The organism is Erysipelatoclostridium sp. MSK.23.31 (assembly GCF_019125875.1).
Classification (GTDB): Bacteria; Bacillota_I; Bacilli_A; order Erysipelotrichales; family Coprobacillaceae; genus Thomasclavelia; species Thomasclavelia ramosa.
This window is the reverse complement of record NZ_JAHOCB010000030.1, coordinates 1-47,493: the sequence shown is the minus strand read 5'-3', so window position 1 is coordinate 47,493 and position 47,493 is coordinate 1. Positions and strand designations below refer to the sequence as shown.

General features: G+C 31.1%; 51 protein-coding genes and 1 other annotated feature. Of the genes, 36 read left to right on the top strand and 15 right to left on the bottom strand.

What is annotated here, in order from left to right; genetic code table 11:
• Positions 1 to 244 precede the first annotated feature (244 nt).
• The 17 genes from KSU54_RS13000 to KSU54_RS19175 all read left to right on the top strand — a co-directional run bounded on the left by KSU54_RS13000 (position 245) and on the right by KSU54_RS19175 (position 14,998).
• Entirely contained in the window at positions 245 to 1,006 is a 762-nt protein-coding gene (locus KSU54_RS13000; protein ID WP_003539299.1) for a MurR/RpiR family transcriptional regulator, read from the top strand.
• Complete coding sequence (locus KSU54_RS12995) at positions 993 to 1,682, top strand: hypothetical protein (protein ID WP_008792618.1); 690 nt, start codon at positions 993 to 995, stop codon at positions 1,680 to 1,682. Before KSU54_RS13000 ends, KSU54_RS12995 begins: the two co-directional genes overlap by 14 nt.
• A gap of 199 nt (positions 1,683 to 1,881) precedes the next feature.
• On the top strand, positions 1,882 to 2,709 hold the full coding sequence (locus KSU54_RS12990; RefSeq protein WP_226814503.1) for an alpha/beta hydrolase: 828 nt from the start codon (positions 1,882 to 1,884) through the stop codon (positions 2,707 to 2,709).
• 458 nt (positions 2,710 to 3,167) lie between these two features.
• A complete protein-coding gene (locus KSU54_RS12985) occupies positions 3,168 to 4,451 on the top strand; it encodes an O-acetylhomoserine aminocarboxypropyltransferase/cysteine synthase family protein (protein ID WP_003539302.1) in 1,284 nt (427 codons plus the stop codon).
• 126 nt (positions 4,452 to 4,577) lie between these two features.
• Positions 4,578 to 4,823, top strand: a complete 246-nt coding sequence (locus tag KSU54_RS12980) for a helix-hairpin-helix domain-containing protein (RefSeq protein WP_008792621.1) — start codon at positions 4,578 to 4,580, stop codon at positions 4,821 to 4,823.
• Between the two features lie 42 nt (positions 4,824 to 4,865).
• Positions 4,866 to 5,101 (top strand) — a binding site (T-box leader).
• 35 nt (positions 5,102 to 5,136) lie between these two features.
• Positions 5,137 to 6,621 carry a lysine--tRNA ligase gene (gene lysS, locus KSU54_RS12975; protein ID WP_003539309.1) on the top strand — a complete coding sequence of 495 codons (1,485 nt, stop codon included), beginning with the start codon at positions 5,137 to 5,139 and terminating at the stop codon, positions 6,619 to 6,621.
• A 197-nt stretch (positions 6,622 to 6,818) separates the two neighbouring features.
• The gene (locus tag KSU54_RS12970) at positions 6,819 to 7,094 is read left to right on the top strand and encodes an ArsR/SmtB family transcription factor (protein WP_117792630.1); all 276 of its coding nucleotides are present in this window, start codon (positions 6,819 to 6,821) and stop codon (positions 7,092 to 7,094) included.
• 100 nt (positions 7,095 to 7,194) lie between these two features.
• Positions 7,195 to 8,199, top strand: coding sequence for a permease (locus KSU54_RS12965; protein ID WP_217746654.1), 1,005 nt, complete (start codon positions 7,195 to 7,197; stop codon positions 8,197 to 8,199).
• Positions 8,200 to 8,480: 281 nt separating this feature from the next.
• Positions 8,481 to 8,816: a thioredoxin family protein gene (locus KSU54_RS12960; RefSeq protein WP_003539315.1), complete on the top strand. Its 336-nt coding sequence runs from the start codon at positions 8,481 to 8,483 to the stop codon at positions 8,814 to 8,816.
• Positions 8,817 to 8,922: 106 nt separating this feature from the next.
• Positions 8,923 to 9,333 carry an arsenate reductase/protein-tyrosine-phosphatase family protein gene (locus tag KSU54_RS12955; protein ID WP_117792628.1) on the top strand — a complete coding sequence of 137 codons (411 nt, stop codon included), beginning with the start codon at positions 8,923 to 8,925 and terminating at the stop codon, positions 9,331 to 9,333.
• 601 nt (positions 9,334 to 9,934) lie between these two features.
• Positions 9,935 to 11,113 carry a S8 family peptidase gene (locus KSU54_RS12950; protein ID WP_009008873.1) on the top strand — a complete coding sequence of 393 codons (1,179 nt, stop codon included), beginning with the start codon at positions 9,935 to 9,937 and terminating at the stop codon, positions 11,111 to 11,113.
• Between the two features lie 102 nt (positions 11,114 to 11,215).
• Positions 11,216 to 11,623, top strand: coding sequence for a LysR family transcriptional regulator (locus KSU54_RS18955; RefSeq protein ID WP_226814501.1), 408 nt, complete (start codon positions 11,216 to 11,218; stop codon positions 11,621 to 11,623).
• 30 nt (positions 11,624 to 11,653) lie between these two features.
• Positions 11,654 to 12,109 (top strand): hypothetical protein, encoded by a 456-nt coding sequence (locus tag KSU54_RS18950; protein ID WP_226814500.1) that lies wholly within the window; start codon positions 11,654 to 11,656, stop codon positions 12,107 to 12,109.
• A gap of 112 nt (positions 12,110 to 12,221) precedes the next feature.
• Positions 12,222 to 13,190: an aldo/keto reductase gene (locus KSU54_RS12940; RefSeq protein ID WP_008792627.1), complete on the top strand. Its 969-nt coding sequence runs from the start codon at positions 12,222 to 12,224 to the stop codon at positions 13,188 to 13,190.
• Between the two features lie 166 nt (positions 13,191 to 13,356).
• Entirely contained in the window at positions 13,357 to 14,412 is a 1,056-nt protein-coding gene (locus tag KSU54_RS12935) for a YdcF family protein (protein ID WP_003539326.1), read from the top strand.
• Between the two features lie 24 nt (positions 14,413 to 14,436).
• Positions 14,437 to 14,799 (top strand): MmcQ/YjbR family DNA-binding protein, encoded by a 363-nt coding sequence (locus KSU54_RS12930; RefSeq protein ID WP_003539327.1) that lies wholly within the window; start codon positions 14,437 to 14,439, stop codon positions 14,797 to 14,799.
• Between the two features lie 73 nt (positions 14,800 to 14,872).
• Positions 14,873 to 14,998 (top strand): hypothetical protein, encoded by a 126-nt coding sequence (locus tag KSU54_RS19175; RefSeq protein ID WP_003539328.1) that lies wholly within the window; start codon positions 14,873 to 14,875, stop codon positions 14,996 to 14,998.
• On the opposite strand, the gene KSU54_RS12925 is transcribed toward KSU54_RS19175, so the two are convergent.
• Positions 14,980 to 15,642 (bottom strand): Crp/Fnr family transcriptional regulator, encoded by a 663-nt coding sequence (locus KSU54_RS12925; protein WP_008792629.1) that lies wholly within the window; start codon positions 15,640 to 15,642, stop codon positions 14,980 to 14,982. The genes KSU54_RS19175 and KSU54_RS12925 overlap by 19 nt on opposite strands.
• A gap of 130 nt (positions 15,643 to 15,772) precedes the next feature.
• Here KSU54_RS12925 and hcp point away from each other — a divergent pair, with 130 nt between their 5' ends.
• The 4 genes from hcp (at position 15,773) to KSU54_RS12905 (ending at position 20,125) form a co-directional block, all read left to right on the top strand.
• Positions 15,773 to 17,611 (top strand): hydroxylamine reductase, encoded by a 1,839-nt coding sequence (hcp, locus tag KSU54_RS12920; protein ID WP_022007465.1) that lies wholly within the window; start codon positions 15,773 to 15,775, stop codon positions 17,609 to 17,611.
• 10 nt (positions 17,612 to 17,621) lie between these two features.
• Entirely contained in the window at positions 17,622 to 18,194 is a 573-nt protein-coding gene (locus tag KSU54_RS12915) for a hypothetical protein (protein ID WP_003539334.1), read from the top strand.
• A 1-nt stretch (position 18,195) separates the two neighbouring features.
• Positions 18,196 to 18,684, top strand: coding sequence for a hemerythrin domain-containing protein (locus KSU54_RS12910; protein WP_003539336.1), 489 nt, complete (start codon positions 18,196 to 18,198; stop codon positions 18,682 to 18,684).
• Between the two features lie 124 nt (positions 18,685 to 18,808).
• On the top strand, positions 18,809 to 20,125 hold the full coding sequence (locus KSU54_RS12905) for a sensor domain-containing diguanylate cyclase (protein ID WP_009300381.1): 1,317 nt from the start codon (positions 18,809 to 18,811) through the stop codon (positions 20,123 to 20,125).
• Positions 20,126 to 20,235: 110 nt separating this feature from the next.
• Here the strand turns inward: KSU54_RS12905 and KSU54_RS12900 are convergent, their stop codons facing one another.
• A complete protein-coding gene (locus tag KSU54_RS12900) occupies positions 20,236 to 20,955 on the bottom strand; it encodes a glucosamine-6-phosphate deaminase (protein ID WP_008792632.1) in 720 nt (239 codons plus the stop codon).
• A gap of 882 nt (positions 20,956 to 21,837) precedes the next feature.
• Here KSU54_RS12900 and KSU54_RS12895 point away from each other — a divergent pair.
• Positions 21,838 to 22,413 (top strand): histidine phosphatase family protein, encoded by a 576-nt coding sequence (locus KSU54_RS12895; RefSeq protein ID WP_003539341.1) that lies wholly within the window; start codon positions 21,838 to 21,840, stop codon positions 22,411 to 22,413.
• 39 nt (positions 22,414 to 22,452) lie between these two features.
• Here KSU54_RS12895 and KSU54_RS12890 read toward each other — a convergent pair whose 3' ends face one another.
• From KSU54_RS12890 to KSU54_RS12875, 4 genes are all read right to left on the bottom strand, one after another.
• Positions 22,453 to 23,520, bottom strand: a complete 1,068-nt coding sequence (locus tag KSU54_RS12890) for a 6-phosphofructokinase (protein WP_003539342.1) — start codon at positions 23,518 to 23,520, stop codon at positions 22,453 to 22,455.
• 34 nt (positions 23,521 to 23,554) lie between these two features.
• Positions 23,555 to 25,585, bottom strand: coding sequence for a polyphosphate kinase 1 (gene ppk1, locus KSU54_RS12885; protein ID WP_008792634.1), 2,031 nt, complete (start codon positions 25,583 to 25,585; stop codon positions 23,555 to 23,557).
• A 225-nt stretch (positions 25,586 to 25,810) separates the two neighbouring features.
• Complete coding sequence (locus KSU54_RS12880) at positions 25,811 to 26,578, bottom strand: protein-ADP-ribose hydrolase (RefSeq protein ID WP_008792635.1); 768 nt, start codon at positions 26,576 to 26,578, stop codon at positions 25,811 to 25,813.
• Entirely contained in the window at positions 26,575 to 27,426 is an 852-nt protein-coding gene (locus tag KSU54_RS12875; RefSeq protein WP_003539353.1) for an SIR2 family NAD-dependent protein deacylase, read from the bottom strand. The genes KSU54_RS12880 and KSU54_RS12875 overlap by 4 nt, the downstream gene beginning before the upstream one ends.
• Before the next feature lie 161 nt (positions 27,427 to 27,587).
• On the opposite strand from KSU54_RS12875, the gene KSU54_RS12870 reads away from it, so the two are divergent.
• From KSU54_RS12870 to KSU54_RS12855, 4 genes are all read left to right on the top strand, one after another.
• Entirely contained in the window at positions 27,588 to 27,911 is a 324-nt protein-coding gene (locus KSU54_RS12870) for a winged helix-turn-helix transcriptional regulator (protein WP_003539364.1), read from the top strand.
• A gap of 185 nt (positions 27,912 to 28,096) precedes the next feature.
• Complete coding sequence (locus KSU54_RS12865) at positions 28,097 to 29,164, top strand: GTP pyrophosphokinase (protein WP_008792637.1); 1,068 nt, start codon at positions 28,097 to 28,099, stop codon at positions 29,162 to 29,164.
• 277 nt (positions 29,165 to 29,441) lie between these two features.
• Positions 29,442 to 31,094, top strand: coding sequence for a glycoside hydrolase family 13 protein (locus KSU54_RS12860; RefSeq protein ID WP_117792626.1), 1,653 nt, complete (start codon positions 29,442 to 29,444; stop codon positions 31,092 to 31,094).
• Positions 31,095 to 31,137: 43 nt separating this feature from the next.
• Entirely contained in the window at positions 31,138 to 32,277 is a 1,140-nt protein-coding gene (locus KSU54_RS12855; RefSeq protein WP_008792639.1) for a hypothetical protein, read from the top strand.
• Positions 32,278 to 32,417: 140 nt separating this feature from the next.
• On the opposite strand, the gene KSU54_RS12850 is transcribed toward KSU54_RS12855, so the two are convergent.
• The 3 genes from KSU54_RS12850 to KSU54_RS12840 are packed head-to-tail and all read right to left on the bottom strand — an operon-like array spanning position 32,418 to position 34,623.
• Positions 32,418 to 33,014 (bottom strand): sugar O-acetyltransferase, encoded by a 597-nt coding sequence (locus KSU54_RS12850; protein WP_003539380.1) that lies wholly within the window; start codon positions 33,012 to 33,014, stop codon positions 32,418 to 32,420.
• On the bottom strand, positions 33,015 to 33,641 hold the full coding sequence (locus KSU54_RS12845; protein ID WP_008792640.1) for an HAD family hydrolase: 627 nt from the start codon (positions 33,639 to 33,641) through the stop codon (positions 33,015 to 33,017).
• Positions 33,628 to 34,623, bottom strand: a complete 996-nt coding sequence (locus tag KSU54_RS12840) for an ROK family protein (protein WP_008792641.1) — start codon at positions 34,621 to 34,623, stop codon at positions 33,628 to 33,630. Before KSU54_RS12840 ends, KSU54_RS12845 begins: the two co-directional genes overlap by 14 nt.
• A 172-nt stretch (positions 34,624 to 34,795) precedes the next feature.
• Between KSU54_RS12840 and KSU54_RS12835 the strand changes: the two genes are divergently transcribed.
• Positions 34,796 to 35,350, top strand: coding sequence for a DUF3795 domain-containing protein (locus KSU54_RS12835; protein WP_003539387.1), 555 nt, complete (start codon positions 34,796 to 34,798; stop codon positions 35,348 to 35,350).
• 43 nt (positions 35,351 to 35,393) lie between these two features.
• Here KSU54_RS12835 and KSU54_RS12830 read toward each other — a convergent pair whose 3' ends face one another.
• From KSU54_RS12830 to KSU54_RS19505, 4 genes are all read right to left on the bottom strand, one after another.
• The gene (locus tag KSU54_RS12830) at positions 35,394 to 35,786 is read right to left on the bottom strand and encodes a GntR family transcriptional regulator (RefSeq protein WP_003539388.1); all 393 of its coding nucleotides are present in this window, start codon (positions 35,784 to 35,786) and stop codon (positions 35,394 to 35,396) included.
• Positions 35,783 to 37,156, bottom strand: coding sequence for a PH domain-containing protein (locus tag KSU54_RS12825; protein WP_003539389.1), 1,374 nt, complete (start codon positions 37,154 to 37,156; stop codon positions 35,783 to 35,785). The genes KSU54_RS12830 and KSU54_RS12825 overlap by 4 nt, the downstream gene beginning before the upstream one ends.
• Positions 37,157 to 37,293: 137 nt before the next feature.
• Complete coding sequence (locus KSU54_RS18945; protein WP_369931538.1) at positions 37,294 to 37,512, bottom strand: PTS sugar transporter subunit IIC; 219 nt, start codon at positions 37,510 to 37,512, stop codon at positions 37,294 to 37,296.
• Positions 37,412 to 37,642, bottom strand: a complete 231-nt coding sequence (locus tag KSU54_RS19505; protein ID WP_224209039.1) for a hypothetical protein — start codon at positions 37,640 to 37,642, stop codon at positions 37,412 to 37,414. Before KSU54_RS19505 ends, KSU54_RS18945 begins: the two co-directional genes overlap by 101 nt.
• Between KSU54_RS19505 and KSU54_RS12815 the strand changes: the two genes are divergently transcribed.
• From KSU54_RS12815 to KSU54_RS12780, 8 genes are all read left to right on the top strand, one after another.
• Positions 37,615 to 38,016: a hypothetical protein gene (locus KSU54_RS12815; protein WP_003539391.1), complete on the top strand. Its 402-nt coding sequence runs from the start codon at positions 37,615 to 37,617 to the stop codon at positions 38,014 to 38,016. The genes KSU54_RS19505 and KSU54_RS12815 overlap by 28 nt on opposite strands.
• A 265-nt stretch (positions 38,017 to 38,281) precedes the next feature.
• Positions 38,282 to 38,743: a helix-turn-helix transcriptional regulator gene (locus KSU54_RS12810; protein WP_003539392.1), complete on the top strand. Its 462-nt coding sequence runs from the start codon at positions 38,282 to 38,284 to the stop codon at positions 38,741 to 38,743.
• Positions 38,743 to 39,072 (top strand): hypothetical protein, encoded by a 330-nt coding sequence (locus tag KSU54_RS12805; protein WP_003539393.1) that lies wholly within the window; start codon positions 38,743 to 38,745, stop codon positions 39,070 to 39,072. Before KSU54_RS12810 ends, KSU54_RS12805 begins: the two co-directional genes overlap by 1 nt.
• A 94-nt stretch (positions 39,073 to 39,166) precedes the next feature.
• Positions 39,167 to 40,129: a biotin--[acetyl-CoA-carboxylase] ligase gene (locus KSU54_RS12800; RefSeq protein WP_003539394.1), complete on the top strand. Its 963-nt coding sequence runs from the start codon at positions 39,167 to 39,169 to the stop codon at positions 40,127 to 40,129.
• A complete protein-coding gene (locus tag KSU54_RS12795) occupies positions 40,116 to 40,688 on the top strand; it encodes a biotin transporter BioY (RefSeq protein WP_003539395.1) in 573 nt (190 codons plus the stop codon). The genes KSU54_RS12800 and KSU54_RS12795 overlap by 14 nt, the downstream gene beginning before the upstream one ends.
• A complete protein-coding gene (gene bioB, locus KSU54_RS12790) occupies positions 40,682 to 41,641 on the top strand; it encodes a biotin synthase BioB (protein WP_003539396.1) in 960 nt (319 codons plus the stop codon). The genes KSU54_RS12795 and bioB overlap by 7 nt, the downstream gene beginning before the upstream one ends.
• Positions 41,638 to 42,300: a dethiobiotin synthase gene (gene bioD, locus KSU54_RS12785; protein WP_003539397.1), complete on the top strand. Its 663-nt coding sequence runs from the start codon at positions 41,638 to 41,640 to the stop codon at positions 42,298 to 42,300. Before bioB ends, bioD begins: the two co-directional genes overlap by 4 nt.
• A 228-nt stretch (positions 42,301 to 42,528) precedes the next feature.
• A complete protein-coding gene (locus KSU54_RS12780) occupies positions 42,529 to 43,632 on the top strand; it encodes a helix-turn-helix domain-containing protein (RefSeq protein WP_117792624.1) in 1,104 nt (367 codons plus the stop codon).
• 25 nt (positions 43,633 to 43,657) lie between these two features.
• Here KSU54_RS12780 and KSU54_RS12775 read toward each other — a convergent pair whose 3' ends face one another.
• Both KSU54_RS12775 and uraA read right to left on the bottom strand, forming a co-directional pair.
• A complete protein-coding gene (locus KSU54_RS12775; protein WP_009008884.1) occupies positions 43,658 to 44,761 on the bottom strand; it encodes a DUF362 domain-containing protein in 1,104 nt (367 codons plus the stop codon).
• 183 nt (positions 44,762 to 44,944) lie between these two features.
• Positions 44,945 to 46,213, bottom strand: coding sequence for a uracil permease (gene uraA / locus KSU54_RS12770; RefSeq protein WP_003539400.1), 1,269 nt, complete (start codon positions 46,211 to 46,213; stop codon positions 44,945 to 44,947).
• Between the two features lie 165 nt (positions 46,214 to 46,378).
• Here uraA and KSU54_RS12765 point away from each other — a divergent pair, with 165 nt between their 5' ends.
• Positions 46,379 to 47,137 (top strand): MurR/RpiR family transcriptional regulator, encoded by a 759-nt coding sequence (locus tag KSU54_RS12765; protein ID WP_003539401.1) that lies wholly within the window; start codon positions 46,379 to 46,381, stop codon positions 47,135 to 47,137.
• Positions 47,138 to 47,493 lie beyond the last annotated feature (356 nt).

Genomic DNA, 47,493 nt, shown 5'->3' with positions numbered 1-47,493 from the left:
GGCCAAAGGTAAGAGAAGGGTTTGAATGTGAAATAGATGATCTGTATGTAGCAGGGGATGGAGCCGGATTAACAAGAGGGCTGGCTCAGGCAGGAGCAAATGGAATCATCGTAGCACGTCATATTATTGAACATCTTAAATAGTAAGGTAAAAATCCTGTTTTAGACAGGATTTTTCTATTTTGACAGGTGTAGTATCATGGTGGTAAACTTAATAATAAGACCATAGGGAAGGAGAAACTTAAATGAATGTTTTTGTTACTTCATTATTAAAAATAATTAATAATCCGGATATTCAAGATACTAATTATAATATTGCTTATTATTTATTACTGCACTATTATGATGTTTTTGAAATGACACTTCAGGAAATTGCAGATGCATGTTATGTTTCTGTTTCTACTCTCAATCGCTTTTTTAGAATATTTGGATTTAAAAAATTTTCAATTATTAAAGATTTAATGCAAGTCCATGCGGCGGCACGAATAAGTCAGTTGGAGGAACGTTCGATTCGCAAAAATAATCAACAAGTTAATCAGCTTTTAAAACCGCTATTAGATAACGATGATTATTGGACAGTATCAGATCAAGGATTAATAAATCAGTGCTGTGAGATGATTAAAAAATGTAGCCGTGTTATTTTAATCGGTTCGAATGAGATGATGGATTCATTATTGCGTTTTCAAGGTGATATGGTGATGATGCAAAAACTTGTGATTCAAAATACTATTTATAATAATAATTATATCGAACCTCAAGCGGATGATTTAATTATTTTGCTTTCAATGACAGGAAGAATTGCGGAGTTAAAACCAACTTTGATTGAACATTTATTAGTGGGGAAAAACAATCTTATTTGTGTTGGCTATAAAAATTTTCTTTGTGAAAAAGCCCTATTTTTAAAAATTCCTAGTTACCTAGATGAGACGCTAGAAAATATGATTTTAGATAACTATTTTCAAAATATAGCTTATTGTTATTATGGTGGTTATTATGATAATAGGTAAACTAAACTTAATTTTGTGTACTTCTTCATATAATAGTAATGATTATCTTTTAGCAGCGTATCTGATCAAAAAAAGTAATCAGATTGAATCAATCAAGATGGTTGATATTTTAAAAGATACAAAAGTATCAAAATCAACTTTATTACGTTTTTTAAAAAAATTAGGCTATAAAAACTACACTGACGTTCAATACTTGATTACTAAAGAGAAAAAACATCAAGAAATATTTAAAGAGAGAATTATTGAGAAAAATTTAAGAGATAAGTTAGCAAAAAAACAAAGACTTATAGTAATTGGTGATAGTTACTCAGTTAGCTCACTAATTGTATATAAACAAAAGTTTTATGAAATTGGGATAGATTTAGATATTCAATTATCATTAAAGTCATATGGACAGATGGTAGTTGAAAAAAAGTTTACTGGGAGTGACTTAATAATAGTCGTATCTCTATATAAAAGTGATTTGGATTTAATGGCAGAATTTTTTAGTGGCTATCTTGAATTGAAACATTTTATTAAAGAACAAAAGATTGATCATTTATATGTAGGAAAGATTGCGACGGGGAATCGTAATCTTGATGAGTGCTATAGAATTGATGATAACATTAATTTTAGTGAAGCAATTTATCAGCTTTGTAGTTTGTTTGAGAAAATTTATAATTTTTATGCTTTGTAAGGTTCAAAATATGCCCCTTTTTATTATTTATCAATGATTTTCTTTATTATAGAAACCACGCCAAATAAAAGCAATTTCAAAATGAGGCTGTGATAAAATATTAATAGAAAAGAGAAAAGGAGGCTAGATTTATGAGAAGATTAAAATTAGGAATAATCAGCTTATTATGTTTATCATTTATAGAGGCTAATATAACAACATTGATGGCAGTAGCCAGCCGTTAGGTATATATTTACCGCATGACTATGATACAAATAAAACTTATAAGACAATTTATCTTGCACATGGTGGTGGGGGAAATGATGTTGAGTGGATGAATATCGCTTCAGCAAATAATATTATGGATAATCTAATTGCTGATGGTGAAGTGGCTGACGCAATTGTGGTTACTAAGGATAATACATATTTTAACTTTGAAAAGGGTGATAGCCTAAAAAATCTTACAGAATGCATTATGCTTTACATTGAAAAGAATTATAGTGTTTCAGCAAATCCCCAAGATAAAGTACTAGCTGGTCTGTCTAGTGGAGCTACAGTTACAGTTCAAGCAATGTTCTATAGTAATGAAACATTTGGCTATTATGGTGTATTTTCACCGAGTCGTACATTAGATTTTGTCGAAGAAACATTAACACTGGAAATGGTTGCAGCGTTTCCCAAAGTATCACAATACTATGTGAGTGTAGGAATTTTTGATACTTTTGTTAGGCGGAATGTCAATGTTCAAATTAATGAAGAATTGATAAAAGCCGGAGCTAATGTAGTTTTTGAATGGAAAAATGGAGCTCATGACTGGGGTGTATGGCGTAGTCAGTTCAGTGAATTTGTAAAAGATTATTTGTGGGATCGTGAAACAGTAGTTTCAACTCCATCTAATCCTGATGCCGATGTTGCTCCCCAATCAAATTCAACAGCTGCTGTAAAAACTAGCGATAGTGTCGATATGACAGGATTGTTGATCATAAGCGGTTTATCATTATTAGGAATTTCAATACAATACTATTATAGACATCGTAAAACACATTAATAAAAACTTTTAAATAATTAGATATAATCTCGCCAAAGTAGATAGATGTGATAATATAATCTTACCAAGACTATAGAAGTGAGATTTTTATTATGGAAAAAATTGAAAGGTATAGCAATATATTTTTTAAGTTTTAGAAAGAACAAAATTAAAGAAAGGGAATCATTAATAATATAAGACTATTGCTACCCCATAAAATGCTAGTTTATATCTAGTAAGTTAATTATTTTTGACCGTTTGACAATAGATACATATAAATTTATAACATGACTTTTTATTTCCCTATTGACAGGTAGGAAATAGTTTAGTATACTCTATTCATACTATAATAGTAGGATAAGGGGAAGAAAAATGAATTTTGAACTACTACAACAGCTCAGAAATAATTTTCGGAATGGACGAATGTATTGTTTTTTATAAATCATAGATAACAAACATTAAGGAAAGAGGAAAATAAAATGAGTAAAGACAATTTAAGATTTGAAACTAAACAGTTACATGTAGGACAAGAAATAACTGATCCTACCGGAGCAAGAGCAGTGCCTATTTACCAGACAGCAGCTTATGTATTTGATAATTGTGATCATGCGGCAGCACGTTTTGGATTAAGTGATGCTGGTAATATTTATGGACGCTTAACTAATCCAACTGAAGATGTTTTTGAACAAAGAATGGCAGCTTTAGAAGGTGGGGTAGCAGCATTAGCAGTAGCTTCAGGAGCGGCTGCAGTGACTTATGCGATTGAAAGTATTACACGAAGTGGTGATCATATTGTGGCAGCTAAACAAATTTATGGGGGGACATATAATTTATTAGCTCACACATTGACAAATTATGGTGTTAATACAACATTTGTTGATAGTGATGATCCCGAGAATTTTAAATTAGCGTTACAAGAAAATACCAAAGCGATTTTTATAGAGTCATTAGGAAATCCTAATTCAAGTTTAGTTGATGTTGAGGCAGTTAGTAAAATTGCTCATGAGCATGGTATTCCATTAATTATTGATAATACATTTGGAACACCATATTTATTTAGGCCAATTGAACATGGAGCAGATATTGTTGTGCATTCAGCAACTAAGTTTATTGGCGGGCATGGAACTACTTTAGGTGGTGTAATTGTCGATTCTGGAAAGTTTGATTGGCAGGCTTCAGGGAAGTTCCCACAATTAAGTAAACCTGATCCAAGTTATCACGGTGTTATTTTTACTGAAGCTGCTGGAGCTGCCGCCTTTGTAACTAGAATTAGAGCAGTAGTATTACGTGATAAGGGAGCGACTATTTCTCCGTTCAATGCTTTTCTTTTATTACAAGGATTGGAGACATTATCACTACGAGTAGAGCGTCATGTAGAAAATGCTTTAAAAGTGGTTGATTATTTAAGTAAACATCCTAAAGTTGCAAAAGTTAATCATCCATCACTAAATAATAGTCCTTATCATGAATTATATCAACGATATTTCTCACATGGAGCTGGATCAATTTTTACTTTTGAAATTGCTGGTGACGAAAATGATGCTAAGAAATTTATAGATAATTTAGAAATTTTTTCTTTATTAGCAAATGTAGCTGATGCGAAATCATTAGTAATTCATCCTGCTTCAACAACGCATTCACAAATGAATGAAGCTGAATTAGCAGCATCTGGAATTAAAGCTAACACTATTAGATTGTCAATTGGTTTAGAGCATATAGATGATTTGTTAGAAGATATCGAAAATGCATTTGACCATGTATAAAAAATAAAAATACGTCAATAATATAACTAGAAATTGTTGTTGCTTAAAATTTCTATTGACCAAAAGCTATCCCAGAGGATAGCTTTTAAGTTATTAGTGGCTTATAATGTAATTGAGGTGATCATTATGAGTGAGTTAACTAAAATACCTTATGTTGGTAAAGCAACTGCTGCATCATTGAATTTAATTGGTTATGAAACGATAGCTTCTTTAAAAGGCGCTGACCCAGAAGAAATGTATCAAAAAGAATGTGATGTTAGAGGACAAATGGTAGATCGCTGCCAACTTTATATGTACCGTATGGCAGTATATTATGCAAGTAGTAAAAATCCAGATCCCAAAAAGTTAAAATGGTGGATTTGGAAAGATTGATATTGACAATAATTGGAAGATAAGTTAAGATTACAAAGATGAATAAAGGCGATGAATAGAGGAGTAATTGTATTTTATGTGTTTAAGAGAGTCTCGGCTGGTGGAATGGGATAACACAGGATATAATGAAAAAAGACTAGGAGCTGTATCTAGGATATTAAGGTTGATTAGATAACGTGAGCCACGTTACAGGCAAAACTATTATTTGATAGTTGTTGAGGTTAATAAGGTGACTTATTAACGAATTAGGGTGGTACCACGATACTCTCGTCCCTTTAGCGGATGAGAGTTTTTTATATTTTAGGAGGAAAAAATGGAAGAAAGAAAGTTTAGCGAACAAGAGTTAGTTCGCCGTGAAAAATTACAAGAGCTAGTAGATAAGGGAATTGATCCTTTTGGACAACGGTTTGATGTTACTGCATATTCAAAAGAAATTAAGGAAACTTACGGTGATAAGACGCATGAAGAATTAGAAGAAATGGCTGTTGAGGTTAAAGTCGCTGGAAGAATTATGACAAAGCGTCGCAAAGGGAAAGTGTGCTTCATGCATATTCAAGATCGAGATGGTCAAATCCAGTTATATGTACGTAAGGATGCAGTCGGTGAAGATGTTTATGAAATTATCAAAAAAGGTGATATTGGAGATATCGTTGGTGTAAAAGGAACCGTATTTATGACAAATACAGGGGAATGTTCTATTAAGGTTGAAGAGTATACTCATTTAACTAAGGCTTTACGTCCTTTACCAGAAAAATATCATGGATTAAGTGATGTTGAAGAACGTTATAGAAGAAGATATGTTGATTTAATCATGAATGAAGAAGCTCGTAAAATTGCTTTTGCAAGACCAAAAATAATCCGTTCTATTCAACATTATCTAGATAATCAAGGCTATGTTGAGGTAGAAACACCTGTATTAAATCCAATTTTAGGTGGTGCCAGTGCGAGACCTTTTGTTACTCATCATAATGCTTTGGATATGAATTTTTATTTACGTATTGCAACTGAATTAGGATTAAAGAGATTAATTGTTGGTGGTATGGATGCGGTTTATGAAATTGGACGTTTATTCAGAAATGAAGGAATGGATAGAACACATAATCCTGAATTTACAACAATTGAAGTTTATAAAGCCTTTAGTGACCTTGAAGGGATGATGGATTTAACTGAAGGAATTATTTCAAATGCAGCTAATGAAGTTTGTGGTACATATGAGTTAGAATATAAGGGAAATAAGATTTCTTTAGCACCAGGATTTAAACGTATTTCAATGACAGATGCAATTAAAGAAAAAACAGGAATTGATTTTGCTGATCAATTAAGCTTTGATGATGCTAAGAAATTAGCAGAAGAGCATCATATTGAGGTAGAACCTCATTTTGGCTATGGTCATATTATCAATGAATTCTTTGAAAAATATGTTGAAGAAACAATTATTGAACCGACATTTGTCTATGGTCATCCAATTGAGATTTCACCACTGGCAAAGAAGAATTTAGATGATCCACGTTTTACACAACGTTTTGAATTATTTATCTGTGGTAATGAATATGCTAATGCATTTACTGAATTAAATGATCCAATTGATCAGTATGAAAGATTTGCTAATCAGTTAAAAGAAAAAGAATTAGGTAATGATGAAGCTAATGAAATGGATTTAGATTATGTAGAAGCATTGGAATATGGATTACCACCAACAGGTGGAATGGGTATGGGAATTGATAGACTTGTTATGTTATTAACTGGACAAGAATCAATCCGTGAGGTAATTTTATTCCCTCATATGAAGAATAAGTAAAGTCATGTATTTTCTTGTGAGAATTTCGTGAGAATGAAGCAGATTTCTTAAATGATATCTGCTTTTTATATGCATGAATCTAAGAATAATATCATTTCTTTCAAGCACTATAATTACGATATATTTTACAAATATATTGACGAATATCGATATGTATGTTAATATCACATCGAAGAAGATAGATATGAGGTGGTTTGATGGAAAAACAGTTTAATCAAGATGCTAATGTTTTTAAAGCATTCTGCGATCCTAATCGTTTAAGAATATTAGATATTTTGAAATCCGGTGAACATTGCGCATGTAAATTGTTAGATATATTAGATGTTAGCCAATCTACGTTATCGCACCATATGAAACTGTTAACTGACGCTAAAATTGTAAATGTTAGAAAAGATGGGAAATGGTCTCATTATTCTTTATCTAAAGATGGTATACAGTTTGCAATAGAATATTTACAACAGCTCAAAGTATGAAATATGTAAATAGGTTAACTGTTGTATAAATTACCACCACTAAATAGGTGGAAATTTATTTGTTTTATACATCGAAATATATCGATATAAGGAGGGCGCTATGAGTCAAATTTTGCTGTTTTTTCAAGACCAGATTCTTGGGATGCGATGGTTAAATGAATTGATTGGATCAATATTAACTAGCATTGGATTAAATATAGATGAAAAAATAGGTGGGATGTTGCATTTTTTTATTTATGATAGTATTAAGATATTTATATTATTATCGGTATTGATTTATATTATTTCATATATTCAAAGTTATTTTCCACCAGAAAAAACAAAAAAGATATTAGGAAGATTTTATGGTATTTGGGCAAATATATTAGGAGCTTTACTTGGAACAGTTACACCGTTTTGTAGTTGTTCATCGATTCCTATCTTCATGGGATTTACAAGTGCAGGCTTACCCTTAGGCGTAACATTCTCGTTTCTGATTTCTTCACCTATGGTTGATCTAGGAGCGCTGATATTATTAATGAGCATATTCGGATGGAAAGTGGCGGTGTTATATGTTATAGCTGGTTTGATTATATCTGTTGTTGGGGGAAGGTTGATAGAAAAACTTGGTATGGATGACCAAGTGGCTGATTTTATTAAACAGACAGATAATGTAGATGTTGGTTTTGTGAGCTTAACAGTCAAAGATAGACGAAACTTTGCAAAAGAACAAGTCATAGAAACAGTTAAGAAAGTATCAATATATATATTTGTAGGTGTTGCTATTGGATCAGTCATTCATAATGTAATACACGAACATTGGATACAGTCTATACTAGGTGATCATAATTTTTATTCTGTTCCACTTGCAACAGTAGTTGGTGTACCTATGTATGCTGATATATTTGGAACAATTCCTGTAGCAGAAAGTCTATTGTTAAAGGGGGCAGGGCTTGGAACTGTTTTATCATTTATGATGGCTGTTACAACATTATCTTTACCATCAATGATTATGCTATCAAAGGCAGTGAAGAGAAAACTTATGATTGTATTTGTGGCAATAGTAACAGTAGGTATTATATCTGTAGGTTTTATGTTTAATATATTTTCATTTCTATTAATGTAGAAGATATGTTTAATATGAGAAATGTTGTACATTTTAATATAACGATGGAGATTAATTAAATGTTAAAAAGTGGTTTTAACTATTCAATTCACTCAGTTGGTGGATGTACATGTTTGGGGTTATAATTAAGGTAGGACGGGAAAGAAGATTTTGTTAAAGAAATTATTTTAGTTATAAATCAATATCTAGATGATAAATGGATGATGGCAGTTCCTAGATAAGAAAATCCATTATTAGATGTTGTCTCAAAATTTAATTATGAATAAAAGGAGAAATAAGTGATGAAATTATTTAAGAAAAAAGAGAAAAATTGTTGTAATGTTCAATGTGGTGATGGGAGTATGAAGAGAGGATTGGAAAAGAAAGATAAGGGTTCAAGAATTAAAGTCTTAGGTTCTGGCTGTGCTAAATGTGCAACTTTAGAGAAAAATGTTAAAGAAGCCTTGGATGAATTAGGACAGGAAATGAGTATAGAACATATCACAGATTTTACAGAAATAGCAAGCTATGGGATTATGTCTACACCTGCGCTTGTAATTGATGAGAAAGTAGTATCTTTTGGAAAGGTTTTAACGATAGAAGAAGTTAAGAATATCATATTAACAATAGATGGATGAATCATTGAAACAAGGTGTTTTTTGTGAAGGGGATTTAAGCGAGATGAAATTGCTTATTATTGTTTTTATTTAATATTAAACAATTTGAAAGGATAATTTGAAAGAAATGAATAATATGCCAAGAGTCGCATTTATATGTGTTCATAATTCTTGTAGAAGCCAGATTGCAGAGGCAATAGCAAAATTGTTTGCTTCTGATGTATTTGAAAGCTATTCAGCAGGAACAAAAGTAAAACCGCAAATAAATCAGGATGCTGTTAGGATAATGAAAAAACGATATGATATGGATATGGAAAAAACACAACACCCTAAGTTACTAGTCGATATTCCAGAAGTAGATATTGTTATAACTATGGGATGTAATGTTAATTGTCCATTTCTTCCTTGCAGATACAAGGAAGATTGGAATTTGGATGATCCAACAGGTAAGAGTGATGAAGAATTTGGTAGAGTGATAGATAATATATTTGCAAATATTAATGAATTATCTACAAGAATATCCAAAATGAATATCTAAGGCAAATAAAATTTATAGGATAGGGAGTAATTCTATTCTTGTTGAGAATAATTATTATATATTTCAACTGACACACTTTCCATCTAATCTTTATACGCCCATAAATAAAAGTCATAGATTTTCCGTAAAAATAGAAATAAATAATCTTCAAAAATATATTAAACATAATAAAAATATGATTAAATCAGTACTTTTTGATTTTATAAAAGATGTACTATTACGTTACACATGAAGAAAAAATAGATAAACAATCAGGCAAGATGTAATAAGGATATTGTTTTATTTAGTACACAAGTTCTCAATATTAAAAAAGGTAAGTTGAATTGAAATTTATTTTTTTTAGTACGTATAATTAGTTGAAAAAATTAACGACAGGAGAAAATATATGAAATTATAAAAAATATAAAGATAATTTGATTAAGTTTTGGATTGACACTTTCACATGTTAAGAGTCAATTTTTTAATTACCATAGTTTAGCAAACAAAATTCACTTTATTCCTGCTATACAGTTTTATTTTCAACAAAGCGCTGCAATAAATATAGTAATGAATTGGAAATAGTATCATAAAATATAAAGTATATAGGTAAGGAGGAAGTAAAATGAATAATAATTATGAGCTTGGAAAAGTAATTGTAGCATTAAATATAAATATTACTTCTAAAGATGTACTAGACTATTATATTGATCTTGTTTTAGATGGGATTGATTATGAAAAAGCAGAAATCATCTTCCATTCAAAGAATACTGAAAGTCTAAATGAGGGAACTAATATAGTTCTTATTTATTTAAAAGATAAAAATCCTCATGCAGTTACTAATGCAGTTGCAAAATTATCATCAAGTCCATATATTGTTTATGCAGAACCGGATTATATTGAAGAAATGCATATTATCTCAAATGATCCTTTATACAATCAGCTTTGGGGAATTCAAAAAATCAATGCACCGCTTGCATGGGATTATACAACTGGTGATAGTAGTATCAGTGTTGGAGTGATTGATACAGGAATAGATCAAAATCATCCGGACATAAGAGAAAATATGTGGACTACGTGGAATGGAAGATTAATTTATGGCTGGAACTTTGCAGATAATAGTAGTGATTCAATGGATCTAGATGGTCATGGTAGTCATGTTGCAGGGACGATTGGTGCAGTTGGAAATAATCGTATTGGTATTACTGGAGTATGCTGGCAAGTAAGAGTAGCAGCTTTAAAATTTGGTCTTGATGTTGCTTCGGCAATTGCGGCAATAGATTTTGCAAATTATTATAAGATTTCTATTTTAAATGCCAGTTGGGGTGGACGAGCTTATTCACAAGCTTTAAAAGATGCCATTGATCAGTATGATGGCTTATTTGTTGCTTCGGCTGGAAATGATGGAACTAACAATGATGTTGATCCAATGTATCCAGCATCATATGATTGTAAAAATATTATTTCTGTAGCAGCGGTCGATCCCTATGATACTTTAGCCCGTTTTTCAAATTATGGTCTTAAAACTGTTGATATAGCAGCCCCTGGAACAAACATTCTAAGTCTTGACCTTGCTGGTGAGTATAGCCCCTTGAATGGAACTTCAATGGCAGCCCCACATGTAGCAGGAGCAGCAGCGTTATTAAAATCAAGTATGCCGAATATCTCAACAATAACTTTAAAAAGAATTATTTTATCAAGTGCGATGGAAAACCCAGAACTTAAGGGAAAGATATTAACGGGAGGAATATTAGATATGGAAACAATGTTTAAACTAGCTAACTGCTGGCATGGACGAGAATAACAATATATATCTAATAAAAATGTGATGAATAAGAAAAATAGGTTATAAAAACATTTTAACTATTCTTTAAATAATTTAAAATAGAATAAAGGAAGTGAGAATATGTATAACCCTCAATTAGAAACATTTATAAAGGTTGTTGATCGCGGTAGTTTCTCTAAAGCTGCTGAGGACTTATTTATTAGTCCTAGTGCTGTAATTAAACAGATAAATATTCTAGAGACAAATTTGGGTTTAAAACTTCTAAAAAGAACTCATCAAGGGGTATCTTTGACACCAGCAGGAGCATCTTTATACAGGGATGCCAAATATTTAATTAAATATGCAAAGGATTCAATTGTACGAGCACACAAGGCGATGGAAAAAGAAGAAATGGTAATAAGAATTGGAACATCAAATACAACACCAAGTCAATTTCTTATCGATTTATGGCCGCGGATTCATGAATTATGTCCTAATTTAAGAATTCAACTAATTCCATTTGAAAATACTCCGGAAAATGCTCGATAAATACTAGCTAATTTAGGCGATAATATTGATTTGGTTGCTGGTGTATTTGAAAAGGATAATTTCAAACAGCGGGGCTGTGATTCTCTAGAAATAAAAAAAGAATCAATTTGTTTTGCTTTATCTATTTATGATGAATTAAGTAACAAAGATAAGTTGTCTTTGCAAGATATTCATGGACGTGAATTAATGCTGATTAAAAGAGGCTGGAATAAATATGTTGATGAAATGCGTGATGATTTAATTAAAAATGATCCTACTATTATAATCAAAGAGTTTGAGTTTTTTGATATCTCTGTTTTTAATGAATGCGAAAATAATAAAAGTTTGCTTATGAGTGTCAAGAGCTGGAAAAATATTCATCCTTTAATTAAAACTATTCCAGTTGAATGGGATTATTATATGCCTTATGGTTTATTGTTTTCATTAGAGCCTTCACGGCAAGTTATTGAGTTTGTTAATGCAGTAAAAAGAGTTTTAGATATATAGTATCGATATAACCCTAAGGTTATATCGATACTACTTATTGAGACTTCTATGTTTATAAATAATTATATATTATAAAGATGCAAAAGAAATATAAATATAGGAGAAGATAAAAATGAGAAAAACGAGAATATTAGGTCAAGGATTAGAAGTATCTGCTATTGGGCTTGGATGTATGGGAATGGATCATGCTTATGGGGCTCCTGCTGATCGTGAAGAGATGATTAAATTAATTAGACATGCGGTTACTTTAGGATGCAATTTTTTTGATACAGCTGTTGTATATGGTGAAGCAAATGAAGTTTTATTAGGTAAAGCATTGGAGATTTTCCCTCGAGATGAAGTAATTATTGCTACAAAATTTGGTATTTATGGACAAGAAATCGTTGATGGTAAACCACAAAATATTTTAAATAGTAAGCCGGATTCGATTAGAGAACAATTAGAGGGATCGTTAAAACGACTAGGCGTTGATTATATTGATCTATATTATCAACATCGAGTTGATCCTGAAGTAGAACCAGAAATAGTGGCTAGCGTGATGAAAGAGTTAATAGCTAAAGGAAAAATAAAACATTGGGGTTTATCAAATGCACCATTAGATTATTTAAAAAGAGCACATGCGGTATGTCCAGTAACTTGTATTGAAAATCAGTATTCAATGGTCTTTAGACAGCCTGAAAAGGAAGTGTTTAAAGTTTGTGAGGAGTTAAATGTAGGATTTGTTGCTTATTCTCCACTAGGAAACGGATTTTTATCAGGTAAATATACGCCAGCAACAAAGTATGCTGAAGGTGATTTTAGAAATAATATGGGACGTTTTAATCCTGAAGTAATGAAACGTAATCAGGCCTTATTAGATTTAGTGCAAGAAATTGCTGAACGTAAAAATGCTACTAGCGCACAAATTGTTCTAGCTTGGGAGATTAATCAAAAAGATTGGATTGTTCCTATTCCAGGAACAACCAAAATACATCGTTTGGAAGAAAATTTAGGAGCAATGGAAGTTGAGTTGACTGAACAGGAGATGGCGGCTATTAATCAAGCATTAGACAATCTTGATATTGATGAAACACATTTTTAAGCAGAGAAAAGTACAAAGGAATTTGTACTTTTTAGTGTTATACGTTTAATCCTGAATAATGAATAATATAGAAACTATCACGGTGTATTTAGTTTTGAAAAAGTGTATTATTTGGTATATCGGCGTTATTAGTCTATAATAGAGTTGAAAGAAAGCCGGTGGTAAAATGATGCCCTATATATTGATCTTGGTTATTCTAACACTTTTATGGTTAGGCGCATTTTGGAGGATAAAAAGAAAGCAAAATATAAACTTACTAGCTGGCTTTTTATTTTTCATGTTTTTAAGTACCTTTGCTAGTTTTTTAGTAATGTTAGGAATTAATTATTCAAATAGATTAGTATATTTATTAGTTGGTGTAATTTTTTTATTTGCCTTGTTTGTTTTATTATTTGGAGTCTATATCTTAATTGCATTCTTATTAATAAATAGTGTTATCATTCTTCGAAAAGAGAGGTTCAGTCTTTCGCATATTTTGACTTTGTTGGTAGCAGTAGGGATAATTTTACTGATTACACTATCATCATTTTTAGGTAGGATTAATCCACCATTACCAATTATGGCATTGTGGAGTGGCCTGATCGTAATGATCTTATTTCTTACTTTTCATATTTTCTTATTTATAGAAACTTTGATATTAACAAATCTTTTTCATCCTAGAAAAAATTTAAATTATATCATTGTTTTAGGAAGTGGACTAATTAATGGAAATGTTTCTCCTTTATTAGCAAAGCGTATACAAGCGGCTTTAAAGTTTGCTAAAAAGCAAGAAAAGAAAAAAGGATTTGCACCTTATTTGTTGATGTCCGGAGGACAAGGAAGTGATGAAACGAGAGCCGAAGCTCTAGCAATGAAAGAGTATGCGATTGAACAGGGTTATAGTGAAGAATTAATTATAACGGAAGAAAAGTCTAAAAACACTCTTGAAAACATGCAGTTTTCTAAAGCGGTCATGGAAGAAAAAAGCCATGGTGAAAACTATAAATGCGCTTATGCCAGCAGTAGTTATCATTTAATGAGGGCAGGTATTTATGCCCGCCAAGTTGGTCTGATAATGAGCGGATTAGGTGGTAAGACTGCTTTCTATTATTTAGCCAATGCTGTATTAAGAGAATATATTGCCTATCTAGCAATGAATAAAAAGCTTTATTTGGTTGTTTTAGGGAGTATTTTTATGTTTGGAACTTTAATGTATATTTTGTTTAGTGCATTAATTGGTTAAACAGGGGTAAAAGGAGATTAAAAGGTGAAATATGAATGGATAGACAGTTATTTATTAGCGAAGGCGGGAATTTCTAAAAATCTTCAAACAGAATGGAATTGGATTAGATATGTTATTGACGGTAAGATGTGTGTGGCAGTTTGTCTAGATGAACAAGATAATCCATATTATATAACTTTAAAATTAAGACCAGAAAACGGAATGGATCTTCAAGAACAGCATGAAGATATAATTCCTGGTTACTATATGAATAAAAAACATTGGAATTCAATAAAAGTAAATGGTTCGATTAGCGATCAATTACTAAAGGATATGTTAGATGAGGCTTATGAGTTGGTATTGTCGAGCTTTAGTAAAAAAAGACAGTTAGAGATATTATCTTTATAATCAAAAGGGGAATTTTGATGAAACGATGCATTGGAATGACGGGAATAGTTTGGAAATTTAAAGGAGGATTAAAATGACTATTCTAGAAAAGAAGATTGCTAAAAATATTGATATTATTAAATCTGGAAATATTACAAGATTAAAGAGGGAAGATGATAAAAATCATGAATTTATATATTTTCATGATTTTTTTAGTTGAAATGTATTCTTTTTATAAGCAATAATACCATTTTTCTGTAGTTTACTTAATTCACTAGATAAAGCACTTCTCTCTACTGCTAAGTAGTCAGCTAGTTGTTGACGATTAAAAGGAATTTCAAAAGTTAAAGAATTATTTTTTAGTGCTTGCGAATTTAAATAAGAAAGAATTTTTTCTTGAGTTGTTCGTCTAGTTAAGTGATGAATTTTTTGAGTTAAAAGGACATTTTTGTTTGAGACGATTGAAAGGAGATTTTGAATTATTTTATGATGAAAAGAACATGAGTGTTGGCATGATCTAATAAGATGGGAGATATCTAAGAAAAGAATTGTTGTTATTTCTGTAGCTACGACATTTAAATCAATTTCTTGTTGTAAGGCACAGGCATAAGATTCTAAAAAGAATTCACTGGCTTTAATTTCGCTAATAATTGTTTTATTACCCCAAAAATCAATATGATAAATATGTGCTTGACCGTCAAGAACTAATCCAATTTCATGAATAATATCACCTTGTCTGATAATTGTTTCGTTTTTTTGATATGTTTTTTCATGGCTTTTCAAGCAGTTTAATAGTTTTTCAATTTCAGCAGGATCAATTCCTTTAAATAATGAACATTGTTTTAAAATTTGTAATTTTTTCATAATTTGCTCCTTTTGTTGTAAAAACAACATAAATGTTATAAATACTTTATTATAGTATGGCTGTGGAGTCAAGATTAATACTCTCGATTAATGTGATTATTAAAAATATAGAGATTATAAAGGAGAAATTATGATGGAAAATAAAATGTTTTGTTATCAGTGTCAAGAGACAGTAGGAAATCAGGGATGTAGTCAAGTTGGTGTTTGTGGAAAGACCCCAGAAACAGCAGGGCTGCAAGATTTATTAATTGATGTTACGAAAGGCTTAGCTGAGGTAATTAATGAGGTACGTTGTAAAGGTAAAGAAATCAATAATGTATATGATGATCAAGTGAGTGAAAATCTATTTATTACAATTACTAATGCCAACTTTGATGATCAAATGATTATTGAAGCTGTTAGAAAAACACTTACTTTAAAAAAAGAGCTGCTTTTACAGTTAGATGATCAAGCTGTACTTTCAAACAGAGCTCTTTGGATGGAGATGGATATAGAAGCAATTGAGAAAAGAATGCAGATGGTTGGAGTTTTAGAAACAGCAGATGAAGATATTAGAAGTTTAAAACAGCTGATTACTTATGGTTTAAAAGGAATGGCAGCATATAATAAACATGCTCATGCATTAGGGTTTCGAAAAGATGAGATTGATCGTTTTATTGAAACTACTTTGGTTAAGATTGAAACTTCAACGATGTCTTTAAATGATTATGTAGCATTAACGATGGAAACTGGAAAATATGGTGTTCAGGTAATGGAATTATTAGATCAAGCTAATACTAGCACTTATGGAAATCCAGAAATAACAGAAGTTAATATTGGAGTTCGAAATAACCCGGGAATTTTAGTTTCTGGTCATGATCTTAAAGATTTAGAAATGCTATTAGAACAGACTAAAGATACGGGAATAGATGTTTATACTCATAGTGAGATGTTACCTGCTCATTATTATCCATTTTTTAAAAAATATCCAAATTTTGTTGGAAACTATGGTAATGCCTGGTGGAAACAAAGAGAAGAGTTTAAGGCTTTTAATGGACCGGTCTTATTAACAACAAATTGTTTAGTACCGCCACTTGCTAGTTATCAAGAACGGGTTTATACAACTGGAGCAGTTGGTTTTGAGGGATGTGTTCATATTGATAAAGATGAACACGGCTACAAGGATTTTTCACAAATCATTGAGCATGCTAAAAAATGCTTAGCTCCTACTCAAATTGAAACTGGTAAGATTGTTGGTGGTTTTGCTCATCATCAAGTACTTGCGTTGGCTGACCAAATCGTAACAGCTGTTAAAAATGGGGATATTAAAAAGTTTGTTGTAATGGCGGGATGTGATGGGCGTCATCCAACCCGTCAATATTATACTGATTTTGCTCAAAGCTTACCGACAGATAGTGTTATCTTAACAGCTGGTTGTGCTAAATATCGTTATAATAAACTAGATTTAGGAACAATCAATGGTATTCCTCGAGTATTAGATGCTGGTCAATGTAATGATTCTTATTCACTAGCGATGATTGCTTTAAAACTTAAAGAGGTATTTGCATTAGAAGATATTAATGAGTTACCAGTTATTTATAATATTGCCTGGTATGAACAAAAGGCTGTAATTGTTTTATTGGCATTATTATCATTAGGAGTTAAAAATATTCATTTAGGACCAACTTTACCAGCCTTTTTATCACCTAATATTGTTGATTTTCTTGTAGATAATTTTCAAATTTCTGGTATTCAAAGTGTTCAAGAAGATTTAAATTTATTTTTTCCTCAGACAAAAAAAGAAGATAAGTTTCATCGCGATATGCTAGTTGGAAGTATTATTGGTATGGATCCACAAGCAGCACAAATTTTAAGCGATAGTGGAATGGGGTGTCTTGGTTGTCCGGCATCGCAATCTGAAACTTTAGCTGATGCTTGTCTAGTCCATGGTTTAGATGTTGAAGAAATTTTAAAACAATTAAATCAGTAGGAGGAATTTAATGAGTGCGTTTTTAGGGCCAGTACATTATTGGTTATATAGAAAAATTCAATATCAAGAACAATTAAATCAAAAGATTCTTAAAAGAATTTGTCCCCAGCTTAATGAGATTGTTGCTCAGGAATGTGGCACAATTCAAGATGGAAGTCTAGAGGAAATTATTGATCATCAAGCAATTCATCAATGGCTTTCTATGGAATTGATGATAGTAGAAAAACGATTTGCATTTATTGTTGAACATATAGAAAAAAGTGATTTTGAGGAAGTTAGGGAAGTGTTGTTCGAGGCTGGCAAAGAAATTTCAATCAATGAGAACTATCATAACTGCATAGAATTATTCAAAGTAATTAATAATTATCTTATCGATGGAATGCCTTGTGATAAAGGTATTAAAATAATGAGCCAAGAGGAAAATCAAATTATTTATGAATATAATGAAATGGTTCATCAATATTTAGATTTTGAAATATTTCAAAAATATCGCAAAGCTTGGCTTGATGGGGTACTTTCAGATAGCCATATAGTATTTTCAAGACTTAATTATAATACTTATATGTTAAAGATGGAGGAATAAAATGACAAACAATATAATTAAAGATTTAGAAGCTGATCATCAAAAAATATTAGCATTTGTTAATGAATTAGAGCAACGTTTAATAGAATTTATGGAAGCAAATATTTTTGATTATGAACAAATGAAAAGAGATATTTTATTTATTAGAGAGTTTGCTGATAAAGAACATCATCAGCGTGAAGAAAAGATTTTATTTAGATATATGATAGAGTATTTAGGTAAAGTTGCTGAAAATTTGGTTCGACATGGTATGATTGTTGAACATGATCTTGCAAGATTGTATGTTAAACAGTGGGATGAAGCACTTCAACGTTATCATCGCAATCATTTGTTAATTGATAAACTAACAATAATTTCAAATGGACATGCTTATTGTATGTTACTAAGAAGGCATATTGAAAAAGAGGATACAGTAGTTTATCCGTTTGCTAAAAAACATTTATCAGAAGAAATCTTTGCTGAAATGATCAAAGAAAATCAAAATTATTAAGTATAATATAAGTGAAAAGCAGCTATTTTTGTAATAGTTGTTTTTTTATTAAAATTACTTAAATTGAGGAGTGTTGCAAATAGTGATATAATTATGTTCTATAGTTATGATAGGGGGTAGAGTGATGATAAAGAAACATAAGCCATTTATTGCTGCAATTTTAATATTTATGATAATGAGCATTCTATCATTTTTTATCTTGTACGGTGTCATTAATGATAAGGTAGCAGCAGCCAAAGAGAAAATTCATTATTTTACAGAGGCTCAAGTTAGTCAGCTAGATCGGGTCCTGTCTTCGTATATTCAAACTGCTGAAACGTTGAAGCTGCTAATTGTAGATAGTAATGGTAATATTAATGATTTTGATCGAGTTGCACATCAACTATATAATGATGATAATACATTTAGAAGTATTCAATTAGCTCCGCAGGGAGACGTTCAATATGTTTATCCTCTTGAAGGTAATGAAGGAGCTTTTGGAAATATCTTCGAAGATCCAGAACGTGCAACGGAAGCTAAAAAAGCTCGTGATACTGGGGAAACTACCTTGGCTGGACCATTCGAACTCTATCAATCAGGAAAGGGAATTGTTGTTCGACAACCAATTTATTTAGAAGAAAATGGAGAAAATAATTTTTGGGGATTTGCAATTGTTGTTTTAAATGTACCAGAAATTTTTGATTCAGTACATCTAGATTCATTTGAAAATATGGGATATGAATATCAGTTATGGCGTATTGATCCAGATAATAATAAAAAACAGATTATTTTGAAATCCGATCATGAACTATTAGATGACACAATAAATTTAAGTTTTGAAGTTCCAGGAAATACTTGGACTTTGAGTGTTTCACCAATTAACGGATGGGTTCGAAGTAGTGATTTAATGCCAGTTATTATATTAGCTATCTGTTTGTCATTGTTGATACCGTTATTAGTTTATACATTACTAAAAATTAACGAACAGCGCCGAAGAATGATCGATATTTCTAATCGTGATTATCTAACAACGCTTTATAATGGTCGGAAAATGAATTTTGTTTTAAACGACTTAATTGCTCGTCAAACTTCGTTTATTTTTGTTTATTTAGATGTAGATAAATTTAAAGTTGTAAATGACACATATGGTCATTTAGCAGGAGATGTGTTATTAAAAGAAATAGCTTTACGGATCATGAGGTACTTATCACGAGAGGATTATGCTTTTCGAGTAGGTGGTGACGAATTTGTCATCATTATTAAAAATAATTCTTCCACCAAGAAGACCCTCCAAATAATTGCTGAGCAAATAACAGAAAAGATAAATTTAGATGGCTTTGAATATTATCCGGAAGTTAGCATGGGATATGCTGTTTATCCTAATGATGGTAAAAGTTTAGAAGAGGTTATTAAATGTGCTGATAGTCGGATGTATGAAATCAAAAAACATAAGAATATATAATATAAAACACAGTGATTGTTAAATGATATGATTCCTCATAAGTAATTTTTGGTCATTTGCCCTATCTACTTGATAGAGAGAATATCAAAAATAGATCACTGTGTTTTTTGTTATAAATTAGAATATTGTTGTGGATCAATCAAACTAGCAGCTGCTTGATCGCAAATAACAGTAAAGTTAGGGTGAAGCTTTAAAATTGTTGCCGGCACATCTTGATTAATAGGCTCATCTAAGAAGCGTTTAAAAATTTCTGCTTTTTCTTTACCATTAACGATCATGACTAGATGTTTGACTCGCATTAGACTTTTAGGACCCATTGTCAAAGTATGAGGTTGTCGAGGACGGTCTCCATAATCTGGATTAACGGCCTGCTTTTTCTTGAAATCAATACAGTAAGTATAACTGTCAAAAGGTGTACAACGAGGACAATTACCACAAAAATGTCCATCATATCCAAGACCAATCACCATTACATCAATTCCTCCAGCATTTCTAATTTTATTATCATAGTCTTGCCAGTCATTTGAAGTCATAATGTGAATACGCTCATCAGGAATATTAGCGGCTTTAAAAAATAATTCTTGCATATCCTTCCAGTTTGGTCCATAAGGTTCATCAATATATGGGTTTTCATCAAAAAGATAATACTCAATATCTTTAAATTTAGCCTGATTTTTTACATAAGGAATCATCATGTCATACATCGTTTTAGGAGAACGACCGGAAGTAAGTGAAATATTGACACGTTTATCTTGCATCATGGCACCTAATAGAATAAACATTGCACTTTCACTCATTTTTTGTTCATTTTCTTCAATTATTAGTTTCATTTTAGTAAGCTCCTTTTCAATTTTTGATTAAAATGATGTAAATAAAAAAATGTAATATATAATTTAAGTATACTGTATTTTTTTAGATACACAAGTTTATCGGTTGTAAATGATCAAGAAAAGTTAACTATATATAAATCAAGTAATTTTTGATAATTAGCTAAAATATTTTTTAGTTCTTTGAAAAGTGAATTTTGGTTACGCTGAAAACTACTACTGCATGCAGCTTTTTAAAAATATTAAGTTCAGTATTTTTAAATGAGCAGTTTTTATCAAACTATATGTTTTCAGACAATAATTTATAGATTACTCTTGTAAGTTTTCGTACTGAGTGGTCCTGGGCACATCTGTGGAATTTACCTTACAGTCGTTTTAGTTTATAATATTTATTGAAAGTGAGATTGTACTTGCAGACTGGCAGAATGCATTGATATAGCTTTTTCTTAATAGCGCGAACCACGTTTTGACTGTGCTGTTCGAGAAATTGACTGATAAGTACCGGGGTCTATACCTACAAATTCTATGACTTTGACAGTAGAGCTGAAGTTATGGATATCGCTAGTCTCATCTAAATTTGTCAACATCGATATCAGTGTAAAATATGGAAAACACATCCTTTCTTTATATAAGGTAATGAAATGTGATCAAACCACAAACAGAGTATCAAAGACCTGATGCGAAATACAAGTTCAAAAACTTATCTAACTGATTACAATTAAGATACAAAGATGTGGTATTAACCTTTTCCAGGTAGTCGGGCTACAGAAGGCAAAAACAAAAGTACCTATTCACAATTCGATTCTAAATGAAATCTAATGAAAGGAAGAGGTGTATACAATTGACGGTTAAATAAGTTAATTACAATATACCAGAAGTCAAAATATGAAAACATTATATATGATGCGTCATGGACAAACGTTATTTAATCAAAAAAGGTTAATGCAGGGGTGGTGTGATTCACCTTTGACAGAACTGGGAAAAAGACAAGCAAGATGTGTAAAAGAGTATTTGGAGAATAATGAGATTGTTTTTGATGGTGCTTATGCATCATCTTCAGAAAGAGCTTGTGATACTCTAGAAATTGTAACTAGCCTCCCATATCAGCGGCTTAAAGGTTTAAAAGAATGGAATTTTGGTATTTATGAAGGAGAAAGCGATGATCTTGATCCCCCTTTTCCATTTGGCAATTTCTTTAAGAAATTTGGTGGTGAAAGTGAAAATGAAGTAAGTGAACGTGTTTCAACAACTGTTTTAGAACTTATGAAAAATACTGATCAAGAAACAGTGTTAATAGTCTCACACGGTCTTTCTTGCTATTGTTTTGCGAAAAGATGGGAACAAAATCAGCAAGTATCGCTACCTAATGATATGCCCAATTGTGTTGTTTTAAAGTATCAATTTAATGATGAGCAGTTTTCATTAGTTGAAGTCATTGATGTAACTAGTGAATTAAAGTAAAAAAGTCTAGATATAGAAATTAATCTATATTTAGACTTTTTAATCACCAAATGAGATACCTAGTAACTTAGCGTCTTTAACTTTTGCTCCTACAGCATCAACATATTTTAGTTTACCAGCACTTTCAACTAAGGGAATAGCAGTAACTCCATTATTTTTTAAGATAACTAATTTGCCATAATCTCCGCCCATAACTAAACGGGCTCCAGCTACCCCAAATTGAGTTGAGATCATTCGATCGTATGGACATGGCTGTCCTCCGCGCTGGGCATGACCAATACATGACACACGAATTTCGCTATCAATATATTTTTCTAATTCTGCTGCAATTTCGTAAACAACTGATTGACCATTGCGGGCTTTAACTTTAGCTTTATACTCTTTTTTTGATAGTGTTGCTTCTTCTTTGGATAAAGCGCCTTCCGCACAAGCGATAATACTGAATTTTTTCCCATTTTTTTCTCTAGTTTTAATAGCCTTAGCTACTTCTTTAATATCGTAAGGAATTTCTGGTAACAAAATTACATCAGCGCCTGAAGCAATTCCTGCTGACAAACAAATATGGCCAACTTTATGTCCCATTACTTCTATTACAAAAACACGGTTGTGGCTGGCAGCGGTAGTATGAATTTGATCAAGGTATGTGGTTGCAATATCAATTGCAGACTGATAGCCAAAAGTATAATCAGTTCCCCATGTATCATTATCGATTGTTTTAGGTAGCGCTATAACATTCAATCCTTCTTGAGAGAGCATGTTAGCTGATTTTATAGAACCATTTCCGCCTAGCACAACAAGACAATCTAATTTTAATTTTGCATATGTGTTTTTCATTGCAGCTACTTTGTCAAAGTCATCTTCAATTACTCGCATTTTTTTAAAAGGACAACGTGATGTTCCTAAAATTGTCCCACCAATATTAATTATTCCAGAAAAATCCTTGGGCTTCATAATTTTATAATCTTCATACATTAACCCTTTATAGCCTTGAAGAAAGCCAATAATTTCTATATCGTTTACATTTCGATATAAAGTTTTTGCTAGACCACGCATTGTTACATTTAGTGCTTGGCAATCACCACCACTTGTTAAAATACCTACCCGCATATAATCACTCCTTTATTATTATTTATATTGCCAATTATTTGAAAAAATATTCCTGACTATTCAATTCTGGCTCTTTATTTTTTACTCGTTTGTAAGTACCATCTTCTAATAAGCGGCATGCTTTAACATTATCTTTCAACATTGTATTAAACATTGTAATAATTCGTTTTCTTAATTTTTCATCTAAAATTGGGGCAGCGACTTCAACACGACGTGATAAATTTCTTGTCATTAAATCAGCAGAAGAAATGTATACTTTTTGAGCACTGCCTTTACCAAAGATGTAAATACGTGAATGTTCCAAGTACCTACCAACAATAGAAATTATTCTAATATTATCAGTTAATCCCTCAACACCAGGTAAAATACAACATATACCACGAACAATCATATCAATTTTAACCCCTGCCTGGCTTGCTTCGATTAGCTTATCGATCATTTCTTTACTAGTGACGGAATTGCATTTAAATCCAATATAAGCTTCTTTACCCGCTTTGGCTAAAGCAATTTGATTATCAATATGTTCAAATATTTTTGTAATCATACAGTTAGGAGCAACCATTAAAAGATTAACTTCATTTTCTGTTTCGCCAAGACATAGATGATTAAAAATGCTGTTGATTTCTTCCCCAATTTCGTAGTTAGATGTCATTAGTGATAAATCAGTATAAAGCTTTGATGTATTTTCATTATAGTTTCCTGTTCCCACCTGGCTAATATAATGAACACCCTGATTATTTTTATAAGTTATTAAACATAATTTTGAGTGAACTTTAAGTCCATCTAAACCATAGATAACACGGCATCCAGATTCTTCAAGTCGTTTTGACCAGTCAATGTTATTTTCTTCATCAAAACGTGCTCGTAATTCAACTAAAACAACAACTTCTTTACCGTTTTCAGCAGCTTCAATCAATGATTTAATAATCTTAGATTTCTTTGCAACACGATATAAAGTCATTTTAATACTGGCAACATTTGTATCTCGACTAGCCTCATCTAATAAACGGAGAAATGGTGACATCGACTCATATGGATATGATAATAAAATATCCTTTTTTAAAATTTGTTTGATCATTGGAACAGTATTTTCAACTAAAGGACTGTTTTTAGCTTCTAATTTTTTATAGAACATTTCTGGGTGAATGTAGCGTAAATGATCACGTAACTCACTAGTGAATTTCAAATCTAATGGAGCATTGCACTCGAAAACCTGATGTTTTTTGAGGTTCAAGAAGTTCATTAACATCAAGATTTCTAACTCTTCTAAGCCTGGTGATACTTCCAAACGAATAGGACATAATTTTCTACGTTGTTTAATTAATGTTTCCATCATTTCTCGATAGTCTTCATGACCTTCTAAAGAGTGATCATCTTCATCAATATCAGCACTTCTTGTAACTCTGATGAAACCTTTATTTTTTATTGTATATTTAGAGAAGATATTAGAAATAAAATGCAGGATGATATCTTCAATCAAAATAAACTTCCCTTGCATACTAGGAATCGCAATCATTCGTTCATCCATAGCATTTGCACAAGAAACGATTCCCATCTTTCTTTTTCCCTTCTTTGATTCTAACTGAACAACAACATAAACTTCACGGTTATTTAAAAAAGGGAATGGTTGACGTTTTGAAATAACCTGGGGAGAGATTAATGGAAGAATTTCTCGTTCAAAATAACTTTCAAAATATTTACGATCTTCTTTGTTCTTTAAATCACGGTATTTTACGATTCCCCATCCATGAGTTTTTAATTCATCCATAATACTTTGATAAATACGATCTTTCTTTTTATTTAAATAAGTAATTCTTCGTAAACATGCCTTTAGCTGTTCTTCACCAGTCATTCCAGTTTTATTGTCTTTAGAACTAGGATAGAATAGCATTTGATCATATAATGATCCAATTCTAACCATAAAAAATTCATCAAGATTTGATTGAAAAATAGAAATAAAACTTAACTTTTCACCTAAAGGGACTTTATTATCTTTAGCCTGCATTAATACTCGATCATTAAATTTAAGCCAAGATAATTCACGATTTTCTTTACATTTATTCATTGAAATGGCGCCTCCTATTTTGTTTCTAAAAATAACATAATATTTATTAAAAAAATTATCAAGTAAAGTCGGATTACTTACAAAACTCTTACGCAAATTTAACGTTTCTTTAATATTAGTATAGCACTTTTGATTTTAGTATTCATCAAAACCATAAATATGTAAAATGATTTAAATCATTCAAAAGAAAAAGGTGTTGTCAAAACACCTAAAAATATTACGATTCTATTTAGATTTATTATTTAGTAATTGCTGATAGATCATTTCATCGTCCTCTTTGAAAACGTTAAAAATAACTTTTTCAATCTGACTTCCTTTAAGAAATGTGGATACTGTATTGATTGCAATTTGAGCTGCTTCTTTTTTAGGAAAGTTAAATACGCCTGTAGAGATACAACAAAAAGCAATACTTTTTAATCCATAAGCCTCAGCTTTTTTTAAACAATTACGATAACATTCAGCTAATAAAAAGCGCTTTTCATCTGTTAGTACATTATGAACGATAGGACCAACTGTATGGACGATATAACGACAAGGAAGATTATAAGCATTAGTTATTTTTGCTTTTCCGGTGGGCTCAAGATAACGCTGTTTAGACATGATTTGGTGACATTCATTTCTTAATTGAACTCCTGCAAAGGTATGGATAGCATTGTCGATACAATTATGTCCAGGGATAAAGCATCCTTCCATTTGATTATTGGCAGCATTTACAATGGCATCAACTTTTAGTTGGGTGATATCACCACGCCAGATATTCATTGATTTTTTGAAATTGCTTGAGTCAATGATTCCTTTTCGTTTAATTTCATTTTTTAACATTTTGTTTTGAATCATAATGAATTTGTCAGTAGCTGTTTTTGCTTCACGAATATTTACTAATGAGCGATAAAGGGAAAATAGTTGTGCTTGTTCTGTAGGAAGTTCAATTTCAAGTTTATTTTCTTGAATTAAATAGTTAATTAAAAATTGTAATCGGGTTATTTGATTCATAGCAATTTCTCCAAAGACGATAAGACATTATGAATGTTATCGTTGATCATGATAGTCTGTTTTTTTAATTCCGAAGGTAAATCAATAATATCTTGATTGATGCAGGCATAAATAGCTTTAGGATTCTCTATAGTTAATTGCCAAAATGGATATTTGATAATTCCAGGGGTATTATAGCCAACTCCTAATTCTAAATAAACGATTTTGGAATAATGATATTTATTTAAAAAGTGATAATAACGTTCTTGGGCATGATACCAGCCGGAATCTTGAACAAATGTTTTATCACAGCGAAGATTCATTGTCATTGGAGCATTACATATTGGACAGTACGGAATTAGTGAACTGGGAATTTTCAAATCATGCTGTTGTTTGATCATTGTAACAACTGTCTCGTAATTATCATAAGTTTTTTGATGGCATGGTTTTGAACATTGCCAAAGTCCGTAATCTCCTTGAGTATAAAATAATTTTTCTTTAATAAAACCAGCTATTTGAAACTGATGATCAACATTTGTTGTAATGACGAAATAATCTTTATTAATGAGTAGGTTTAATAATTTTTTATAAGTATCTTTAGGGGCTTCCAAATAGCGGTTATAATAAATATGACGACTCCAATAAGCCCAGTATTTCTCTAAACTAGGATAGGGGTAAAAGCCTGCCGAATACATATCTTGTAAATGATATTTTGTAATGAAATCATTAAAATATTTTTTAAAACGGTTCCCTGAGTATGACAGACCAGCGGCGCTAGAAAGTCCAGCTCCAGCTCCAATTAAGATTGCATCACATTTTTTGATTGCTTGACTCAATTTTAAAATATCAAGTGATTCTCTTTGAAACATTATAACACTCCCTTCTCATCGTTATTATCCTTCAATGGTTGCTATTTGTGAAGTACGCACATAAAAGTGGCTTAGTTTCTTTTATGTAACTAACTTGACTTTCATAAGTATAGTTTATAAAATATACTTAGTTACTATAAGAAACTATAAGGAGTACACATATGAAAGAATTTCCAAAATGTCCAGTTGAAACTACATTATTATTAATAAGTGATAAATGGAAGGTTTTGATTATTAGGGATCTGCTACCAGGGAAAAAAAGATTTGGTGAGTTAAAAAAATCAATCGGAACGATTTCTCAAAAAGTATTAACTTCAAACCTTCGGGCAATGGAGGAGAGTGGATTGATTAGTCGTAAAGTTTATCCCGAAGTTCCTCCTAAAGTCGAATATTCGCTAACTGAGTTAGGTTATAGTTTAAAACCAATCTTGGATGCTATGTATAGCTGGGGTGAAGATTTTAAGAAAAATCATCAATCAATATAATAATGGATAGAGTCTCAGTGTTAATATTTTTTGGATGGCTGAATGATCTTAAAGGGGGTTCAGTAAAAAATAGAAATTGATAAAAATACGACTCATAAAGATATAAAGTGTCAAATTTCTAGTTTCTTAACAAGTATAATAGTGCATGATAATAACTTATGACTAGAGAGTTAGAGGGGAAAATTATGGATAATGAAGATTTAGTAAGAGAATATAGCAATAATCTTACAACATATGAACAATTTACAAATTTGATGGAAACATATATATGTAATTTGTTGAATCGTGAACAAATATCGTTTCATTCAATCACTAGTAGAACAAAGAGTATTGAGAGTTTATCTAAAAAGATAGAGTTAAAAAACAAGTATCAAAAATTAGATGAAATAACAGATTTATCAGGTATTAGGGTAATTACATATTATACGGATACTGTTGATCAAATATCGAAATTAATTGAAAATGAGTTTATTATTGATCGTGATAATTCTATTGATAAAAGAAAGAGTCTGGATCCAAAACGTTTTGGGTATCGTTCGTTGCATTATGTGGTTCAAATTGATCCTAAGTATGTTAAAGCACAGGAATATCTTAAGTATCATAATTTAAAATTAGAAATTCAAATTAGCTCAATTCTGCAATACACATGGGCTGAGATTGAACATGATTTAGGTTATAAATCTCAAGAAGAGATTCCCTATGATATTAAAAGGAGTTTTTCACGGTTAGCTGGATTGTTAGAATTGGCAGATGAGGAATTTTTAAGAATTAAAAATGAGATCTTTGCATATCAAAATCATTTGCTGCTTTCTTATTTAAGTGCTGATATTGATAAAGAATCATTAGCTGTATTTAAAGTCAAAAGTCCTGAATATAATGAATTGACAGAATTTTTAATTAAAGAAATGAAAGCTAAGAAGGTTAGTCAGGGTAATTTTGAGAATATCATTAGGATGTTTGAGTATTTGAATATAAGTAAACTTCAGGAGGTAGATCAAAAATTAAAGCAATATCAACAGCTGATAATGGAACACATTGATGTTCTTTATCGTGATGCAACAAGGACTAAAACAAATATAATTTCTGGTGATATGCCATTGTTATGTTTATGCTATTTTATTTTAGTAGTAGAGAAAGGTGAAGTGGAGTTTGAGAAGTTCACAGAACAGTTTATTTCTAGTGTTAATTTTAAAAATCGATTAATAGAATTAAAAAGAATATTGAAAGATTATAAATTAGAAGCTGCTGATTAAATTAACAGCTATTTAAACTAGAGTTAGCTCTAGTTTTTTTATAATGTTTAAAGTATTTATAATAATGGATATAAATGTAATTGTGATCAGTCTTACGAGTTTGCTAGGGGCTTTTTATAAGCTATTTAGAACTTACAAGATATTATAATGATAACGCTTGCTTTTTCTGAGGAAAAAGATGTTTATAATAATATTTATGGTATAATTATGATGTTAGTATTATTAATTGTTTCGTTTATATTGGGCTATAGTTTAGGATTTGAGGAGGAATAATAAAATGAAAAACTGGTGGCAAAAGAGTGTTGTGTATGAAATATATGTGCGGAGTTTTAAGGATACCAATCATGATGGGATCGGTGATATTAATGGGATTACTGAGCAGTTAGATTATTTAGCAACATTGGGAGTTGATGTGTTGTGGATCACGCCAATTTATGAATCGCCAAATGATGATAATGGATATGATATCTCAGACTACTATGAGATAATGCAATGTTTTGGAAATATGACTGATTTTGAGAATCTTTTAACGCAAGCTCATAAGCGAAATATTAAGATAGTTATGGATCTTGTTGTTAATCATACCTCTGATGAACATAGATGGTTTATCGAAAGTAAGAAAAGTAAAGATAATCCATATCGTGATTATTATATTTGGAAAGATGGTAAAGAAGATGGCAGTGTACCAAATAATTGGACAAGTTGTTTTCTAGGTTCAGCTTGGCAGTATGATGAGACAACGAAACAGTATTATTTACATTTATTTTCTAAAAAACAACCGGATTTAAATTGGGATAATACTGATGTTAGAAATGAAATTCAAAAAATGATTGCCTGGTGGCTTGATAAAGGAATTGATGGATTTAGAATGGATGTCATTAATTTGATTTCTAAAGATCAAGATAATATTTATCAAGATAGTCCAATAAAGGGGCATAGTGTCAGTGCTAATGGACCTCGTGTCCATGAATATATTCGTGAGTTAACAGATAACGTTTTTTCAAAATATGATGTGATGACTGTTGGAGAAGCTCCAGCAGTGACAACAAAAGAAGCTATTCAATATGCAAGTAATGATGGAAAAGAAATGAGTATGGTTTTCCAATTTGAATTAATGGATGTTGATGGTGGTGAAAAACAAAAATGGAGTGATGAAAGATTTAAATTAACGGATGTAAAAGCAATTTTAAGAAAATGGCAAATTGATATGCATGGACGAGCATGGAATTCGTTATTTTGGAATAATCATGATCAACCACGAGTAGTTAGTCGTTTTGGAGATACAAGTTCTAAAGAAACTTGGGAAAAATCAGCAAAAATGCTTGCTACTGCCCAATATTTTTTACAAGGGACTCCTTATATTTATCAAGGTGAAGAACTTGGAATGACTAATGTTGAGTTTAAGAATATTGGTGAGCTTAGAGATATTGAAAGTATAAATTCTTATCATCAGTATGTTGAAGTGGAAAAAATGTTTACCTCTGAAGAGATGCTTCGATTTATTAATAAATCAAGTCGTGATCATGCACGTACTCCAATGCAATGGAATGATCTAGAAAATGCAGGATTCTCTGATGCTGAACCATGGATCAAAGTTAATCAAAATTATAAATGGCTTAATGCACAAGCACAAATAACTGATGAAAACTCAATTTTTAATTACTATAAAAAAATGATCTCAATTTTAAAGGAAAATGAAGTTGTTCAGTTTGGTGATTATCAAGAATATTATGAGGATAGTAATGAAGTCTATGTTTATAAACGGGAGTATGACGGAAAAAAATTATTTGTCTTATCTAATTTTACAGCTAAAGAGGTTACCTATGATAAAACTTTATTTGAAGCTGAAGCAAAGGTGTTACTAGGAAATTATAATGATTTGATAAGAGGGAAATTACGGGCTTATGAAGCGGTTGTACTAGTTGTTTAAAGTTAGTATTAGGGATGATCTTGAATGATCAGGAGGTAAGAAAATGCCTAAAAAATATTTTAAGATTGGTTGCACTGTAATTATAGTAACTTTAATAGGATTATTTTTAAAAAATAATGCTCCGGCTAATAATTATAAAAATCCCGATACTTTGAATATACAAGATAAACAAAGTATGATGATGGCAGATAAGGCTGTTGAAAAAATAGCTAGGGGAACATCCGGGAAGTTTGAAACTTTATATTTAGGGGCTGATGGTCAATTTCAATGGAATATTTTAAATCCGGAAGAAACTAGCTTTTTTGATGAAGATGGAAAAGCTATTAAATCCATTTTATTAATTTCAACAAAGCTTCAAACCTCAACACCATTTGATCAGGAAAGTAATCGCTATGAAACTAGTACTTTACGACAAGCAGAGATTGCGTTAGCATCTCAAACTTTATCACCAAAAGAAGCGGAAGTAATATTTAATACTACTCAACCAGGTGGTGACGTTGTTACTGTTACTAGTTATTCATTTATAGAATCACAGTTATTTGGTGATAAATTTTTTGCCCCAACAGCAAAAATAATGAATTCAAATAGTTGTGGACTTGAAGATCGTCATTATCGTCAGGAGGGGAATTATTACTGGTTGTCAGCAGCTGCTAAAGATGATCCTAAATTAGCGGGATATATCTCTAAATGTGGAGTTTTTGCACAATTAGATATTACTGTCGAGCATCTTAGTGCAAGAGCTACTGCTAATCTTGATCCTCATGCAGTTTTATTTTTTGCTGCAGCCCAAGGTGGTAAAGTCAGTGGAGTAGTCGGGAGCAAAGCAATGCAGGACGTGGAACATCAAGAATTACTTAGTGATTATCGTTTAACATTAAAAGATGCTTCACAAACCTTAGTTGTGAGCGATCAGGTTAAAGAAAATAATAAAATAAGTTTTAATTATAATGCCCAAGGCGATGGGGATTTACTCAGTGCAGTTATAATTGATAAAACACAAAATGAGATTGTATCTTATGGTCAGTTAGCTGATATTAGTGTTACTAAAATGGGTGTTGCTTTAATTGAGTTGCCAAAAAAATATGATCATGATAACTATCAGATAAAAGTGTTTAGTGAGCAATATAACGGGGACTACAAAACGGATTATGCCAGTGAATTAGTTGATTTGAAGATTGAATAAAATAAAAAGAGCTGGATTTAACTGTACCGACCTCCTAACCGTTAGAATTTGATATGTATCTAAAATTCAGGGCACATATCATTTTTGATCTAACTTTCTGAGGTCACATCAAACGATTTGTTAAATCTAGTTCTTTTTTATTAAATACTTTTGCTGCGTTCATTGGCTTTATGAACTTTACAAGGATTGCCATAAGCAATTGTATCAGCAGGGATATCTTTTGTAACAACACTACCTGCTCCAATTACGGTATTATCACCAATTGTAACTCCCGGTAGAATAATTGTTCCCCCGCCAATCCAAACATTTTTACCAATAATAACTGGGGCTGTTTGTGTTTTACAAAAATTGAATGTTTCATTTTCACTGATAGTAAAACGATCAAGATAATGAGTAGGATGATAAGCGGTATATATTTGTACATTTGGAGCAATTAAAACATTATCACCAATAATAATTTTATTATCATCGAGAAATGTACAATTCATATTAACTTCGCAGTTATTCCCAAAATATATATTACAGCCATAATCAACATGAAAAGGTGGGGTAATCCATAATTGGTTTCCAACTTTACCTAATAATTCATTAAGAAGCTCACTTTTTCTTTTGGTATCGCTAGAATTGGTTAGATTATAATCTCGGGCTAGATCTTTGGCTCGATGCCATAGAGCAAGTAATTCGGCATCGCCACAATCATATAATTCCCCAGCTAACATTTTTTCTTTTTCAGTCATTTAAGATAATAACTTTAATAGATCAAGTGGCTGCTCAAACACGTGATCTGGTTTATCAATACCTTTAGCGGAAACACTTCCCCATTTTGCATAACCAAAGTCGATACCAGCGTTTTTAGATGCGAGATAATCAGAATGAGCATCACCGATATAAATAACATCTTCAGGTTGCAAAGATAATCGCTTTAAACATTCTAATAACGGTTCGGGATCGGGTTTATGCTTGACTGTATCGTTAGCTAAAACAGCAGTTTTCATATATTTATCTAAACCTTTTGCAACAAAATCAATTTGATACTGTGCTGTTGTTTTTGCTGAAGCAACTGCTTGAATGATGCTTCCGTCAAATGCTTCAAAAATTTCTTCAAACCCTGGGTATAAAGAAGCGCCTTCTTCATATTCATTGACATATTTAACCCATCTAGCGTAAGCCTTTTCTTTATCAGCTACTTGTAACTCTTCCATTACTTTCATACCTGGATAGGGTAAAAATTTTAAGACTTGTTCAAATGTCCAATCTTCACCAGTTTCTTCTTTAATAATCTTAATCAAGGGATACATATTCATATTTATTGTATTTAATACTGTTCCGTCAAGGTCATAAATAATTGCTTTATATTTTTTCATTACTTTCCTCCACTAATTGTTTTAATATTTTTTCAATTCCTAAATAATTTAACCCATGGAATAAGTTATCTAAATATTGTTTATAAACTTTAATATCATAAATAAATTGTGAGTGTAGATAAGTATAAATAGTTTCATTAATTAAATGCCAATCCAAGTCCCAATCAAGTTCAAGAGAAAGGTCAACATGCTCAGGGTCTAAAGACGTTAAAACAATTATTAATAGATAAGCAATAATGTTTTGAAAGTCTTTTGGCTTGTTACATGTCCTAACTGCTTGATTTAAGGAAATATCGTGATAAGGAATAAGTCCTATTTCACCAGCAATTCCATATTTGCCATGAACTAATTGTCCATTATACATATATGAACTACCAATTCCCTTTTTGTTTAGGTGCAAATAAATTGAACTATTTTTATGATGATGATAACAAGTACCTAATTGCATCGCTTTGACATCGTTTTCAACTAGAATAGGAATATTGATACTCTTTTCTAACTCTGTGATCCAAGTGTGGGTTTCAAAGTGGTTATTGTGGTCGGTTAAATATTCATTATCTCTAACGATTCCTTCAACTGCAATAACGATACATTGACAATTGAATTTGGTGAGAAGCACTTTAATTAGAGTAATTAATTGTTGTTCATCCTCAAATTCCAGAATATCGGTTGTTAGTATTTTTTTGTAAGAATGAATTTGATAAGTTATTTTAGGGTTTTGAATATAGAGACAGATTATATTAAAATGCTTTTCAACTAATGCAAAGCGGGTTGGGCAACGTCCACCGGTTGAATGATCGTTACCTGTTTCTTTAACAATATCGTGTTGTTGCAAAAGGCGAATCATATTTCTTACACTAGGCTGTGATAATTGAGTATCATTGCTCAATTCGCTCATTGTGGCACTGTCTCTACTAAATAATGATTGTAATAATAGATGTAAGTGATGTTTTTTTACATCTTTAAGAATTTTTTTGGTCATGTGTGCCTCCTACTTTTATTATACTTTAATAAAAGTTATTTACAAGCTAATAATAAAAAATAAATATATTTTTAAAAATGGAAAGATTTTATCTGCTGGTTTATATTTTATGGAAATTTATGCTAGAATTAAAGATAATAAGTTAAACTATTAATAATATGGGGAGAAAAAAATGAAAGGATTTAAACGAAATAATCAATTATTATCTTTGTGCGGTTTGAACTGTGGTTTGTGTCCGATGCATATTGATGGTTACTGTCCAGGATGTGGTGGTGGAGCAGGAAATCAAAGTTGTAGGATTGCTCGTTGTAGTTTGGAACATGATAATCTCACATATTGTTATGAATGTTCATCATATCCTTGTGATAAATACATGAAATTTGCTAAATATGATTCATTTATTACACATCAACATTATCATCAAGATTTAATGAAAGCTAAAGATGGTGGTATAGACACATATAATCAAGAGCAGCTTGAAAAGATAGATATTTTAAAAATATTTTTAGAAAAATATAATGATGGACGAAAAAAGAGTTTTTATTGTCTTGCTGTAAATCTTTTAGAGTTAGAAGAACTTAAAAGTCTAATTAAACAGATAGAAACTAATTCAAAGCTGTCAGCTCTAACAAAAAAAGAGCAAGCTAAATATGTATTTGATTTATTTCAAGATTTAGCCAAACAACATAGCTTAATCTTGAAATTAAATAAGAAGAGTAAAAAATAATTTACCCGTAAGATTAGCAAGAGTAACTAATTTACGGGTATTTTTATTGTACAATTGAAGCATCATATTGAATTGTTTGTAATAAAGCTTTACAAGTATTAATAAATTCATCCTTATTCATGCCTTTAACAATTGCTTCACTAGCTAGTAACTCTAGCTCATCAAGTAATTTTTCTTGATGTTCATGAGAATTATCAATCGTTGGTTGAACTTTAGCACCATGACGGCGATCAATACAAATATAGCCTTCTTGTTTTAGCAGCCCATAAGCTTTATTAACGGTCATATTATTTACTTGAAGATCTTGAGCTAAAGTCCTAACGGTTGGTAATGACTCGCCGTATTTAAATTGACCATTAGCAATACCTTTAACAATTTCATTACGTAGTTGCAAATAAATTGGAATTTCACTTGTATAGTCTAGATTAATAATCATTGGCTAAGCACCTCCTGAATTTCTTGATAGATGAGTTTAGTATTTTGAATATCATCATCATTAACGATATAGGTTATATCATCAGTATACAAAATTATATAGCAAGGATGCAAACTTGCCATGTATACTTTACACTTACCATAACGGTCAAAAGTATAATTTCCCTTACCATAAACAAAAGTATCGGTTCCATTAGTTCTAATTCCTTTACCTAAATCATCGGCTAGTTCTGCTTTATTAACTTTTTGAAGATCAATTGAAACATCGTAGAAAGGACTATCAACAACTACTGCTTGATCGGTTAAAGAAAGATTGACAAGATTATTAGTTATATCTAAATAATACGGATATCCAAATAACCATAGCAATAAAGCAATAACAAATGTCCAAATACCAATAATAAAAATTCGATAAGCCGGTTTTGCAGTATTAAATGTCATCTGTGTTCCATTTGGCGCTGAAATAAGTGTACGTGGATCAGCTTTATTATAATACGTTGGACCAAACCAACCGATTTTCCAGCAATCATCATTACTGATGGTATATTCACATTCGTTGTAATGAGCGAGAATCTTTGCCTTTTTCTCTCGATAATGGTTAGCTTTAATGACAATGATAATTACACAAAGAATCATTATTAAGGCAACTAAAAAGAGTATTACAAAAGGTAGCTTTTCAAGTAAGAAAAATTGTAAAGCTAAGTTAAAAATACTATCACCAGTGATTAAAAAGAAAAAACAATGATGAAAAGAATCACGACGTAGTAAATTCAATGTTATATTTACTTCACTGTTTTTACAGAATGTTTTATTTGGTAATTTTTTAATAAAGACAATTCCAAGTACTAAGACCATAAATTGTAATACCATGTAAAGATACATGGCATTTTCAGCGTGGAAATAAATCATATTTCCTAATACAGATAGATCAATTATTAAAACGAAGAAGTAACGTCTTAAATTAAAAGGGTGTTTTTCCATATAGGCTGATAATGATAAATCAATTTTAATTTTCTCTATTTTTTCATCTGGCCAATTGCGCAATTTTTTTAAAGCTAATAATTTAGCACGTGCTTTTCTATACGGAACATAATAGACGGAAACGTTAAACCATATCACAATCATAAAATAAAGTAATAGCCATTTAGTTGAAAAAATAAATAAAGGAATAAATGTTATAAATGAGATAATAAATACCCATAAATGTTCTTTTTTAAACTGTTTCTCAATTTCTTTAATTTCAACAGATTCATAAGTCCAATCAGGGATTGTAACTAAAAATAAGCGTCCTTCATTATAACGACTCTCTCGTTTAGAAGAAAAGTACATTACTACATTAATAAAAACTAAACATAAAATTAAAATCCACATATTACTCACCTCTTATATTTGTATTATATAACATAATACAAATAATACAAAATAAAATAATAAAATATTATAACATATTTTGCTGAAAATGATTCGCAACAAAAAGCAGAATCGATTCGATTCTGCCAGGTTGATAATTATTCAGCTGTTTCTAAACCTTGTTTTTTAGCAGCTTTATTAGAAGCTGATACAAGTGGTGCATAAACTAAGAGTCCAATTATGGTTATAACGATCTGTGAGGGCGTACCCCGTATATCACCAGTAGATAGATAACCAGAAAGTAAGGGGGGAGTTACCCATGGGATAACAATATAAGTATGTCCTACTAAGCCAACTGCAGTTGCAAAATATGCTATTAAAGTTGAAACAAATAGAAACAATACAGAAAGGAACAGTATAAATAGGGTTGAAAACGACAGGAAGTCCAAACATAATTGGTTCACTGATATTGAAGATACTTGAGACCTCACCCAAACGGGCAATCACTTTTTCTTGAAAAGATAAATACGGTAACAACTAAGATTAATAAAATCATTAAGAAAAATGAAACTTTTGTAAGTCAGTATAATGATGATTTTAAAGATGCGGTTCGTTTCAGTGTTATTGATTATGGCGCAACAGTAGGAACAGCTAAAGAGATGGAAACAAAATTTTCTGAAACAATTAGGGTTGCAAGTCAAGGTTATAAGTTAGAGGCTTATATGCATGGACCATATTTGGAAGTCAATCCAGAACATCGAATTTTCTTTATCGAAACGCCAAGTCCAAGATTATCTAAAGCAAAACTATTAAAAGCCTATGAATCACAGTATACGGAGCACGTGTTTGCTATTACGAAAGCACAATCAATAAGACCTTAGCATTAGATATTGCTTTAGATGAGTATCAGGCTGCATATTTACTAATTATTCTTTTCCAAGTAATGACATGGTGTATTGCTAAAAGTAAAGAAATTGATTTGACGAAATGGATTTATACAGATTTTTCTCAAGCGGTCAAGAGTAAAACGGCTGTTTAAGATTATGTCTAGAAAGGCTTGTCAAAAATATTTGACAACATTCCTAATATCTTTGGTAGCATTATTTTGATGGTTTATTTATACTGTTAATTATAGGAGGAAAGCAGATGTTAGGCGAAAAATTAATGCGATTAAGAAAAAAACAGGGCTATAGTCAACAAGAGGTTGCAGATAAGTTATCAGTGAGTAGACAAACTATTTCTAACTGGGAATGTGATCAAGCCTTACCCGCAGTTGATAAAGCCATGGAATTGGCACAGTTATATAATATAAGTTTAGATGATTTAATGGAAAATGAGATTGAAATAGTTAGTAATAATAAAACTAAAGACCTACATCTTTTACAATATTTGATCGGAAAAACTTGTACGCTGGAGTGCACACGAGATGCCTATTTGTTAGATATATCTACAAGTGATGGAAAGGTTCTAATTGTTGATGTCAATGATGATTGGGTTAAAGTGCAGTATCATCGAACAAAAAAAGGTTCGTTTATAAAAAAAGAAACTGTTACCAAACTAATTGATCTATCATGTATTAGCGGCTTTAAGGTCGAGGGGGAATTATAATGACGACTATTATTGCAATTATTGCTTTAGTTATAAGTATTTGTGCAATATATGAGATTGAAAAACTAAAGAAAAATGATGTTAAAAATATTGAAAAAGAAATTAAGGAAACAGATCGAATTAAGAATATTTTAGCAGGATTAAAGCAGTGTGATTGCGAATTGATTGTAAAAGAAACCATGTTTTTGATTGATGTCCCATATAGTGTAGAAGGTAAAATCATTGATTTAGATGATGATTGGGTTTTAATTGTTAGTATGGGAAGAAAGACGATTAGTAGAATGATTAGGATAACCATGATTAAAGATGTAATAGAATTGACTAAGTAGACAACTAAGGTTGTCTTTTTAATTGTAAACTAATTTTAAATAATTAGTTTACAATTTAGTGAATGTTTGCTATGCTTAAAAACGAGGTGATTCAATGAGTGTAAAACAAAATGTAATTGCTTTACTTGAAGAAAATCGTAGTAAGGTAATATCCGGACAAGAGTTAGCCAACCAATTGCATGTTAGTCGTGCGGCAATTTGGAAAGCGATAAAGACATTAAAAGAAGAGGGATATAATATTGAAGCAACGCCAAATAAAGGATATGTATTATTAGAAAATAGTGATGTTTTATCAAAACAAGGAATTGCATATTATTTAACTGAAGAAATTGATATCTTTTCATATAAAACAATCGATTCAACCAATACACAAATGAAGAAATTAGCAATAAATGGTGGTAAAAATCATAGTGTAATTGTGTCTGAAGAACAAAGCGCCGGACGTGGTAGATTTGGACGAAGTTTTTATTCACCGGCTCAAAAAGGGGTTTATATGAGTGTTTTATTAAAAACAGGAGATTCGCTACAAAATGCAACTATGATTACAATTAAAACAGCAGTTGCGGTTAGGCGAGCAATTGCAAAGCTATATGATATTGAAGTAGCAATTAAGTGGGTTAATGATTTGTATTATCGTGGGAAGAAGGTTTGTGGTATTTTAAGTGAGGCAATTAGTGATTTTGAAAGCGGAATGATCGAAGCAATTATTATTGGAATTGGAATTAATGTATCAACTGATAATTTTCCATTAGAAATAGCTTCCATAGCTACTTCTCTAGGATTACAAGAAGCTAATCGTAATCAATTTATTGCAGAAATCTTAAATCAGCTATTTGCAATTATCGATGAGGATTTTAAATTGGTTTTGAATGAATATCGCATGGCTTCATGTGTATTGCATAAGCAAATAACTTTTAATCAAAAGGGGGAGCAGTTTACCGGTTTAGTTCGTGAAATTAATGATTTAGGTAATTTGGTCGTTAGTAGCAATGGTGCAGAAATGGTATTAACCGCGGGTGAAGTAAGTATTATAGGAGGAAACCATGGAGCAGAATAAGTTACTAACAACAAAGAAAATAACCTATTGTGCAATTTTTACGGCTCTAATTACAATCGGAGCATTTATACAGATTCCGGTACCTTTCATGGATTATTTTACATTACAATTTTTCTTTGTTTTGCTAGCTGGAATTTTATTAGGCTCAAAATTAGGAGCATTGGCAGTATTACTGTATGTTGTAATTGGATTACTAGGATTACCAATATTTGCGGCCGGTGGAGGTTTAGCGTATATTGTTAGACCTAGTTTTGGTTATTTAATTGGTTTTATTGCAGGAGCGTATGTTACAGGCATAATATGTGAAAAAACTAATGAAATAGCAGCAAAAAAATATGTTTTGGCAGTATTGAGTGGTCTTTTGGCCACTTATATGATTGGACTTGGCTATAAATATATCATTTTGAATTACTATACTGGAACTCCAATAACTTGGAAACTAGTTTTGCTCTCATGTTTTCCTTTAGATTTACCAGGTGACTTATTTTTAAGTTTTTTAGCAGTCGGGACAGGAATTAGATTTGAAAAGATTTTTAAAAAGAGGAGAATACAATGTTAGAGAAGCTCATTGCACAAATTATGGCTGGTTATGAAATTAGTAAAGCAGAAGCTAAGATGCTGATAGATTATGATCTAGGGACTTTAAAGCAAGGGGCTGAACTAATTAGAAGAAGCTATTGTGGTAGTACATTTGATCTTTGTTCAATTATTAATGGTAAAAGCGGGCGGTGTAGTGAGAATTGTAAATATTGTGCTCAATCAGTTTATTATCAAACTGGAATTGATATTTATAATTTGTTGAAAATTAGTGAAATTAAAGCAATAGCCCTACATAATCAAAAGCAAGGTGTCGAACGTTTTTCTATTGTGACATCCGGACGGAAATTAAATGTTCAAGAATTTAATAAAATTTTAAAAATATATCAAGAACTTAATGATACTACAACGATATCCTTATGTGCTTCACTAGGACTATTAAACTTTGAAGAGTTAAAAAAACTTAAAGAAACAGGCGTTAAAAGATATCATAATAATTTGGAAACATCACGTAACTACTTTAATAATGTTTGTACTACTCATAGTTACGAGCAAAAAATCAAAACAATTAAGGCTGCAAAATTAGCAGGTTTGGAGGTTTGTAGTGGCGGAATTGTAGGAATGGGAGAATCATGGCTTGATCGACTTGATCTAGCTTTTGAATTAAAAGACTTAGGAATAAAGTCGGTTCCAATCAATGTTCTAAATCCAATTAGAGGAACACCGTTAGAACATTTGAAACCATTATCAAAAGAAGATGTTGAAAGAATATTTGCCATTTTTCGTTTTATTCTTCCTGATGCAACGATTAGAATGGCTGGTGGTAGAGGGCTTTTTGATGATAAAGGAATAAATGTATTTAAAAGTGGTGCTAATGGCGCTATCACTGGAGATATGCTTACAACTCAGGGAATAACTATTGCTGAAGATCAAAGAATCATTAAGCAATTGGGATTTAGGGTAGCCAAGCCATGATTAAAGGTTTGTTTGTTACTGGAACAGGGACAGATGTTGGAAAGACATATGTAAGTGCAAGAATAGTTAAAGCCTTGAAATCACAGTATAAGGTTGGTTATTATAAGGCGGCCTTAAGTGGTGCCGTTGTTGAAAATGATGTACTGATACCAGGTGATTTAGAAGTTGTTAAGCAGTATGCAAGTCTGCCAAATGAAAGCTGTAAAGTATCTTTTGTTTATGAAGAAGCATTTGCGCCTCATCTAGCTGCAAAAAAGACTAATACACCAGTTGATTTAAATACTATAAAAGCAGATTTGACAGATTTAGAAAATAAGCATGATTTTGTTGTTATTGAAGGAAGTGGTGGTATTATTTGTCCACTGCGCGATGATAAATTGATAATGCTTAGTGATGTGATGTTACTGGCTAACTATCCGCTAATAATTGTAACATCATCAGGCTTGGGTAGTATTAATGGAGCAGTTTTAACGGCTCAATATGCTAAACAGTTAAATTTAAATGTACTTGGTTTTATTATGAATAATTTTGATAGTAACAATCTCCTTCATCAAGATAATCGAATAATGATTGAAAGATTAAGTAGTTATAAAGTTTTAGGGTATTTAAACAAAAAAGCTGATAAGATTGAATGGTTTGAACAAATTATAGAAAGTTAAGATAAAAAAGTGAAATATACCTCGGTATTTAATACTTAATATCTAATAAACGGGAGATATTTCAAATTCACTTTTAATTATAAATAATCGGTTCCTATCTACTTTAGCGGAGTTATATCAATATGTAGTTACAGTTTTTTTCATGTTAACATTATTGGCGAAATGTTAACGGATTGATATAGACGAAAAAAGACAAAATATCTATGATATAGATAGGAGGGATGGGTTATGAGCATTGGTAAAAAACTACTAAGCCTAAGGCAAGAAAAAGGGATTTCACAAGAAGCTTTGGGCCGTGAATTAAATGTATCAAGGCAAACAGTGTCTAAATGGGAAAGTGATTTAAGTTTACCAGACATGAAAATGATGATAACAATAAGTCAATTTTATGAAATAAGTATTACCCAATTATTAGATCTTGATGATGAAACAGAAGCTGATTCAATCAATAAGATATATGAACAAACATCATTAGTGTTAGAGAATCTACAAAAGGAAAATAAAAAAAAGATTATTCGTGATTGGATAATTATTATTATTTGTACTCTTTGTTTATGTGTTGCATTAGCAATACTAGTTAAAAAGGGAACTAATGAGGTAGTTTTTTATCCTAATAATAGTACAACTCCAATAACCGATAACAATATAGTAGATTATTCAAATACAACATTTAAAGTGATTAGTTATGACTTTGATAAAATGACAATGAGTATTAATTATAAATGCGTTTTAAATAATTATACAGATATAACTCAAGTAAATATCTGTATTGTTGATGTTTTTAATAATCAGAGTATTTATCCAATGACTAAAGAAAATGCTTATACTTTTGTTTTAACAGAAACAATTCCTTTAGTGAATTATGCTAACTTTGAAATTTTGGTTAAAAATGGTGATAAAGGAGAAAAAATTAATGCGGATTCAGAAATAGAACATCATTTAGACAACTTGTTGAGTCACTTGATTTATATCTATATTCCAGGTGATAAAAATTATAAATTGATTAGAAATAATATGATTTATAAATTAGATTATAGTTATTTAGAAAACGAAAAGATTGATTATAGTGGTACTTTATCAAATAAAGTAGAGATAATTATTAATAAAATTAAAAATAATAATTATGAAAAAATTGGTCAAACTAATACAACTTTAGATAAGCAAAAAAAGATAAAATTATCAAAAGACTTATCTAATGGTAGTGAGATAAATGTTATCGTAAATATAATAACCGCTGAGCAATCATATGAATTGGTTAATATTAACCGTTATGTTCAAACTGGAGGAATTAGTTATTCTGAGTATCCTATCTATCGTTATGGAGATATTTAAAAAAAGATCGTAATGATCTTTTTTACTATTTTATTTCAATGAGTTCGTATTCACGAGTTCCGATTCCAATTTTTTCACCATGTTCTAAACAAGATTTCCAGTTTGTTTCAGGTGATACGTCTGTAAAGTGATCATGATGATGATGACCATGTTTATCTAACAAACTATTTGCAATAGCAGGCTGTTTATTAACAGCATCAGCACAAGCCATATCTAAAGCAACGGGATCAAATGAGGCAAACATTCCGACATCAGGGACGATGGCAATATCATTTTCACTATGACAATCACAATAAGGTGATACATCAATAACCAATGAAATATGAAAACATGGCCGATCTTGCACAACTGCTTTAGTATATTCAGCAATCTTATAGTTTAAAATGTCATTAGCTTCATCCATGCTGGCAACGATTGCATCTTTAGGACAGACTCCAATACAGCGACCGCATCCAACACATTTATCATGATCGATAGAGGCTTTGTGATCAGTAATACTTGTCCCGTTATGAGCACAAATTTTAATACATTGTCCACAGCCAATACACTTATCTTGCTCAACGACAGGTTTGCCAGCACTGTGCATTTCCATTTTACCAGCACGGGAACCACATCCCATACCTAAATTTTTCAAAGCACCACCAAATCCAGTCAATTCGTGTCCTTTAAAGTGATTTAACGAAATGATAATATCAGCATCCATAATCGCTTGACCAATTTTTGCTTCTTTAACATATTCTCCATTGATTGGAACGATTTCTTCATCTGTTCCTTTTAAACCATCAGCAATGATTGTGTGAACTCCGGTTTGGAAAGGATTGTAGCCATTAGAATAAGCACTGTCTAAATGATCTAGTGCATTTTTTCTTCCTCCCACATATAGAGTATTACAATCAGTTACGAAAGCTTTTCCACCCAATTCTTTTACATAGTCAGCAACAGCTTTAGCGTAATTTGGGCGTAAAAAAGCTAAATTACCGGGTTCTCCGAAATGTACTTTGATAGCAGTGTATTTGTTTTTAAAGTCAATTTCTTCAAAACCTGCTTTCTTCATTAAAAACTTCAGTTTTTCAGGAAGATTCATTCTTCCTGTATGCATATCACAATAATAAACTTTTGCTTTTTCCATAATTACCTCCATGATATTATGTCCTTGTATAATTTAATTTTAGCACTATTTATTGTAGGCTAAAAGCTAAATCAATTATATCTTACATCTTAAAGTATGCTTTAACGCAATATAAATAGCAAATAATTACAACAAAAAAAGAGCATCTCAAATATAAATCGAGATGTTCCTTTAAATAAATTATTAATTATTTTCCTCAGCAGTATCATTAGTCAAATTGAATTTATCTAATAAGTAGAAAGTTAGTGAAAGAATCATAGCAACAATACAAGCTAGCACCATTCCAGTTAATTCGACACCACCAAAGCTTAGCGTAATACTGCTTAATCCTGTAACAAAAACAACTGAAGTTAAGATAAGGTTTTTATTAGTTGCGTAATCAACTTTTTGATCAACTAAAATTCTTAATCCACTAGTACCAATCATTCCATATAGTAAGAAACTGATTCCACCAATAACCGGTCCAGGAATAGTTTGAATTAGTGCTGATAAGGGTCCTACGAATGAACAAATAATAGAAAGAACAGCTGCACCTGCAATTACTTGAACACTATATACACCGGTGATAGCCATAACCCCAATATTTTCACCATATGTAGTTGTTGGAACAGAACCGATAAATCCTGAAATCATAGTTGAAAAATTATCACCAAATAAAGAACGATGTAATCCAGGGTCTTCTAACAGGTTTTTACCGATTATTTTTCCTGTAACAATTTGATGACCGATATGTTCTGAAGTAATTACAAGAAGAACTGGTAAGATCATCAAGATAGCGTTAATATCAAATTTTGGAGTTGAGAAATTAGGTATTGCAAATAGTGGAGCATTTGCTACAGTTGTAAAATCTACTAATCCAAAACAAATTGCTGCAATATATCCACAGATAATTGCAATAAGAATTGGAATGACACTTAAAAATTTTCTAAAACAAATATTTCCAAAAATTGCAACTCCTAGAGTAATTAAAAATACCCAAACATTGGCCATCTGAATATTATCACCAATCAAGCCTGCATTATTTGCAGCAGTAGCACTTAATTCTAATCCAATTAATGCAACTACTGGTCCCATTGCAGCTGGTGGTAAAACAATATCGATCCATTTTGTCCCACATTTTTTAATAATTAAGGCTAATAAACAGCCGCAAAATCCGACTGCTACGAATCCCCCCAAAGCATAAGGGTAGCCAAATTTAGAAATGACAATATTTGCTGGAGCAATAAAAGCGAAGCTAGAACCTAGATAGGCAGGGGCTTTCCCTTTTGTAATAACAATAAATAATAACGTTCCAATACCGTTCATGAATAAGACGATAGCTGGATTTATCCCAAATAAGAAAGGTACTAAAACACTGGCACCAAACATTGCAAACATATGTTGTAATGATAATGGAATCAGTAATTTTCCTGGGACTTTATCCTCAACTTGAATAATCCGTTTATTAGACATACATGTCCTCCTTTTTAACCTTAAATATTATGTCATTATTTAGTGATACTGTCTATAAAAATCTTCTTATTTTAGTTTAAAAAATTTAATTGTTCAAATATTTGATTATTTCCTTTATCGCTTGGTTGAACAATATGTTAAAATGATGGTGCAGGAGGTAAAACTATGCAATTAGAAGAACTGGTAAATCAGTATTATGATGATTTAAATGAAAATGATTTAATGATTTGGAAATATATATTAGCCCATAAAAAAGAGTGCTGTGAAATATCTATTGATGAATTATCTAAACGTTGTAACATATCACGGGCAACAATTTCAAGATTTAGCCAAAAGATATCTTTTGAGGGATTTCGTGAATTTAAGATGCGTTTAAAATTAGAATGTCAGCAGGTTCAAGTAAAGAATGATGGAATGCTTGATGAAATTTGTAATAATTATCTAAAAAGTATGGAACTAACTAAAGATAGCGATCTTGATGACCTCTTTGAACATATACATCACGCACGTAGGCTCTTTGTCTTTGGAACTGGTGAGACACAAAATACAGTAGCCGAAATGATTAAAAGAGTTTTTCTTCAAACTAAAGTATTTTTCGTCACCTTATATGGTAAAAGTGAATTAAAGATGACTATTAACGGTTTAGGAGAACAGGATGTAATGATTTTTATTTCTGTATCTGGTGAAAATGAAATGGCAATTGAGGCAATGAAAACATTGAAAAATAAAGGTACTTATATTGTTTCTATCACTAAACTAAATAATAATACACTAGCGCGGCTTGCTGATAAAAGTTTGTATGTAATTACAGATCAATACAAAAGATTTAATAATCGTACCTATGAAACGACTTCAGCATATTTTAATACAGTAGAAATTTTATTTCTTAAATATCTAGATTATCTGGATAATTTAGATGAGTAAAATATTTCTGCACAATTTTAAGTTTGAGAACCCTTGAAGTTTAATTTTAAGGGTTTTTTATTAATATTTACTGTACTTATGCACAGATCTTGTGCAAAGGATATAAATGTGAACCTCTTCTTTAAATACGCTTAAGATGTTGAATCAAAAATTATTTATATTACAATAAAGGTACATTAAGATCTTAGTGCAGCAAAAAATAAATTAACTCTCTTGGGGGTCATGGAATATAAATATATATTTAGCGCGAATGTTATTTATATTGGATGCATAGAGGGTTTCTAAAACTTATTAATCCATGAAACAGAGGAGAAAAAGAAAATGGAAAAGAAATATTCAGTTGTTATTGCTGGTGG

Bases quoted from the DNA above. Each gene is read 5' to 3' on its own strand.
- KSU54_RS13000 (WP_003539299.1), top strand. From the start codon at position 245: ATGAATGTTTTTGTTACTTCATTATTAAAAATAATTAATAATCCGGAT.
- KSU54_RS12995 (WP_008792618.1), top strand. From the start codon at position 993: ATGATAATAGGTAAACTAAACTTAATTTTGTGTACTTCTTCATATAAT.
- KSU54_RS12985 (WP_003539302.1), top strand. From the start codon at position 3,168: ATGAGTAAAGACAATTTAAGATTTGAAACTAAACAGTTACATGTAGGA.
- KSU54_RS12980 (WP_008792621.1), top strand. From the start codon at position 4,578: ATGAGTGAGTTAACTAAAATACCTTATGTTGGTAAAGCAACTGCTGCA.
- lysS (WP_003539309.1), top strand. From the start codon at position 5,137: ATGGAAGAAAGAAAGTTTAGCGAACAAGAGTTAGTTCGCCGTGAAAAA.
- KSU54_RS12970 (WP_117792630.1), top strand. From the start codon at position 6,819: ATGGAAAAACAGTTTAATCAAGATGCTAATGTTTTTAAAGCATTCTGC.
- KSU54_RS12965 (WP_217746654.1), top strand. From the start codon at position 7,195: ATGAGTCAAATTTTGCTGTTTTTTCAAGACCAGATTCTTGGGATGCGA.
- KSU54_RS12960 (WP_003539315.1), top strand. From the start codon at position 8,481: ATGAAATTATTTAAGAAAAAAGAGAAAAATTGTTGTAATGTTCAATGT.
- KSU54_RS12955 (WP_117792628.1), top strand. From the start codon at position 8,923: ATGAATAATATGCCAAGAGTCGCATTTATATGTGTTCATAATTCTTGT.
- KSU54_RS12950 (WP_009008873.1), top strand. From the start codon at position 9,935: ATGAATAATAATTATGAGCTTGGAAAAGTAATTGTAGCATTAAATATA.
- KSU54_RS18955 (WP_226814501.1), top strand. From the start codon at position 11,216: ATGTATAACCCTCAATTAGAAACATTTATAAAGGTTGTTGATCGCGGT.
- KSU54_RS12940 (WP_008792627.1), top strand. From the start codon at position 12,222: ATGAGAAAAACGAGAATATTAGGTCAAGGATTAGAAGTATCTGCTATT.
- KSU54_RS12935 (WP_003539326.1), top strand. From the start codon at position 13,357: ATGATGCCCTATATATTGATCTTGGTTATTCTAACACTTTTATGGTTA.
- KSU54_RS19175 (WP_003539328.1), top strand. From the start codon at position 14,873: ATGACTATTCTAGAAAAGAAGATTGCTAAAAATATTGATATTATTAAA.
- KSU54_RS12925 (WP_008792629.1), bottom strand. From the start codon at position 15,642: ATGAAAAAATTACAAATTTTAAAACAATGTTCATTATTTAAAGGAATT.
- hcp (WP_022007465.1), top strand. From the start codon at position 15,773: ATGATGGAAAATAAAATGTTTTGTTATCAGTGTCAAGAGACAGTAGGA.
- KSU54_RS12915 (WP_003539334.1), top strand. From the start codon at position 17,622: ATGAGTGCGTTTTTAGGGCCAGTACATTATTGGTTATATAGAAAAATT.
- KSU54_RS12910 (WP_003539336.1), top strand. From the start codon at position 18,196: ATGACAAACAATATAATTAAAGATTTAGAAGCTGATCATCAAAAAATA.
- KSU54_RS12905 (WP_009300381.1), top strand. From the start codon at position 18,809: ATGATAAAGAAACATAAGCCATTTATTGCTGCAATTTTAATATTTATG.
- KSU54_RS12900 (WP_008792632.1), bottom strand. From the start codon at position 20,955: ATGAAACTAATAATTGAAGAAAATGAACAAAAAATGAGTGAAAGTGCA.
- KSU54_RS12895 (WP_003539341.1), top strand. From the start codon at position 21,838: ATGAAAACATTATATATGATGCGTCATGGACAAACGTTATTTAATCAA.
- KSU54_RS12890 (WP_003539342.1), bottom strand. From the start codon at position 23,520: ATGCGGGTAGGTATTTTAACAAGTGGTGGTGATTGCCAAGCACTAAAT.
- ppk1 (WP_008792634.1), bottom strand. From the start codon at position 25,585: ATGAATAAATGTAAAGAAAATCGTGAATTATCTTGGCTTAAATTTAAT.
- KSU54_RS12880 (WP_008792635.1), bottom strand. From the start codon at position 26,578: ATGAATCAAATAACCCGATTACAATTTTTAATTAACTATTTAATTCAA.
- KSU54_RS12875 (WP_003539353.1), bottom strand. From the start codon at position 27,426: ATGTTTCAAAGAGAATCACTTGATATTTTAAAATTGAGTCAAGCAATC.
- KSU54_RS12870 (WP_003539364.1), top strand. From the start codon at position 27,588: ATGAAAGAATTTCCAAAATGTCCAGTTGAAACTACATTATTATTAATA.
- KSU54_RS12865 (WP_008792637.1), top strand. From the start codon at position 28,097: ATGGATAATGAAGATTTAGTAAGAGAATATAGCAATAATCTTACAACA.
- KSU54_RS12860 (WP_117792626.1), top strand. From the start codon at position 29,442: ATGAAAAACTGGTGGCAAAAGAGTGTTGTGTATGAAATATATGTGCGG.
- KSU54_RS12855 (WP_008792639.1), top strand. From the start codon at position 31,138: ATGCCTAAAAAATATTTTAAGATTGGTTGCACTGTAATTATAGTAACT.
- KSU54_RS12850 (WP_003539380.1), bottom strand. From the start codon at position 33,014: ATGACTGAAAAAGAAAAAATGTTAGCTGGGGAATTATATGATTGTGGC.
- KSU54_RS12845 (WP_008792640.1), bottom strand. From the start codon at position 33,641: ATGAAAAAATATAAAGCAATTATTTATGACCTTGACGGAACAGTATTA.
- KSU54_RS12840 (WP_008792641.1), bottom strand. From the start codon at position 34,623: ATGACCAAAAAAATTCTTAAAGATGTAAAAAAACATCACTTACATCTA.
- KSU54_RS12835 (WP_003539387.1), top strand. From the start codon at position 34,796: ATGAAAGGATTTAAACGAAATAATCAATTATTATCTTTGTGCGGTTTG.
- KSU54_RS12830 (WP_003539388.1), bottom strand. From the start codon at position 35,786: ATGATTATTAATCTAGACTATACAAGTGAAATTCCAATTTATTTGCAA.
- KSU54_RS12825 (WP_003539389.1), bottom strand. From the start codon at position 37,156: ATGTGGATTTTAATTTTATGTTTAGTTTTTATTAATGTAGTAATGTAC.
- KSU54_RS12810 (WP_003539392.1), top strand. From the start codon at position 38,282: ATGTTAGGCGAAAAATTAATGCGATTAAGAAAAAAACAGGGCTATAGT.
- KSU54_RS12805 (WP_003539393.1), top strand. From the start codon at position 38,743: ATGACGACTATTATTGCAATTATTGCTTTAGTTATAAGTATTTGTGCA.
- KSU54_RS12800 (WP_003539394.1), top strand. From the start codon at position 39,167: ATGAGTGTAAAACAAAATGTAATTGCTTTACTTGAAGAAAATCGTAGT.
- KSU54_RS12795 (WP_003539395.1), top strand. From the start codon at position 40,116: ATGGAGCAGAATAAGTTACTAACAACAAAGAAAATAACCTATTGTGCA.
- bioB (WP_003539396.1), top strand. From the start codon at position 40,682: ATGTTAGAGAAGCTCATTGCACAAATTATGGCTGGTTATGAAATTAGT.
- bioD (WP_003539397.1), top strand. From the start codon at position 41,638: ATGATTAAAGGTTTGTTTGTTACTGGAACAGGGACAGATGTTGGAAAG.
- KSU54_RS12780 (WP_117792624.1), top strand. From the start codon at position 42,529: ATGAGCATTGGTAAAAAACTACTAAGCCTAAGGCAAGAAAAAGGGATT.
- KSU54_RS12775 (WP_009008884.1), bottom strand. From the start codon at position 44,761: ATGGAAAAAGCAAAAGTTTATTATTGTGATATGCATACAGGAAGAATG.
- uraA (WP_003539400.1), bottom strand. From the start codon at position 46,213: ATGTCTAATAAACGGATTATTCAAGTTGAGGATAAAGTCCCAGGAAAA.
- KSU54_RS12765 (WP_003539401.1), top strand. From the start codon at position 46,379: ATGCAATTAGAAGAACTGGTAAATCAGTATTATGATGATTTAAATGAA.